The following is a 57,671-nucleotide window of genomic DNA, read 5'->3' as shown; positions in this document are numbered from 1 at the left end:
GCCGACCAGCGAGGCGATCGCGAACACGGCCAGGGCGATGAGGAAGACCTTGCGGCGCCCGAGCAGGTCGGCCGTGCGGCCGCCGAGCAGCAGCAGGCCGCCGTAACCGAGGACGTAACCGCTGACGAGCCACTGCAGGGTGGAGGTGGACAGATCGAGCTCGGCGCCGATGGACGGCAGCGCGACGCCGATCATCGAGACGTCGAGCCCGTCGAGGAACAGGACGATGCACAGGGTGATCAGCATGCCCCAGAGCCGGGCGGACCATGTGGTCGGATCGGTCGCCTGATCTGCGGCCGAGAGCGTTGCTGGCGAAGTCATGCGGCGAACATTACATGCGTGCGCATTAAATGCCAACACATAAAATGCCGTTGCATGGAGATGCCCGGACCACTAAGATGGGGCCATGTCGAACCCGGCCACAGCATCAGCTCGGCGCAATGGAGCGCCCACCGAGCTGGTCGGCCAGTGGCGCGAACTGCTCGGACGGCACGCCGCCGTGAGTTGCGCACTGGAGAAGGCGCTTCAGCACGAACACCGCATCGGTCTCAGCGAGTTCGAGACCCTCGATCGACTGGTCGACGCGGACTGTCAGAAGTACCGGATGACCGAGCTGGCGGGTGACATCTACCTGAGTCAGAGCGCGCTCTCGCGCGCGGTGGCCAGACTGGAACGCGACGGCCTGGTCGAGCGCACCATGTGCGCCGAGGACCGCCGCGCCATCTTCGTCCGGGTCACGGAAAAGGGCAGGGCGGTCTACGACCGGGCCCTGCCCACACACCGTTCGGTGCTCGCCGACTCCTGGTAGGAGCCGGGGTCACAGCTCGGCGGAAGCCGCCGCGCTGATGTCGGTGAACGCGCCGCGATAGCGGTCGTAGTCGTTCGGCTTGTCCAGGTAAGCCGAGCCGGCGAAGGTCTCCACGAAGACCACCGGCGGCTCCGGCCGGTCCAGCGAACCGTCGATGCCGAAGTCGAGGATCACGAACCGGCCCGACTCCAGCCCCGCGTGATACCCGGTATCACCGGGGACCACCTGGATTCGCACCGTGTCCAGCTCGGCCAGCTCGCGCAGTCGCGCGCGCTGGCCGGCGAGCACCCGATCGTCACCGATGCGCCTGGTCAGCACCGCTTCGGCGAGCACCACCCGCAATCGCAGCGGCGACTGCGCACGGGTGATCAGCGCCTGCCTGGCCGCGCGCACCCGCAGCCTGCGCTCGAGATCCTCCTCGGTCAGGCCGGGGACGGTTTGCTCGAGCAACGCCCTGGTGTAGTCCTCGGTCTGCAGCAGCGCCGGGACCAGGCCGTCCTCGTAGATCGACAGGCAGGTCGCGGCCTCCTCGAGGCCGATGTAGACCTCGAAGCCCTCCGGGATCACATCGCCGTAGCTCGTCCACCATCCCCTGGCCTTGGTTTCGCGCGCCAGCGCGGCCAGCGGCTCGACGAGTTCCGCCGGCGCGCCGTACACCTTGCACATGGCCTCGACGTCGAGGCTGCGCAACGACGTCTGCCCCGTCTCGATCCGCCAGATCTTCGCTTCCGACCACTCGAGTTGCGCCGCCGCGGTCCTGGTCGTCATCCGCGCCTGATTGCGCAGGTCACGTAAGTGCCTGCCCAGCTGCCTGCGCGGCATCGTCGAACCGGTGACGCCCTGTGGTGAAGCCATACTGCCCCCCTGTATCCAAATCCGGTCTCCCCCATTCTCTTTCGGAGACCGCCCTACGCAGCCGACAATAGGCGTCGGATCTGCGTACGGATTGTTTCACAATGAATCGGACAACGCGCACCACATAGTTTTGGGGCCTGCTCCAGGCGCGATCGCTACTTCTTCTTCCGGAACCGCCAGAACTGCACGGCCCGCACGTCCTCGGAGAGCTGGTTCACCGGTTCGGCGACATCGGAGAGCGCCTGGAAGAGTCCATCGGCCAGCTCACTGATGTGCTCGACCCGGCCCGCGAGCCGGGCGGCATTGTCGGCGAACTCCAGCATCAGGCGCACCGAGGCCGCGATGGTCAGGCCGAGCGGAACGGCGACCAGTGCGGCGAGGATGCCCAGCAGGACCGAGGCCTTCCACATCAGCACTGTGAGCGCCACCGGGACGCCGATACCGAAGGAGACGACGCCGAGGATGTAGGCCAGCGGCAGCAAGGTCCTGGTCGCGGGCCTGCGGAACTGGACATCGAGCAGTGAACGCAGCACTTCGGCGGCCCACTGCTTGGCGGATCCGGTACTGCGGAACGGGTCATCGAAGCCCGCGTCGCGCGGTATGTCCGAATCGTCCGGGAATTCCTCGCCTTCGGCGGCCTGCCCCGACCGCGCGCCCGCGCGCTTCACATCGGTCTCTTTCCAAGAGAGCCAGCGTGATTCGGCTTCGAACTCCTCGGCATCTCCGTCGGGAGACGAGGACGTACCCGGCGCATCGGTCATGGTCCGAATCCTGCCCGTTTTCGGCCCGCACGCCAAGCCGGATCGGCTCGATCCTCCGATAGCGAAGGTGAGCGAACTGAGACGAAGCAGACACTCTCGAATATTTTTCGGTAACGGCGTAACAAGACGGCCACCCCCAGCCGATACGACCCATGAACGCAGGAACAGAGCTCTTCGGGGAATGGAGAACACAGTGCGCACGACGTTTCCGACCACCACCACGGGCACCGAGAAGGGTGCCGCCGCGCAGGAGTACGCCGCGCGGGGCTGGACGGTTGCCGAAACGGCCAACGGCCTGTGCCTGATCACCGACGATGACATCTCGGCTATCGAGGTCACCGGTGAGATGGCGGGCGAGGTCCGCCGATTCCTGCGCGCCAACAACCTGTCCGGCCCCGTGATCGAGATCCCGGGCCAGGAGCGTCGCGAGATCCACCTGGTCACCGGCGTCCGCAAGGCCGCCATGGCGATCGAGGCCATGCGCGAGGCCGGTGTCGTCGTGCACACCGACGGTGCCAGCATCCCGCTGCCCCCGACCCAGCTCGCCGCCGGCTCCGCCGCCTGGAGCGTCGCCCCGTCCGAGGCCCGCTGGGTCCCGCCGGTCGTCGCCCTCGGTGCCGCCGTCCGCGCCGCCGCGAGCCGCAAGCGCGCCACCCTGACCCCCACGCTGACCCTGGCCAGCTGAGGTAACCAACAGCCCGAACCCTCGACCGCGACGCCTCCCCGACGTCGCGGTCGAGGGTTTTCGGCGTTTTCGAACCCGGGCACCGCGCGCGGCGTAAGGATGGGGACATGGCTCCGCGAACGCTGCTACGCACCTGTCCGCTGTGTGAGGCCGTCTGCGGCCTGACCATCACCCTCGACGAGGCCGACCGAGTGCTCTCGGTCCGCGGCGATCGCGACGACCCGTTCAGCAAGGGCTTCCTCTGCCCGAAGGGCGCGAGCTTCGGCAAGCTCGACGACGACCCCGACCTGGTCACCACCCCGCTCATCCGCGAGGGCGACACGTTCCGCCCCGCGAGCTGGGACGAGGCCTTCGACCTGATCGCGGCCGGGTTCGCCGCGGTCAACGCGGCGCACGGCAGCGGCGCGACCGCGATCTACCTCGGCAATCCCAACGCGCACACCGTCGCGGGGGCGCTGTATCTGCCCGCGCTGATCCGCGCGCTGAGCACCCGGCACATCTACACCGCCAGCACCGCCGACCAGATGCCCAAGCAGGTCGCCGCCGGGCTCATGTTCGGCGACCCGCTGACGGTGCCGGTCCCCGACCTGGACCGCACCGACTTCCTGCTGATGCTCGGCGCGAACCCGCTCGAATCCAACGGCTCGCTGTGCACCGCGCCGGACTTTCCCGGCAGGCTCAAGGCGCTGCGGGCGCGCGGCGGCAAGCTCGTCGTCGTCGACCCGAGGGCGACCAGGACCGCCGACCTCGCCGACGAGCATCTGTTCATCCGGCCGGGCGCCGACGCGTACCTGCTGTTCGCGGTGATCCACACGCTCTTCGCCGAGAACTTGGTCGACCTGCGGATCGAGGTCGACGGCCTCGACGAGCTGCGCGCCGCGTCCCAGGAGTTCGCCCCGGACGCGGTGGTCGAGCGCACCGGCATTCCCGCCGACGCCATCCGCGCCCTGGCCCGCGACCTCGCCGCCGCGCCGACGGCGGCCGTCTACGCCAGGATCGGCACCTGCACCGCCGAGTTCGGCACCGTCACCCAGTGGCTGGTCGACGCGATCAACGCGCTGACCGGCAATCTCGACGCCCCCGGCGGCGCCATGTTCGCCACCGCCGCGGCGGGCGGCATCGCGCGCAGCAAGCCGTTCCGGCCGGGCCGCTGGACCAGCCGGGTGCGCGGGTTGCCCGAGGCGATGGGCGAACTGCCGGTGGCGACCCTCGCCGACGAGATCGAGACCCCCGGTCAGGGCCAGATCCGGGCGCTGGTCACGGTCGCGGGTAATCCGGTGCTGTCCGCGCCCAGCGGCGCCCGGCTGGACCGGGGGCTGGCCGAGCTGGACTTCATGGTCAGCGTGGATCGGTACGTCAACGAGACGACCCGGCACGCGAAGGTGATCTTGCCGCCCCCGCGCTCGGTGCAGTCACCGCACTACGACTTCGCGCTGTTGCAGTTCGCGGTGCGCAACTACGCGCGCTACTCGCCGCCGCTGGTCCCGCTCGACGGGCGGCCGTCCGAGTCGGCGGTCATCGCGCGGCTCGCCGCCGCCGTCAGCGGGCAGCCGCACGACGGCACCGGCGCCGCGAGCCCGATCGCCGTGGTCGACGAGCTGGTCATCGCCGGCATGCTGCACAAGGCGGGGATGAGCGACCGGCGCGACGAGCTGGACGGCGTCGACACCACCGAACAGCGCATCGACCTGATGCTCAAGCTCGGCCCCTACGGCGCGTGGAACGGCGGCGAACTGAGCCTGCGCACCCTGCTCGACAATCCGCACGGCCTCGACCTTGGCCCGTTGCGGCCGCGCCTGCCCGGCGTCCTGCGCACCGCAACCGGCCGGGTCGACCTGGCCCCGCGCCTGCTGCTCGACGATGTCGGCAGGCTGCGCGGCAGGCTGGCGGCGAGCGCGCCGGAGATGGTGCTGATCGGGCGCAGGCAGCTGCGCTCCAACAACAGCTGGATGCACAACATCGCCGGTCTGGTCGGCGGATCGAACCGCTGCACCCTCCAGATCCACCCGGACGACGCGACCAGACTCGGCCTCGGCGAGCAGGCCGCGATCAGCTCGGCGGCGGGCTCGCTGACCGTCCAGGTCGAGCAGACGCCGACGATCATGCCCGGCGTGGTGAGTTTGCCGCACGGCTGGGGACACGGCGCGAGCACCACGCAATCGGTAGCCAGCGCGCACGCCGGCGTGAACGCCAATGTGCTGACCGACGATTCGGTGGTCGACGCGATCTCCGGCACCGCGGTCTTCAACGGAGTGCCGGTGAAGGTAGAACCGGTCTGATCGGTCTACCTCGGGAAACCCTTGCGCAAACCGGACTTTCGTACCATTCGCAACAATGGACTCGCCCCACGGCTCGTGACAGTCCCCTACACTGGGTGAGATTGCGGTCACAAGCGGGGGTTTCAGCGCGAAACCCGCATCACCCGGTTCGGCTAGCAGAGGGGGCCCCGATGCCCGAGAAACACGTCGGCAGCGACGGAGAGCACGAGCTTCAGGACACGTTGGGCACGACCGAAAGGGCTGGACGCTTCTACGACGACCAGGTGATCGACTACCTGAACCCGTCGATGGTCGAATTCGTCGGGCGGATGGACATGGCCTTCATCTCCACCGCCGACGCGCACGGCGAATGCGACGCCAGTTTCCGGGCGGGCACACCGGGATTCCTGCACGTGATCGACGAACGCACGATTGCGTACCCCGAATATCGAGGTAACGGGGTGATGGCCAGCCTCGGCAACATCCTCGAGAACCCCCATGTCGGAATCCTGATGATCGACTTCGTGCGCGATCTGATCGGTCTGCACATCAACGGCAAGGCTCGCATGGTTGCCGACAGTGAGCTACGGGCGACCGTCGGCGATCTACCCGCCGCCGAACGCGGCAAGACCTCGCAGGTGTGGGTCGTCGTCGACGTGGAAGAGGCTTACATCCACTGCCGCAAGCACATTCCGCAGATGGTGCCCGTCGCGCGGGATCGGCGCGAGTGGGGCACCGACAACGTCAGGGCCAAGGGCGGCGACTACTTCGGCGTCAAGGCGGGCAAGCAGCCCGCACCCGCCAAGGCCAGCTGACCTACTTGATCTTGAAGATCACCGCACGCTGCACGACGAAGTTGATGACGGTGGCGGTGCCCTGCGCGATCACGAACGCCAGCGGCTGCCGCCACCACTCGCCGGGCAGCGCGAAGTACAGCGCCGCGTTGATGCCGACCTGCACGGCGAAGGTGACCGCGTAGAGCACGACGACGGCGATGAACCGCGCCCTGCTCGGCTCGGCCTTGAACGTCCAGCGCCGGTTGATCAGGTACGCGGTCGTCGTCCCGCAGACGAAGCTGATCGCCTTGGCGAGACTCACCGGCAGGCCGAGCAGGTTCAGCAGCAGGCTGTAGATGCCGTAGTCGACGATCGCCGAGAGACCGCCGGTCAGCGTGAACCGCACGATCTGCGTCTTCAGGTCTACGTCGGTTCCACCGGGCTCGTCGACCAGCGGAATCTCGGCGGGAAGCGGCAGATGCGGTTGGGCTTGCACGTGAGGAAGACTACGAGACCGGCCGCGTGTCCCGCCATGCATGTAGCCTCTTAGCCGATGTCCGAGAACATTCCGACCGCCACCGGCGAGGCGTTTGCGCTGAATACGCGTACGCGCAAGCTCACCGGATGGGGTCGCACCGCACCCACCTCCGCCGAAGTGCTCTCGACCAGCGATCCCGAGTTGATCGTCAAGGCCGTGAGCATGGTCGCCGAGGACAACGACTCCAAGCCGGCGCACCTGCGACGCGGCGTGATCGCGCGTGGCCTCGGCCGCTCCTACGGGGACAACTCGCAGAACGCGGGCGGCCTCGTGATCGACATGCCCGCGCTGAACAAGATCCACCGCATCGACGCCGCGACCCGCCTGGTCGACGTCGACGGCGGTGTCGATCTGGATCAGCTGATGAAGGCGGCGCTGCCGTTCGGCCTCTGGGTGCCCGTCCTACCCGGGACCAGGCAGGTCACCATCGGCGGCGCGATCGGCTCCGATATCCACGGCAAGAACCATCACAGCGCGGGCAGCTTCGGCAACCACGTCCGCTCGATGGACCTGCTGACCGCCGACGGCGTGGTCCGCACGATCACCGCCGAGTCCGACCCCGAGCTGTTCTGGGCGACCATCGGCGGCTGCGGACTGACCGGCATCATCCTGCGCGCGACCATCGAGATGACGCCGACCGAGACGGCGTACTTCATCGCCGACGGCGACGTCACCGCCACCCTCGACGAGACCATCGCCTTCCACAGCGACGGCTCCGAGGGCAACTACGAGTACAGCTCGGCCTGGTTCGACGCGATCAGCCCGCTGCCGAAGCTGGGTCGCGCCGCCATCTCGCGCGGCAACCTGGCCAAGCTCGACCAGCTGCCCGCGAAGCTGCAGAAGGACCCGCTGCGGTTCAACGGCAAGACCTTCTTCACCCTGCCCGACGTGTTCCCGAACGGGCTGGCCAACAAGTACACCTTCGGCCCGATCGGCGAGGTCTGGTACCGCAAGTCGGGCACCTACCGCGGCAAGGTCCAGAATCTGACGCAGTTCTACCACCCGCTCGACATGCTGGGTGAGTGGAACCGTGGCTACGGCTCCAACGGCTTCCTGCAGTACCAGTTCGTGGTGCCGCCGGAGTCGGTCGAGGAGTTCAAGCGGATCATCATCGACATCCAGGGCTCCGGCTTCTACTCCTTCCTCAATGTGTTCAAGCTGTTCGGCCCGGGCAACCAGGCGCCGTTGAGCTTCCCCATGGAGGGCTGGAACATCTGCGTCGACTTCCCGATCTCGCGCGGGCTCAACGAGTTCGTCAGCGATCTGGACCGGCGGGTGCTCGAGTTCGGCGGCCGGCTCTACACCGCCAAGGACTCGCGGACCAGCGCCGAGTCGTTCCACAAGATGTACCCGCGGATCGACGAGTGGATCAAGGTCCGCCGCAGCGTCGACCCGACCGGCGTGTTCATGTCCGATATGGCCAGGAGGCTGGAGCTCCAGTGATCAACGCAGTTGGCAACCCGCAGACCATCCTGCTGTTCGGCGGCACCTCCGAGATCGGTCTCGCGATCTGCGCCGAGTACCTGCGCAAGGGCCCGGCCCGGGTCGTGCTGGCCAACCTGCCCGGCGATCCGCTGCTCGAGGGCGCGGTCGCCACGCTGAAGGCGGCGGGCGCGACCCAGGTCGACGTCATCGACTTCGACGCGCTCGACACCGAGTCGCACCCGAAGGTCGTCGACCAGGCGTTCGCCGCGGGTGACGTCGACGTCGCCATCGTGGCGTTCGGGGTGCTCGGCGACGCCGAGGAGCTGTGGCAGAACCAGCGCAAGGCGGTCATGACCGTCGGCATCAACTACACCGCCGGTGTCTCGGTGGGCGTGCTGGTCGGCGACAAGTTCAAGGCGCAGGGCCACGGCCGGTTCATCGTGATGTCCTCGGTGGCCGGTGAGCGCGTCCGTCGCTCCAACTTCGTCTACGGCTCGACCAAGGCCGGCCTGGACGGCTTCTACCTCGGCCTCGGCGAGGCGCTGCGCCCGCACGGTCCGCGCGTCACCGTGGTGCGGCCGATGCAGGTGCGCACCTCGGCGACGAAGGCGCACTGGGAGGCCACCGGCTCCAAGGAAGCCCCGCTCACGGTCGATCCCGAGGACGTGGCCCGGCTCGCCGTCGCCGCCTCCGAGAAGGGCACCGAGATCGTCTGGGCGCCCGGCGAGGCCCGCTTCCTGATGTCGGCGCTGCGCCATGTGCCGCGCCCGATCTTCCGCAAGCTGCCGATCTGATCCACCGCTCGTCCTGAACTGCCGCATCCTCTCCGAGGGTGCGGCAGTTCTCGTTCACCGACTACGCCGTGCCCGGCTCGGATCCGTCGTCGGCCGAGCCGACCGACCGGGCCGACTCCACTAGGCTGGCCCGGACCGTGGAGCCCAGTGGAGCCGGAGGATTGCGCGCCGATGACGACCAACGATGAGGTGCGGACGGGGCGCAGGATCGGGTCAGGGCTCGCCGAGGGCGCGGCGGCGGCGCTGGTGGCGCTCGTCGTCGCGGCGGTCGGCCTGTACGCCTTCTCGGCGGTGCAGTGGCCTGCGTTCAACTCCTCCAACGTGACTCGGGCGCTGACGACCGTCGGACAGGTCGTCGCGGTCGCGCTGCTCGTCGTCTCGGTGCTGCTGATCCGGCTGCGCAAGTGGCCGATAGTCGCGAAACTGGCTTCCTGGGTGGGTATCTCGAGCTTCGTGACGGTGACGCTCGGGATGCCGCTGGCGGCGACCAAGCTCTACCTGTTCGGTGTCTCGGTGGATCAGGAGTTCCGCACCGAGTACCTGACCCGGCTCACCGACAGCGCCGCGCTGCGGGATATGACCTATGTGGACATCCCGCCGTTCTATCCGGCCGGGTGGTTCTGGATCGGTGGCCGGGTGGGCAACGTGCTCGGGATGGACGGCTGGGAAGTGTTCAAGCCGTACGCGATCGGGCTGCTCGCGATCGCCGCGGCGGTGGCGCTGGTGCTGTGGACCCAGTTGGTGCGCGCCGATCTAGCGGTGGGCGCCGCGGCGGCCGTGACGGCGATGACGCTGGCGTACGCCTCGCCCGAGGCGTACGGGGCGGTACTGGTGGTGTTCCTTCCGCCCGTGCTGGTGCTGGCCTGGGGTGCGCTGCACCGATCCTCGGGTGGCTGGGGCGCGGTGCTCGGCACGGGGCTGTTCCTCGGCGTCGCCGCCTGTTTCTACACGCTGTACCTGGCGATCGCGGCATTCACCGTGGTGCTGATGGCCGTGGTGGCAGCAGGTGTCGCGGTGTACACGCGGCGCGAAGACCTGCGTCCCAGGGTCGGCGGTCCGCGCGCGGTCGGCGGCCCGGCGCCGTGGCGGGCGGCGATCGCGCCGCTGACCAAGCTGGTCGCCATGGGCGCGATCGCCGTGGTGCTCGCGCTGGTGGTGTGGGCGCCCTACCTGCTGAAAATGCTGTCGGGCGCGAAGCTGCCGTCCGGCAACGCCTTCCACTATCTGCCGCAGTCGGGCGCCGAGCTGGCGTTCCCCATGCTGGAGTTCTCGCTGCGAGGTGCGCTGTGCCTGCTCGGGACGCTGTGGCTGGTGCTGCGGGCCGGTTCGTCGCGGCGGGCGCAGGCGCTGGGGCTCGGCGTGCTGGCGATCTATCTGTGGACCCTGCTGTCGATGGCAGCGACCGCGGCGGGGACGACCCTGCTCTCGTTCCGGCTGGAGCCGGTGCTGCTCGCGGTCCTCGCCGCGGCGGGCGTCTTCGGGTTCGTCGAGCTCGCCGGGGTGATCTACCGGGCGCTGCACGAGCCGGCGCCGGCGCGGATCGCGGCCGGTGTGCTCGCGGTGCTGGGCGCGCTGGCCTTCGCCCAGCACATCCCGACCGTGCTCACCCACGAGATCGACACCGCCTACACCGATACCGTGCCCACCGATACCCCCACCGCCGACGGCACTTTCGGCGAGCGGGCCGACAAGCGCAAGCCCTCGGCCGTGGCCTACTACCACGCCGTGGACGAAGCCCTGTTGGCTCGGACCGGCCGTCCCCGTGACGAATCCGTCGTCCTCACCGCCGACACCAGCTTCCTCGCCTTCTACCCCTACTTCGGCTTCCAGGCCCTCACCTCGCACTACGCGAACCCGCTGTCGGACTTCAAGGCCCGCGCCGCCACCATCGCCGCCTGGAGCAAACTCGACTCGTCCCCCGCCCTCCTCGACGCCATGGCCACCGCACCCTGGCGCGCCCCCGACGCCTTCCTCTTCCGCCGCGACGGCGACACCTACACCCTGCGCCTCGCCGAGGACGTCTACCCCAACGACCCGAACGTCAAGCGCTACACGGTCGCCTTCCCGAAGACCCTCTTCACCGACCCCGCCTTCACCACCACCGACATCGGCCCCTTCACCCTGATCACCGTCCGCCGCTGATCCCTGGCTCGATCCGCCGCACGGGTCAGCGCGGCTACCTGCGGGCGGGGCACGCGGTACACACTCTGCAGCACGTACACCGCTCGTCGCTCAGGCGGTGGGGCGGCCGAGGTAGTGCAGCAGGTCGTCGATCGGGCCTGTGGAAGTGGTCTCGACGATGGGGGCGTAGGCGCCCCACTGGCGCAGGGGTTCGATGATCTCGGCGTCGTCGCCGCTGCCGGGAGCCGCGTGGACGGTGCGGGCCGCGGTCAGCAGGTGGGTGGCCAGGTCGGCGGTGAGCGGGGACGGCCGGCCGGTGGCCACGGCGATGTCCCAGGCGTGCACGGCGGCGTCGAGGGCGGCCAGGGTGGCGGCGACCGGGGTGGGCAGCTCGCCGTGCGGGAGCGGGGTGGGGACGGTCGCGGTGTCGTCGGCGACGGTGGCCCAGGCGGCGGCGGTCTCGTCGACGGCCGCGCGGACCAGCTCGATGGCGGAACCGTCGATGGTGCCGGACGGGTCGAAGGGGTTGTAGCTCGGGCCGGGACCGACGCCGAGGGCGGCGGCGTAGGCGAGCTGGTCGCCCGCCGCGTGCTGAACGACCTGGGCGACGGTCCATTCCGAGCACGGGGTCGGCAGGTCCCACTGGTCGGCGCCCACGCCGGCGACGACGTCGCTCAGGGCCTGGTAGGAGGTGGCGACCACGTCGCGCCAGACGGTCTCGAGGGCTGCGGTGCTGTTCATGATGAAGCCTTCCTTCTCGGTGATGACTCCAGCCTAGAAACCTATTAGGCTCATTTCTTTCCTAATTTCTCCACGACTTCCGACGAGGTGGGAATGGCCGCGACGACACCCCGCGTCCTGCGTCTGCTCGCCCTGCTCCAGGACCGCGCCTACACCGGGCGCGAACTCGCCGAACGCCTCGACATCACCGAACGCACCGTCCGCAACGACATCGCGCGACTGCGCGAGCTCGGCTACCCCGTGCACGCCGAACGCGGCGCGATCGGCGGCTACCGGCTGGGCCGCGGCGCCACCATGCCGCCGCTGCTGCTCGACGACGAGGAAGCGGTCGCCGTCGCCCTGTCGATCGCCGTGGCCGCCGACGGCGCGCTCGCCGTCTCCGATCTGGGCGACCAGCTCGCGAGGGCCCTGCGCAAGATAGAGCAGATCCTGCCGAAACGCTTGCAGCGCAAGGTCTCCGCACTGCACGAGGCCACCGAGATCGGCCCGGCCACCACCGGCTCCCGCGAGCCCGACGCCCCGGTTGCGGCAGGCATCCTCACCACCCTGGCCGACGCGGTGCGCCGCACCACCGCGGTCACCGTCGACGACGGCGTCGAACTGGAGCCGTATCGCCTGATCAACTGGCAACGCCGCTGGTACCTGGTCGCCTACAGCATGAGAACCCATGCCTGGGAGGCGATTCCGGCCGCCCGGATCACCCGTGCGAGCCCGGGTAGCCGGGTGTTCGCCCCCCGCAGGCTGCCCGATGACGACCTGGTCGCCTTCGTCATGCGCCACATCGCGACCACCGGCTGGCGGGTGCACGCGCGCGTGACGGTCCTCGCGCCCGCCGAGACCGTCATCGCCCGGATCAATCCCGCGGTCGGGGTGGTGGAACCGATCGACGCGCGCACCTGCCTGCTGCACACCGGCGCCGACGCGATGGAGACGATCGCGATCTACCTGAGCATGCTGATGATGGATTTCCGCGTCGACGGTCCACCCGAACTGGTCGCGCACCTGCGCACCCTGGCCCGCCGCTATACCGAGTCCACGCCGCCGTGACCGGCCCACCGGATCGTTTCCGTTCTGCCGCAACCCGGTGTCGAGGCCGCTCGACAGCACTACACTGACTGGTGCGGCACGGTCGCCGCCGGCGGGCGAGCACCACGGCGGATGGCGTTGGAATCTTCGATCCTGCACGTCACGGGTCTCGGCGACCCGCTACCGGAGGAGGACGTATGTCCGATCCGTTGCACACGAGGGTGTGCCTCACCGGCCTGAACTGCTCCTGCCCGAGCATCAGCTTCTTCGTGGTGCCCGAGCCCCTGGTCCGCGGCGGGCAGATGCTGCACCTGCTCGAACAGGCCCCGGTCGCGGGACGAATACCGGAGCCGAAACCCGACACCGAACTGATCGAGCTGATCGAAGCCGTCCGCACGCCGCTGAGCACCCGCGGCCTCGCCCACCTCGAGCGCGTCGCCTTCGCGGGCCCGCGCCACGATCCGCCGACCGCGCGCACCGTCCTGCACGACCATCTCATCGAGGAACCGCAACCGTGGGGTCTGGACGTGGACGATCCGGCGGAGCTGGTCCGGCTGGATCTGCTGCCCGAGCACCGCATCGGCCCGCGCCGCATCGATGATTTCCAGGCGCATTCGGTGCGCCAGGCGATGGCGGCGGTCTATCGGTACTTCGGGATCGATCAACGCATCCCGCTCGTCTATCACGGATTCGCGGACCCACTGGACGGTTGGTTCGCGCTGCGCGCTTCCGCGGCCTGAACGCGCTGGTCAGAAGCACACAACCGGCTGTTGTGTTGATCGACACCCGGTAGCTACTGGTATGCGGGAACGCGATAGACCACAATATGTCCGGTCAGTGTCAACAAACCGCACGGTTCGTGTCGCGGGGCGGGTACGCTGCGAAATGTTGGAAGTTCGGCCGACCGAAATCAGTTTTGGTAGTGCTGATCGGTACGGATGCAGAGGTATAGCTATGACGCTCAGCAGACCCGAGCGGATCGATCTCTTGCTGACACGTCCGCACCGTCAAGAACCCGAGCCGGCGCCCCGCGAACAGCTGGCCACGCTCGGCGAGATCGAACAGACGGTCGTCGACGCCGCGATCGCGATGCTCGCGCCGGGCCAGAAGTTCGCGCTGCTGTGGTCGTTGCAGGTCGGCGAGCAGGCCGTGGCGGGCGTGCAGGTCAAGGAGCGCGACGGATCGGTCACCAACATGGTGCCGCCGGCCGAGGTGCTCGAGTACCTGATCGATCACAAGCGCATGTCCTACGACCCGAGCGTCGGCACCTGGCTCAGCGCCGAGATCTTCATCGCCGGGCCCACCCGCTACAAGGCCACCTTCGCCACCGGCACCGTCGCGGACTGGATGCCGGAGGTCTCCGAGGAGGACCTGCGGCACGAGTTCGACGCTTTCCCGCGCCCCGCCGCCGAGATCCCCGATTGGGCCCGCACGCAGCTCGATTGGAGCGACCGCCGGACGGGCTGAGCCCCGTTGTGCCGCGGCGCCGAGTCGCGCACAGGTTCGATGGCTAGCATCAACCCCCGTGCTGCGATCTGAACGAGCGTTCACCCGATACCGCATGGTCGCCCTCGTCTGCGGGCTCCTCGGTTTCGTGCTTGCCCTGCTGACGCCGCTGCTGCCGGTGCGCCAGGACCGCGCGAGCCTGGACTGGCCGCAACCCGGCGCGACCAGTGTCGAGGCCCCGCTGGTGTCGTATGTGCCGCAGCAGCTCGACGCGCAGCTGCCGTGCACGGTGCTGCGCGACCTGCCCGAGACCGGGACCACGACGCTGGTCGGCACCATCCCGGCGGCCTCCGGCCAGACCTCGCGTGGCCTCACCGTCGCCGTGCGGGACGGGGTGCTCGGGGTGCAGGCGCGCGACGTGCCGATGCTCTCGGCGCCGGTCGCCGAGATCGCGAACTGCGACCGGATCACCATCACCTCCACCATCGCGGCCACCACGGTCGAGTTCACCGGGGTGACGCGCCAGGACGGCAGCCCGTTCCGCAACACCGTCACCGTCGACAAGCGGCCCCAGATCGTCGGCGTCTTCACCGATCTCGACGCCGCCGCGCTCAGCGGCGCCCGCGTGCACGCCGACATCGATTCCCGCTTCACCTCCACGCCAACCACGCTCAAGCTGGTGACGATGATCGCCGCCGCGGTCCTCACCGTCCTCGCGCTGATCGCGCTGCATCTGCTCGACACCACCGACGGCAGGCGCGCGCGCCGGTTCCTGCCGCGGCACTGGTGGCGGATCACGCCGACCGACGTCGTCGTGGTCGTGACGCTGCTGGGCTGGCATGTCATCGGCGCCAACACCTCCGACGACGGCTACATCCTGAACATGGCCCGTGCGTCGGGCCCGTCGGGCTACATGGCCAACTACTACCGCTGGTTCGGCGTCCCCGAGGCCCCGTTCGGCTGGTCCTACGAGTTGCTGGCCTGGATGACCAAGGTCTCCGACGCCAGCCCCTGGATGCGCCTGCCCGCCCTCGCCGCCGGCCTGGTGTGCTGGGCGGTGATCAGCCGGGAAGTACTGCCGCGCCTGGGCGCCCGGGTGCGCCGCGACAAGGTGGCGCTGTGGACGGCCGGGCTGGTGTTCCTGGCGTTCTGGCTGCCCTACGACAACGGACTGCGCCCCGAGCCGCTGATCGCGGCGGGCGCGCTGCTCACCTGGTGCCTGATCGAACGCGCCATCGCCACCGCCCGGCTGCTGCCCGCGGCGCTGGCGATCCTGGTCGCCGCGTTCTCGCTGGCCGCCGGGCCGACCGGGTTGATCTGCATCGCCGCGCTCATCGCGGGGACCAGGCCGGTCATGCAGATCATCATCAAGCGCGCCCAGGGCGTGCGCCCGCGCCGGATCGCCGCCGACGCGCACGCGGCGGACGCCGATCCCGCCGACGCGAGCACCACGAACAGCGAGCGTCCTCGACTGTCGCCGGCGACCACGTTCTTCCGCTACGCCGCCCTGCTCGCGCCGGGACTGGCGGCGGGCACGCTGGTCCTGATCGTGGTCTTCGCCGACCAGACCCTCGCCACCGTCATGGAGGCCACCCGGGTCCGCACGCTCGTCGGCCCCAACGTGGCCTGGTTCGACGAGCGCACCCGCTGGGACTCGCTGTTCATGCTCTCCCCCGACGGCTCGCTGGCGCGCCGTTTCGGCGTGCTGGTGCTGCTGCTGTGCCTGCTCGTGTGCGTCCTGCAGGTGCTGCGCAAGGGCCGCATCCCCGGCACCTCGCGCGGGCCGTCGGTGCGCATCCTCGGCATCGTCTTCGGCGCGCTGCTGCTGATGATGTGGACGCCGACCAAGTGGACCCACCACTTCGGCGTGTACGCCGGGCTGGCCGGGTCGCTGGCCGCGCTGGCCGCGGTCGCGGTGGGCGCCAACGGCATCCGCGCGCCACGCAATCGCGCGCTGTTCACCGCGGCGGTGCTTTTCCTGCTCGCGATGACCTTCACCGGGTCCAACGGCTGGTGGTACGTCTCCAGCTACGGCGTGCCGTTCTGGGACAAGGCGCCGCTGGTGGCGGGCAAGGGCATCTCGACGCTGTTCCTCGGACTCGCCGTGCTGGCGCTGCTGGTCGCGCTCTACTTCCATCTGCGCGATCCCTACCGCACGCCGTCGGCGCCGAACCGCTTCGACCGGTTGGCCACCATGCCGCTGACCATCGCGGCCGCGCTGCTGGTGCTGTTCGAGGTGGCCTCGATGGCCAAGGGCGCGCTCACCCAGTACCCCGCCTACTCGATCGCCAAGTCGAACATCGAGTCGCTGGCCGGGGACACCTGCGGACTCGCCAACGACGTCCTGGTGGAGACGAACACCGCCGATTCGCTGCTCACCCCCTACACCGGCGCCCCCGCCGACGGCCTGAGCGCCGAATCCACCGGCTTCACCCCCAACGGCGTCGCCGCCGACCTCACCGCCGACGCCGACGAGACCGTGGTCGGCGGGGCGAACTCGGTCGACAAGGACTCCGCGAACAAGACCACCAACACCACCGGCGCGGGCACCGGCGGCGGGACGAGCACCGAATCGGGCATCAACGGCAGCACCGTCGCGCTGCCGTTCGGCCTCGACCCCGCGCGCACGCCCGTCCTCGGCTCCTATCAGGACGGCGTGCAGCAGCAGGCCAAGCTGACCTCGCAGTGGTACCGCCTCGACCTCGACACCGTCCGCGACGACCCGGCCTACCAGGCGCTCGTCGTCACCGCGGCCGGGCGCATCCGCTACGTCGACACCGACGGCGTCGTGCACTACGGCCAGGACCTGCGCCTGGAATACGGCACGCGCGCCGCCGACGGCAGTGTCACGATGACCGGCTCGGTCGCGCCGATGGACATCGGCCCCGCGCCGTCCTGGCGCAACCTGCGCGTGCCGCTGGATCAGCTGCCGGCCGGCGTGAACGCGGTGCGCCTGGTCGCCGCCGACAACGACATCACCCAGAAGCAGTGGCTGGCCGTGACGCCGCCCCGGCTGCCGAAGCTGGCGACGCTGCAATCGGTGGTCGGCGAGACCGACCCGGTGCTGCTGGACTGGCACGTCGGCCTGGCCTTCCCCTGCCAGCGGCCCTTCGATCACCACGACGGCGTCGCCGAGGCACCGCAGTGGCGGATCCTGCCCGACCGGGTCGGCTCCGACGCCTCCAACGCCTGGCAGGACGACATCGGCGGCGGACCGCTCGGGTGGACAGGATTGCTGCTGAAGGCCGAGACTGTCCCCACCTATCTCGACCACGACCTCGGCCGGGACTGGGGCGCACTGGAGCGCTTCACCCCCTACCAGCCCGCGCCGCCCGCCGAGATCTCGGTGACGGTCGTGAACCAGTCGGGACGGGCGAAGGAGCCGGCGATCCGCGCGCAGTAGGGGCCACGCGGACGGGCGAGTGTGACTGTGCCAGCGGAAGGGCAGTGACCGGGCGTATACGCATGTACGGCGCGAAAATCGTAGCGGCCGTTAGCGTTTCGTGTACGTGAAACGCCTGTAAATGCCTGCCGAATGCCCTCCGTCCCCTGGTTTGAGCACGTACCCTGTTGGGTATGACAGGAGCCTTCGATGACATGGATCTGCGAGATCTCGTCGAGCTGCTCAGCGATGACGAGAAAAAGGAACTACGACCGGCTGTGATGCGGGTGCTGGATAGATTGCCTTCGCAAGAGGTATTACGTCGCGACCTCAACCGTCGCATGCTCAACGTCTGACTCCTGCTACCCCGCCAACGACAGAAGGCGCGGCCCCACCGAGTGGGTCCGCGCCTTCCTACTGTCCGGCGTCGATCAGAACACGCGCAGCGGTCCCGGCGTCCACAGGCCGTCGCGGGTCTCGGTGCCCGTCTTCAGCTGCGCGGGCTCGGCCTTGAGGTACTGGTCGTAACGCTCCAGCGAACCCCAGTCCCGCGCCCAGTCGTCCTTCAGGTAGGTCGGGATGGTCACCCGGCTCGCCAGCATCTGCGAGAAGCCGAGCGGGCCACCGAACTCCTCGGCCTGCCAGGTATCGGTGGAGGAGATCGCCAGCGGGCGATCCGGCAGGATGCGGTAGTTCGGCACCTCGGCGACGCCGTTCTTGTGCGCGAACGGCCGCTGGCACGGGAACTGCAGGCCGACGGCCCAGTCCAGCAGCACCGGTTGGGTGCGGCCGATGAAGGTGTCCAGGGTCTGCAGCTTGGGCACCCGCGGCGGGGTGAACGCCAGCCACTGGTCACCGATCAGGATCGGGTCGTTGGCCATGATGCGGACCGCGTTCGCCTCGGCGGGCAGGTCGGCCAGCGGGACGCGCAGGTTGCGCCAGGACGGGAACGGGCCGATATCGCGGGGCAGGTAGGTGCCCAGCGTGGTGACGCTGCCGTCCGGGTTGCGGGTGCCGTACTCCACGAGCAGCGACTGACCGTACTTGTCGGCGCCGGTGTCGTCCTTGGAGGCGATGCGGCCCGCCGCGGAGATCACGACCAGCGGCGAGTCGTCGGACCGGGCCGGCAGCCCGTACCAGGACGACTCCAGGTGCGCGGGCTGCTGCACGCCCTCCTGGTAGGAGCCGAGGATCGGGGTCCGCGCCGGGTCGAGCCCGAACGGCAGGGCCACGGTCGACCCGTTGACGCCCCGCGCGCCCTCACCGCCGCCGGTGCCCGCGCTCTCGCCTTCGGCGAAGGCCGCGCCGACCGACTGGTTGCTGGTGTTGCCGGTGCCCGGCTTCACCTCGACCGCGTCCGCGGACAGATCGCTCGGCACGCCGTTGGGCGTGAAGCCGACCGAGCCGGTTCCGGCCAGCGGATCGTTCGGGTCGGTGAGCGGCGTGGCCGGATCGACGATCGGATCGAGTCTGCCGCTGTTCGGGTCGGACTCGACGAGCACATCGTTGGCCAGGCCGCAGGCGTTGCCGCCCAGCGCGTCGATGTTGGAGCGGGCCAGCGAGTACGCCGGGTACTGCTGGGTGGCGCCCTTGACCAGCGACAGCACCTCGAACAGCACCATCAGCCCGACCACGACGGTCAGCGGGATGGCGGCGAACTTGCGGATCCGCCTGCCCCGCACGGTCTTCGCCGACGGCTGCGGTTTCACGTAGTCCTCGCGCAGGGCGTACCAGCCGACCAGCGCCAAGGCCACACCGAACAGGATCAGCATCACCGTGTTGGAGTTGATCCCGCGCAGCGAGATGGTCTTGTCGAACCACGGCACGCCGTAGCTGGAGACATACCAGTAGCCGTTGATGCCCGAGAACGACAGCGCGAGCACGAACAGCAACCCGGCCAGGAAGATCGCCCGGTTCTTGCGTGAGCGCAGCGCGCTCTGCGAGACGGCCACCGCCGTGACCGCGGCCAGCGAACCCGCGATGCCCGCGTAGGCGCCGAAGTGGTGGGTCCACTTCGTCGGGTTGAACATCATGAAGAAGATCGTGCCGAAGACGATCCCCATCAGCCGCCAGGTCGGACCCGACGCGATACCGGGCACCTGACGGCGGCGCAGCAGCACCAGCAGCGTGGTGAACAGGCACAGCAGCATCACCAGGAAGGCGAAGCGCCGGGCCAGCGAGCCGTCGACGGTCTCGACGAACATGTAGTAGTAGCGCAGGTAGTCCTCGTACCAGGCCAGGTTCGGGCCGGTGGCCTGGCGCACCCGGTTGGCCTCCTGGATGCCGGCGAAGGTCTGGTCGCCGTAGACCACGACCAGCACCAGCAGACCCGCCGACGCGATCGGGGCCAGCAGCGGCAGCGTGCCGAACTGCCGGTGCCTGCGCACGATGATCCGCACCAGCGGCCGGATGCCGGCCAGCAGCGCGGCCACACACATCAGGCCGGTCGGGGCCGCGGCCAGGGTGAAGGCCGCGATCAGCACCGCGATCCCGGCGGGCAGCAGCCTGCCGGTGGCGATGGCGCGCTCGATGGAGACCCAGGTGAGCAGCGCGCCGAGGGCGACGATCGGCTCCGAGCGCAGGCCGTTGTCGAACGGCAGCCAGAACGCCAGGAACACCAGGCCGCCGGTCCACAGCGCCACCTGCGAGCGCTTCACCGCGTTGCCGAGGCGGGGCACCACCTCGCGGCTGATGACCATCCAGCACAGGATTCCGCACAGCAGCGCGGGCAGGCGCACCCACGGGCTCGCCGTGGAGATCTCGGCGAAGACCTGGATGACGTAGTAGTACCAGCCGAACGGCGCCTCGGGGACGCCGTACCAGCGGAAGTAGTTGGCCGTGTAGCCCGCGTCGGGGGCCACTCGCACCATCGACAGGATGTAGCCGTCGTCGGAGGTGTTGGCGCCGACGAAATGCCAGACCAGCAGCGTGCCGATGACCGCGCCGTCGGCCCAGGTCGGCTTCAGCCAGTTCTTCGGCAGGAACCGGCGGTGCCCGCGCCCGTCGCTGCCGTCGAGCGCGGCCAGCGCGCCCAGCGCCAGCAGGGTGCACAGCACGGCGGCGATGATCGCGACCAGCTTGATCACCGACGGGCTGGAGGAGAAGCGCGAGTCGATCGTCGAGGTCAGCGACAGTCCCGGCGGGACCTCGCCCTTGAGATCGGAGAACACCCCGACGATCTGCGGCCGCAGATCACCGGCGAGCTGACCCTGCACCGGCACCTGCACGGTCTCGACCGCGCCGGGCTGACCGGGGATCGGCCGCTCGATCTCCTTGGTCAGGCCCGTGAACTCGGCCGTGGTGCGGTTCTGATCGGAGCTGATGACGATCGCCGAGCAGCCGTCCATCGCCGCGCGGTCCGCCGAGGCGACCACCGCGTTGCGGTCGACCACGTCGACGGAGGTGTCGGAGACGCGGACGAACAGCGCCTCGAGCGCGGCCCGGTCGCCCTGCGGCGGCGCGGTGGCCAGCAGCATGCCGCCCTGCGCGGGCAGCGTCGCGACCGCCGCGCACGGGATGGTGGCGTTCAGGTCGATCGGCACCTGCGACATCAGCGGTGCCTGGATATTGCCGAGCTTGCCGTTCTGCGGCCAGTTCAGCTGCGCGGTCGTCTGGGTGACCGGCAGGAACGGCGTCGCCACCGCGAAGAGGGCGCCGAGGATTCCGGCGACGAGCGCGATCCATCGCGCGATCCGGAAGTCCTTCGGGGACGCCACCGGTTCGGCAGGTGGCTTGGTGAGAACAGCTGTTGCGGCGTCTGGCACGGTTCGCCATGGTATCCGCACCAGGGTGGTTGTGAGGGGTCGCACGCCATGCCGTCGGACATGGACCGCGCTATGGTGTGAAGCTCAAGCGTTTCATTAAGCATGCGACGTGCGCCGACTGCCGGCGCCGACAGGCTCGCGCCACCCGGCCGGAGGTTTCGCCGCTATGCGAATCCGCTATCGATCCAGGTCCGGGCGAGGCGGCCAATCGTCGAGCGGGTGCGGCACAGGAGTTTTTCGATGGTACCAGTGTGCACGGTGCATATAGCTACGAAAAGGGGTAACTGTTACAGACGGTAACAGGTCCCACATTTTAAATGCGGGGCGATTTCCCGGAGGCCGAAACGCGAAGGTTCCCGAATGAAATGGTAGTCCCGAATTGCGCGCTACAGAATTACGGCCTTCGTACTCTTGAACACGACATCTTCACATCCCGGAGATGTCGAATTCACCAAGGAGTACGCATGTTCCACAGCAACTTCTTCGCACGCACCGCAGTGGCGACCGCCGGGTGCGCGATCGCGGCCGCGTCGCTGGGCATCGGCCCCGCCGCGGCCCAGGCCTCGACGACGGTCAGCCCGGCCGGCGCCGCGGTCCAGGCCACCAACCAGGGTGTGGTCAAGGCCGTGGCGGGTGGCGTCACGATCACCTGTACGACCTCGACCGCGACCGGCACCGTGCCGGCCGCGCCGGGCAATACCAACCCGAGCGGCCCGGTCACCGTGCCGATCAGCGCGCCCAGCTTCACCGGCTGCTCGACCAGCATGTGGGGCGTCAGCGCGACCGTGACGACGAGCGGCAGCTGGTCGATCACGGGCCAGAACGGGTCGCCGATCGCGGGCTCGATCAACGTCCCGACCGGTGGCATGGTCATCCAGACCAGCGGTCTGGCGTCGTGCAAGGTGGTCGTCGCGCCCACCGCGCCCGCCGCGCTCGCGGGCACCTGGACCAACGGCAACCCGTCGACGGTGCAGGCCACGAATTCCCCGGCCCCCATCAAGGTGACCGGTGGCTTCGGCTGCCCGACCAGCGCGACAACGGGGTCGGTGACCGGTGTCTACAAGGTCACCAACACCACCACCCCGTCGGTGCCGATCACGGTCGGCCCCTGATAATTCCGGGGTGAATTCGAATCGACCGGCCGGTCGGCTCGAATTCGGTGAATTACCCGGATGTGTATAAAAGGAACCCGCGTGCGTCTCGCACTCGCACGCGGGTTCCCCACACATCCTAGGCAATATTCGCGCCGGGTGCCGCCCACCGGGCGCCCGGCCGCGATTTCGCCACCGGCCCGCGGTGGTTCGGACCCCGGTCTCTTCCCGACCCCTCCCCTCCCTAGACTCGACGGCATGACCAAGGTGAATCTCGAAACCAACTACGGACAGATCGTGCTCGAGTTGGACGACCAGGCCGCGCCGAACACGGTCGCCAACTTCGTGAACTATGTGAACGCCGGCCACTACAACGGCACCGTGTTCCACCGCGTCATCCCCGGTTTCATGGTGCAGGGCGGCGGGTTCGAGCCCGGCCTGAAGCAGAAGCCCACGCAGGCGCCGATCCAGAACGAGGCCACCAACGGCCTCAAGAACGACAAGTACACCGTCGCGATGGCCCGCACCAACGACCCGCACTCGGCCACCGCCCAGTTCTTCATCAACGTCTCCGACAACGCCTTCCTCAACCACACCGCCCCGCAGGGCCAGGGCTGGGGCTACGCCGTCTTCGGCAAGGTCGCCGAGGGCACCGAGGTCGTCGACAAGATCGCCGCCGTCTCCACCGGCAACGCGGGCCCCCACCAGGACGTCCCGGTCGACGACGTCATCATCGAATCCGCCACCGTCGCCTGATCTTTCGACGTCGAGTCGGGCCGCCCTCGTCAACCACGAGGGCGGCCCCGACCCGGATGACAACCGTGACGGCGCAGCCAGTGAGCACTCGGACCTACATCGAGGAACAGCGCGCTCGAGTAAACTGTGTCCAGCGGGTCGAGCCCGCACCGATAGTGTCCGGGAGGAGCGCGTGATGACTGCCGAGACAGCGCTGCCCGCGTGGATGCATCAGCAGATCACGGCAGCGGAGTACGACTCCTGGTCCGAGGAGCAGAGTGCGGGTATCGAGATCGTCGACGGGATGGTCGTTGTGAGCCCGAGCGCGTCGAAGCGCCACAACCGGTTGGCCCGGATGCTGGCGAATGCGCTGGATGCCGCATCCGGACCGGACTGGAACGCCGACATCGACTTCGACGTCCGGCTCCAAGATGTTCCGCTCACCAATCGCCGCCCGGACGTCGTGGTCTATCGCGCGGACACCATCGACCTCACCCCTACCCGCCCCGAACATGTGCTGCTCGTCGCGGAAGTCGTCTCGCCCGGTTCGGAGACCACCGACCGGATTGTGAAGGTCGACCAGTACGCCAGGGCCGGCATCGCCTTCTACTGGCGGATCGAACAAGCAGCGACCGGTGTCCCGCTGGTCTACACCTACGTCCTCGACCCGGCGACCATGGCCTATCGGACCGGTGACATGTTCACGGGCGTCGTCAAGGTCTCGGCTCCGTTCCCCGTGGAGATCGACCTCGGCGCGATCTGATCGCACGGGTCCGGCCGACGACTTCCACTGGCTCGGCGGGCTGGCAGGTACTACAGGGGCAGGACGTGGTGCTTGCGGGGGTTGCGCTGGATCTTCTTGTCCTGGAGGAGCTTCAGGGCTCGGCGGATCTCGAGGCGGGTGGTGGCCGGTTCGATGACCGCGTCGATGAAACCGCGTTCGGCGGCTACCCAGGGGGTGGCGATATTGGCGTTGTAGAAATCGATCAGGTTCTGGCGGATGGCGGCGCGCTGGTCCTCGGGGGCGGCCGCGATCTGGGCGGCCCCGAGCAGGCTGACGGCGCCCTCGGCGCCCATGACCGCGAGGCGGGCCGTCGGCCAGGCCAGGTTGATGTCGGCGCCGAGCTGCTTGGAGCCCATCACCGCGTAGCCGCCGCCGTAGGACTTGCGGACCACCAGGGTGATCTTGGGGACCGAGGCCTCCACGTAGGAGAACAGGAAGCGGCCGCCGCGCTTGATCACGCCGACCTTCTCCTGCTCGACGCCCGGCAGGAAGCCGGGGGTGTCGACGACGAAGATCAGCGGGATCTCGAACGCGTCGCACAGGCGCACGAAATGCGAGGCCTTGTCGGACGCGCGCGCGTCCAAGGCGCCGGCCGAGGCCAGCGGCTGGTTGGCGACGACACCGACGGTGTTGCCGTCGACGCGGGAGAAACCGGTGATGATGTTCTGGCCGGTCTCGGCGCTGATCTCCTTGAACTCACCGTCGTCGAAGATGCGCAGCAGGATGTCGTGCATGTCGTAGCCGGCGTTGTCCGAGTCCGGCATGAGCGTGTTCAGCTCGCGGTCGGAGTCGGTGATCTCCGGCTCCAGGCCGGGATTCACCACCGGCGGCAGTTCCTGGCAGCTGCTCGGCATGTAGCCCAGGTACTCGCGCACCCAGGTGAACGCCGCCTCCTCGTCCTTGGCGACGTGGTGGATGTTGCCGTACTCGGCCTGCGTGCGCGCCCCACCGAGCTCCTCGAGGCTGACGTCCTCGCCGGTGACCTCTTTGATGATCTTCGGGCCGGTCACGAACATGTGCGCCGACTCGGTCGCCACCACCACATCGGTGCAGATCGGCTCGTACACCGCGCCACCGGCGCAGTTGCCGAGGATCAGCGAGACCAGCGGCACCATGCCCGACAGCGGCTCCAGGTTGGTCGCCATCCACGCGTACCAGGCCAGCGAGCTGATCGCCTCCTGCACGCGCGCGCCACCGGAATCGTTGATACCGACCAGCGGGATGCCGACCTTGGACGCGTACTGCATGATCCCGCACAGCTTGCGGCCGAACGCCTCACCGACCGAACCGCCGTACACGGTCTGGTCGTGCGAGAACACCGCCACGGGACGGCCCTCGACCAGACCGTGCCCGACGACGACACCGTCGCCGTAGAGCGCGGCCGGGTCACCCGGCTTGCGGACCAGCGCGCCGATCTCGACGAACGTGCCCGGGTCCATCAACATGTCGATGCGAGCCCTGGCGCTGGGAATGCCCTTCCGCGCGCGCTTCTCGATCCCCTTCGCACCCGCGGGCTCTTTGGCGAGCTCGAGGCGCTGCTGTAGATCGACAAGCTTTTCGGCGGTAGTGCTCACTTCTCTCCCTTGGCGGAAATCGCGGCCAGCTTGGCGGCGAGGTCGGCCCCGATCTGGCCGATCCGCGGTTCGTCGACGATCTGCAGGTGGTCGCCCGGGATGTGGACGATCTCCAGGTTCGGGACGTATTCGTCCCAGCCGCCGTTGGGCTTGCGGTCGGCGAAGCGGGGCTCGAGCTCGATCGCACCGTCGTGGTAGCGATCGGCCAGGTAGAGCACCACGTCACCGTCGTACTTGCGGGGGCGCACCTGCTGCAGCGCGCGGTTCTCGATCCACGAGGTGCGCTGGTGTTCGAGCACACCACCGGGGATCTTCGCGCCCGACAGCTTGATCAGGTCGCTGATCATCGAGAACTGCTCGGCGTCGGAGGCCGCCGCCAGTTCCTCGATCTGGTCGCGGTCGAGTTCGGCGGGCACGTTGTAGGTCTTCTTGGCGAAGGCCTGGTAGCGCTCGAGGCGACGCACGCGTTCCTCGGGGCTGTTGTCCTCGTCCTCGACGGTCATCGCCAGGTCGATCAGGCCGACGTAGCGCACGTCGGCGCCTTCCTCCCGCAGCAGCTGACCCACCTGCAGCGCCAGCACCGCGCCCAGCGACCAGCCGTACAGCACGTACGGGCCGTCGCCCTGGATCTTGCGCAGCTCGGGCAGGTACTGGCGGGCACGCTCCTCGATCGAGCCGTCGACTCGCTCGATGCCGTACATCGGGGTGTCGGCGGGCAGCCGCTTGAGCAGCGGCTCGTAGACCAGGGTGTTGCCGCCGGCCGGGTGGAACACGAATACCGGGGTGGCGGTGGAACCCTCGACGCGGGCCCGCAGCGGGCGGATGAAGCCGTCCACGTCGGCACCGCTGTCCTGCAGGTTGCGCACGATCTCGGAGAGCTGCTCGATGGTCTCGCAGTCGAGCACGTCGTCGACGGTGACCTCGGCGCCCACCCGCTCGGTGAGGCGAGCCGCCATCTTCTCGGCGACCTCCTCCTCCAGAATCGGGAGGGTGTTGAAGATGCCGCCCGGCGAGGTGCCGGTGACCACGGCCCAGGTCGCGTAGGCGAGTCGCTCGGCAGCGTCACGTGGCGGAACGTTGTCCTCGTCCCCGGCCGGGGCCGAGTAGTCGACATCCGGCACGACCGCCGCGACCTCGGCAGGCGCGGTGTCCGTCGAAACCGGCTCGGCGGCAGCGGTATCGGCTGCCACGGCGACGGAGTCCGAGGCAGCGGAAGCAGATTCGGCCGCAGCCGGGGTACCGGCGGCCTCCGACGGCAGGTCCGCGCCCGCGGCCTTGGCGGCGGCCAGCGGGTCCCCACCGGCCGCGATCGCCGCGCGCGCGGCCTCGACGAAGCCGGCGTCCACGCCGATCTCGACGTCTTCACCGGCCGCCTTGGCCGCGGCCTGCTTCTCCGCCATCGCCGCGACCTCGTCGCGGTGCTCGATCGCGTAGCGCAGGACCTTGGAGACCTCGTTGAGGCTGGCGTCGCGCACGGCCGAGACCTGTAGCTGCGGGATGTCGAACTCGTACTCGACGCGGTTCTTGATGCGCATCGCCATCAGCGAGTCCAGGCCGAGCTCCATCAGCGGGATCTCCATCGGGAGGTCCTCGACGGCGTAGCCCATGGACTCGGCGACGATCACGCACAGCCGCTGTTCGACGGTCTCGCTGCCGTTGGGGTCCCAGCGGTCGCTGGTCGCCACGGCCACCTCGGCCGCGGTCGGCTCGGCGACGGCGGCCGGGACGGTCTCGGCGACAACGGGTTCGGGCAGCGCGGCACCGGAGGTGACGACCGCGTCGAACAGCAGCGTGAAACCGGTGGCGTCCTTGGCGTGCACCTGCACCGACGCACCACCGAGATGCGGGGTGAGGGTGGTGGTCAGGGTGCCGGTGCTCGGCAGCGCGGCATGCGGGTGCGAGACCGACACGGCGACATCGGAGAGCACCTGCGCGGCAGCGGCTTTCACCAGCGCGGCCAGATCGGTGACCGAGGCGGCCTGCACCTCCCAGGCGTGGCGGCCGTCGGGCATGGCGACGTGCGCGCCGGGCACCTTGGTGTTGCCGCGACCCGAGGACATGGCGACCTTGGGCCAGTACTCCTTGCGCACGAACGCGGTACGCGGCACGTCGGCGTAATCGCCCTCGGGCAGCAGCGAACTCAGGTTCACGGCGTGGCCGTGCACGTAGAGCTGGGCGAGCGCGCCGATGACACCGGCGGACTCGTCCTCCTTGCGCTTGAGCGTGGGGATGAGCTGCGCGTCGTGCACGCCCGCGGCGAAGGTGGTGCCCAGCACCTGCATCAGCGCGACGGAATTGGGCGCCAGCTCCAGGAACGTGGTGTGCCCGGAGTCGACGGCGGCCTTGATCGCGTTGGTGAAGTACACCGCGTGGCGCATGTTCTTCACCCAGTAGGGCTCGTCGTGGATCGGCTCGGAGCCGGGCTTGAAGTACAAGCCCTCGTGCACGGTCGAGTACAGGCCCGTTGTCAGCGAGGTCGGCTCGATGCCTGCCAGTTCGGCGGCCAGCTCGCCGAGCAGCGGGTCCATCTGCGAGGTGTGGCCCGCGCCGCGGGTGGGCAGGATGCGGGCGAACTTGCCCATGCCCTCCACCTCGGCGACGATCTGCTCGACCTGCTCGCGCGGGCCGCCGATGACGGTGTTGGTCGGCGCGGCGTACACCGCGCACTCGACGTCGGGGAAGCGCGGCAGCAGCTCGGCCACATCGTGGGCGCTGAGCTCGACCAGCGCCATATTGCGCACGTCGTCCTCGGTGATCATCTGCTCGCCCTCGCCCATCAGGCGCGAGCGGGCGCAGATCACGCGCACCGCGTCTTCCAGGCTCAGACCGCCCGCGATGTAGGCGCCGGCGACCTCACCCATCGAATGGCCCACCACCGCGGCGGGTTCGGCACCGTGGGCGCGCAGCACCGCGGCCAGACCCAGCTGGGTGGTGAAGATGCCGACCTGGCAGGTACCGACGTCGTAGTCCTGCTCGTCGTCGAGGAACATCTCGCGGATCGAGTAACCCGCCTCGTCCTGCACCAGCTCGTCGACCTCGTCGACGGTCTTGCGGAAGATCGAGTTCTCGTTGTACAGCTGCTTGGACATCTTGCGGTGCTGCGCGCCGAAGCCGCACATCACCCAGACGGGGGCGTTGGTCGCCGGCGAATCGGCGGTGAACACGCCGGTGCCGGGCTTGCCCTCGGCGATGGCGCGCAGGCCGGTGACGGCCTCGGCGTGCGTCTTGGCCAGCACCACACCGCGCGAACGCTGGTGGCTGCGCTTGGCCAGCGCGCGGGCGACATCGACCAGCGGCACGTCCTTGCCCGGGCCCTCCAGCCAGTCGGCCAGTTCGGCGGCGGCGCGCTTGCGGCGCGAGGGCAGGTAGGCCGACACGGCGATGATCACCGGGAGTGGCTCGGCGCGCTCGCCGTCCCACTCGACGACGACCGGCTGCTCCGGCTCGGCGGCGGCCGCGGTGATCGCGGTGGCCTCGGCGACCACGTCGGTGGTCTCCTCGCCCTCGATCGCCTCGGCCGCGACCTGCTCGACCGTCACGTCCTCGACGACGGGCAGCGACGGCACGTACTCCTGGAGCACGACGTGGGCGTTGGTGCCGCCGAAGCCGAAGCCGGAGATGCCGACGGTCGCGACGCCGCTGTAGCGCGGGTACTCGGTGGGCTCGTCGACGACCTTGAGGTTGGCCTGCTCGAACGGGATGTACGGGCTCGGGCCCGCGTAGTTGATGTTCGGCGGAATCACGTTGTGCTGGAACGACATCAGCACCTTGGCCAGGCTCGCCGCGCCCGCGCCGGATTCCAGGTGGCCGAAGTTGGTCTTGGCGGAGCCGAGCAGCGCGGGCTTGTCGGCGTCGCGGCCGCGGCCGACGATGCGGGCCAGCGCCTCGGCCTCGATCGGGTCACCGATCGGGGTGCCGGTGCCGTGCGCCTCGATGTAGTCGACGGTGGAGGGGGCGATGCCCGCGTCGCGGTAGGCGGCGCGCAGGACGTCGGCCTGAGCCTCCGGGTTCGGGGCGAACAGGCCGTTGGAGCGGCCGTCGGAGTTCACCGCGGAACCCTTGATCACGCCCAGGATGTTGTCGCCGTCGCGCTCGGCGTCGACCAGGCGCTTGAGCACGACCAGACCCGCGCCCTCGGAGCGGACCATGCCGTCGGCGTCGTTGGAGAACGCCTTGATGTGACCGTCCTTGGCGACCGCGCCGTTCTTCTCGAAACCGAGGGTGATGACGGGGGCCAGGATCATGTTCACGCCACCGGCCAGCGCCACGTCGGCCTCGCCGTCGCGCAGCGCGCGCACGGCCTGGTGGACCGCGACGATGGTCGAGGAGCAGGCGGTGTCGACGGTGACCGACGGGCCACGGAAGTCGAAGAAGTAGGAGACGCGGTTGGCGATGATGCCGGTCGACGCGCCGAGCAGGGCGTAGGCCTCCGCCGAGATCGGCAGGCTCGGGTCCCGATCGCCGAGGCCGAGCGAGGCGATCAGCTGGAAATCGCTGCTGGACGAGCCGACGAACACGCCGACCTTCTCGCCCTTGAGCTCGCTGGCCGGGATGCGCGCGTGCTCGAGCGCCTCCCAGGTGAGCTCCATCATCAGCCGCTGCTGCGGGTCGACGCGCTCGACCTCGACCGGCGACATGGCGAAGAACTCGGCGTCGAAGCCCTTGACCACGTCCTGGTCCAGGTAGCCGCCGAGGGTGTTGGACTCGCGGACGGTCTGCGCCACCCCGGGATCGCCGAGGAACTCCGACCAGCGGCCCTCCGGCAGCTCACGGATCGCGTCACCGCGACCGATGATGAACTCCCAGGTCGACTCCGGGGTGCTGCCCGCGCCGGGCAGCCGGGTCGACAGGCCGACCACGGCGATGTCGTGCGTCTCGCCGGGCTGGTAGGCGGCCGCGTAGTCCTCGGTCTCCTCGGCGGGCAGCTCCGGCTCGCCGTTGACGATGACCTCGGCCAGCGAGGCGATCGTCGGATGCTGATAGACCACCGTCGGGGTGAGGATGACGCCGGTCAGTTCCTCGATGTCACCACCGAGGGCGAGGGCATCGCGCGAGGCCAGCCCGAACTCCTCCATCGGCCGGTCGACGGTGATCGCGTCGATCGACTGCCCGGTCGCGTCGGCGACCCATTTGCGCAGCCATTCGCGCAGCTCGGCCACCGAGAGATCACCCGCCGGGGTGGTCTGCGCGGGAACTTCGGGGTTCTGGGTGGGCGTGCCCTCGTTGTCAGCCATCAATTCCTCAAGCTACCTGTCTGCGTACAGGGCGCGCCGTGGAATGACGCCCGACGTGCGCTCACGCCGGGCGTCGATCCGATCCGGTCGGCCGATTACTCTTCCGGTGCATCGGGGAAAGCCTGCTGGGTGTAACCACCGCGCAGCGTTCCCTCGAGGTAGGCGGCCTTGCAGGCCCGCCGGGCGATCTTTCCGCTGGAGGTACGCGGGATGGAACCCGCGGGTACGAGCAGGATGTCACGGGCGGTCACACCGTGCCGCAGCGAGACCGCCGCGCGCACCGCGTCGGCGATCGGGGCCGGGTCGGCCTTGCCCGCGCCGGGACCACGCTCGGCCACGATGACCAGCTGCTCGGACGCGTCGTCGGCGTCGAACTTCAGGCCGGAGTGGCTGTCGGCGGCGAAGACCTCGGCGGGCAGCTGGTTGGCGGGCACCGCGAAGGCGGCGACGAAACCGGGACGCAGCGCCTTGGACGCCTCCTGCGCGGAGAACTCCAGATCCTGCGGGTAGTGGTTGCGGCCGTCGACGATCACCAGGTCCTTGACGCGACCGGTGATGTAGAGCTCGCCGTCGAAGTACACGCCGTAGTCGCCGGTGCGCAGCCAGTCGGCGTCGAGCTCGGTGCCCTCGGCGTGGCTGCCCTCGGCGGCCCGCTCGGTGACCTTGTTGCGGAAGGCCTTGGTCGACTCGTCGGGGCGACCCCAGTAGCCGATGCCCATGTTGTTGCCGTGCAGCCAGATCTCACCGACGTGACCGTCGGGCAGCTCGCGGCCGCCCTCGGGGCGCTCCACCGTCTCGGGATCGATGATGGTGGCCCACTGCGACAGCGCGACATAACCGCAGGCGACCTGCGCGATGGCGTTCTCATGGGTCTGCTCGACCCGCACCATGCGACCGGCGTTCAGCTCGTGCCGGTCGACGTAGACGACCTTGGCCTCGTCCTCGGCCTTGGTCGCCGAGACGAACAGCGTCGCCTCCGCCATGCCGTAGCAGGGCTTGATCGCGGTCTTGGGCAGGCCGTAGGGCGCGAACGCCTCGTTGAACTTCTTCATCGACGACACGGTCACCGGCTCGGAGCCGTTGATCAGGCCGATCACGTTCGACAGGTCCAGCGACTCGCCCGCCTTCGGCAGACCACGCGCCGCGGCGTGCTCGAACGCGAAGTTCGGCGCGGCCGCGAAGGTACCCGCACCGTCGGAGACGGCGGCCAGCTCGTTGATCCAGCGCGACGGGCGGCGCACGAAGGCGCTCGGCGACATGATGGTGATGTAGCGGCCGCCGACCGCGGGCAGGATGACCGTCAGCAGGCCCATGTCGTGGAACAGCGGCAGCCAGGTGACGCCGCGCGAGTTCCAGTCCAGGTTGATCGCCTTGACCATCTGCAGCAGGTTGGTGCCGACCGCGCGGTGGGTGATCTCCACGCCCGCGGGCACCCGGGTGGAACCCGAGGTGTACTGCAGGTAGGCGATGTCGTCGATCGCGGTGTCGGGGCGGACCCAGGACTCCCCGAGGGTGTCCGGGATCGCGTCGACGGCGATGATGCGCGGACGCTGCGCGGCGGGCAGCGAACGGAAGAACTGGCGGACACCGGCGGCCGAGGAGGTCGCGGTGAGGATCGCCGACGGCTCACAGTCGCCGAGCACGGCGTGCAGGCGGTCGGTGTGACCCGGCTCGTCGGGATCGAACAGCGGCACGGCGATGGTGCCCGCGTAGATCGCCGCGAAGAAGGAGATCACGTAGTCCAGGCCCTGCGGCGCGAGGATCGCGACCCGGTCGCCCGGGTTGGTCACCTGCTGCAGGCGAGCGGCCACCGCGCGCAGCCGAACTCCGAACTCCTGCCAGGTCAGCTCGTGCACCTCGCCATCGCGTTCCCGCGAGTAGTCGATGTAGCGGTACGCGAGCGTGTTCGCATCGTTACGGGTGTGCTTCTCGACGTGATCGACCAGGGTCCGACCCTCGGGAATCACAATGTTCCCGGTCTCGTCCAGGTAGTCGTCGAAAGTCTCTTCCATTCCTTCTTCTCCTCCGAGGCCCAGACACCGGTGAATTCTCCCAACGCATTACGGCGTTGACACCCGTGAGGCCCCGACTCGCTATCGCCACCGGCCCCCGGAACACGCCGTGCGTGCGTCCTGACAACCTGCGGATTTTCGAGCGGTCTGCGCGGTGACCGCTATCGGCTAGATGTTCTCAAACCAGAGTCATGTTACAGAGAACCCCCGCTCAGTCCTCCCGCAGCAGCGGAATGACAGGCGCGAAAGCGTCCATCTGGGTGGGGAAGATGCCCACATAGGACATCGACGTGAGTTCGCGCACACGCTTGACCTGTTCGGCGATCTCCTCGAAGGTGCCGATCGCGATGTAGGGCGAACTCAGGATCTGCTCGGCGGTGAGCTCCACGTCGACCTCGAGATCGGGGTGCAGGCCGCGTTCGATCGCGCGCAGCGCCATCTCCGCGGTCTTCTCCCGGTCGTCGGTGATGACGATCGCGGTGATCGCCCAGTTCAGTTCGATGTCGGCGAACCGGTCGCCGGCAGCCTCCTTGACGATGTTGACCTTCTCGATCGTCTTCTCCAGCGTGATGCCGGACAGCAGACCCTTACCGTTCTTCGTGGTCTGCGGGACGATCGAGACGATGTCGGCGTGCTTGGCCGCCAGCGCCAGCATCTTCGGGCCACCGCCACCGGTACACAGCGGGGGACGAGGGCCCTGCCGCGGTCGGGGAGTGCCCTTGATGCCACGCACCTGGTAGTGCTTGCCCTCGAAGTTGCACTCCTGGCCACGCAGCAGCGTGTCCAGGATGGTCAGCGACTCGTCGAGCTTCTCCAGCCGGATGCCGGGGCGCTCGTACGGGATGCCCGCGTTCTCGAACTCTTCCTTGATCCAGCCCGCGCCGACGCCGACCTCGAGCCTGCCCTTGGACAGCACGTCGATGGTGGCCAGGTCCTTGGCCAGCACGACGGGGTGCCGGAAGCCGTTCGCCAGCACCGAGGTGCCGAGGCGGATCTTGTCGGTCGCCTGGGTGAGTGCGCCCAGCGCCGCGATCGGACCGATCTGGTCGCCCAGGTGATCGGGGACGACGAAGGTGTCGTACCCCATCTCCTCGGCCTGCTGCGCAGTCTGGACGAACTTGCGTGCGCCGCCCTCCTGCTTGTTGCCCTCGCCCGCCGCCGCGAAGCGGAACGGACGCAGCGGCGTACCCAGCGCGGTCAACTCACCGACGGGTGCGGCAGCTTCGGTCATGAACTCATCGCTCCTGGCTGTTGCACGCTGCGCGTGCTAGGCGGTGTATTCGGGCCACCGGCTACTCCGCGGTAGCAGAGAAGACGGCGCGATCATCAGCGCACTTTACAGCGTGTGGGCGAATGGGAGTGCGGATGTCACAGCGAGGCATGATCCATGGCAATCACACACCCGCTGTGACTGTGACAACTCCGCCAATCCGGTTCGGCGGGAAGACTCAGGAATGCGGCGGATGCGGCGCGTTCTCGATGAGTCCGGCCGCCCAGTTCACCGTCCACTGGGTCGCGGTGGTGCCCTGTCCGTCCACGGTGTTGCTGGCGTAGAGCGCGTGCACCGGGTTGCCCGCCGAGCGGATCAGCGCGCCCAGGCTGCCCAGGGCATTGGCCGGGTTGAGGGCCTCGCGCGGCGCGTCGCAGATCATATCGCCGGGCGCGCAGATCGAGTACACCTTCGACGCCAGCGAGCCGAACCCACCGGGGCGCGGGCCGGTCATGCTGATGCCGGGCACGTTGACCCCCTTGAGCGCCACCTCGGCGCCCTGGCCCGCCGGCGGCGGATCGCCGATCTCGGTGGGCTGGCCGGGGCCGGTGTCGGCGGTGCGACGGCCGTCGGCGATCACCGTCACGCCGAGCACCTTGTCGGCCGGGACCGGCCCGTTGCCCATGCCGATCTGCGCGGCGACGTCACCGGCGATGACGGCGCCCTGCGAGAACCCGGCGATGACGTAGGTGGTCAGCGGGCACTGCTGGTGCCGCTGGGCCAGGATGTCGGTGGCCCGCGCGGTGCCCTCGGTGCGGCTGTTGTTGTAGGAGGCCTGACCGTCCGGCGGGAAGGCGATCGGGTTCGAGAACTGGGCCACGTAGGGCACCGTGTACACCTCGAGCCGGTCGTCCGGGAACTGCGCGCGCAGCGGCCCCGACACACTGAGCATCAGCGAGATCGGGTTGGCCTGCGGGTTGTACGGATCGTCGTTGCTGGCCGACTCCCAGGTGCCCGGGATCGAGAGCAGCATCACATCGGGGCAGTCCGCCGACTGCGACGTCGGTGGCGGCGGCCCGGGCGGCGTCGGCCCGGGCTCCCGCAACCGGCCGGCGAGCAGATACCAGAGCAGCACGATGACGATGATCGCCAGGACGACCAGGGCCAGCACGGTCAGGCACCCCGCGGGCCAGAGCCTGCGGGTACGTCGCGTCGGTCGGGGGTTCACTAGCAGTAGGTGGCGGTCGCGGCGGCGATGTAGATCTGAGCTGCCTTGTTGACGTCCATCTTGGACTGGTCGAACGCGGTGTCGGTGCCCGCGATCGCCGCCACGTACGGGGCGATATCGGCATCGGAGGCACCGGTGGCGCGGCTGGAGCAGATGTAGCCCGCCGCGGTCAGCGCGATGTCCGGGCTGGCCGGGTTGATCCCGTTCTTGCTCAGCTCGGCCAGGAACGCCTTGTCCTTGTCGGAGGCGGGCGCGGACGCGGACGTGGTCTCCGGCGCTGCCTGCGGCTGCTCGGGCGCGGCCGAGGACTCCGGCGCGGCGCTCGAGGTCGTCGGGTGGTCACCGTGACCGCCCGGCGCGGGCGCCTGGGAGGTCGCCGACGCGGCGGCGCTCGCGCTCGAGGAGAGAGTGGGCGTCTGCGACGCGGTCGAGTCGTTGCCACCACAGGCGGACAGCAGGGCGACGGCAGCCAGGGCCGCGACCGAACCGGCGGCCTTGCCAGGAATCCGATGCATGAAGATGTCTTTCCTCGATCGTTCGTCAGGGAAGCGGTCGCAGACCAGGCTAGCCGGACATCACCGGCCGCCGGGTACCGCGCGGCGAAGCTCAGAGAGTTCTCAGCCCGGGCTCACACCCCATGAACTTCGGGTTTGCCGTCCCGCACCACGATGAACCCGGTCTGAAAATTCTGCTGGATCCCACCGGGGACGGTGAACTCGTCGCTGACCGGATACCCCAGCCTGCCGTTCTCGAACCCCTGTGCGCCCCAGGCGTCGGCGACTGCGCCGTTGCGCACCGACCACGCGCCCGACAGCGGGCTCCAGTAGATGTTGCCGCCCTCGAACCGGCTGTACCGGCCGAGATCCTTCAGCGGCGCCTCCTCGGCGAGCGGGAAGCCCAGCGGGCTGTTCTCGAAGCCGAGCGCGGCGTACTTGTCCAGGATGAAACCCTGTACCCGGTGCGCGCCGGTGGCCGGGCTGTAGAACATCGGGCCGTGCTCGAAGGCCTGCACCGAGCCGTCGCGGCTGGGCGTACGCGCTTCGGCGGCAACGGGATACCCGGCGGGCCCGCGCTCGAAGCCCTGTTTGCCCCACTCCTCCAGGAACGCGCCGCGCATCACCTGCGCGCCGGTCTGCGGCGTCCAGTAGATCGAGCCGCCCTCGAAGGTCTGCATGCGGCCGCGCCCGTCCGGCAGGCCCACCTCGTCACCGGTCGGCATGCCCAGCGGCGACGACGGCCCGCCGACACCGGCGTACGTGCCACCGATACGGCCCGCCACCGCGTGCGCGCCGGTCGCGGCGGAATGGAACACCCGACCGTTCTGGAAGTCCTGCACCATGCCCGCCGCCACCGGGTACTCCGCCGTCAGGCAGTTCCCCAGCCACGCCGCGGCCTGGGCGACCGGGCCGATCGCGCCGCCGGTACCGCACGCGGTGCCGCCGGGATCGGTGCCGAGCGCCGCGGCCGCCTGCGACCACGACTGCCGCATCTCGAAATCCCAGTACGGCCAGGTATGCGTGCCGGCGGGGCGGTAGTTCGCCTGCACCGGGATCGCGAGCTTCTCCAGCTTGGCGACGAAGTTCTGGGTCGACAGCCGCGACAGGATCTCCAGCCCGGTGCCTGCCCAGTTCTCGCTCAGCAGCGGCACCTCGCCCAGCTGGTCGTGACTGCCCGCGAGGCCGCTGCCGCTGGAGACGTACATGCTCACGCCTTTGAGCTTGTCGGCGAGCAGATAAGGATCGTGCGCCGCCCACTCCGGCCCACCGGGCGGGCCCCACATCGACATCGCGTCGAAGCCGCCGGCGTCCTTGTTGGCGAAGGTGATCGCCTGCGGCATACCGAGAGTCGTGGTGGTCAGCAGGCCCGAGTACGAGGCCACGTACTTCATCAGGCCGGGATTGCGGCCCGCCAGGTTCATCGCGGCCGTGCCGCCCATCGACAGGCCCTGTACGCCACGCACATCCGTCGTGCGCCAATCCCGTTCGAGCAGCGGCGGGAGTTCCTTGGTCAGGAATGTCTCCCACTTGTAGGTGCGACCGTTGTCGGGCGCGAGCCAATCGGAGTACCAGCTGGACTGCCCGCCGACCGGCAGCACCACGTTGACGTTCTTGTCGGCGTAGAAGCCCTCGGCGTCGGCGTCCTTGGTCCAGCCGTTCTCGTCGTCCTGGGCGCGCAGACCGTCGAGCATCAGCAGCATCGGGAACTTCGCGTCGGGGCGGATGTTCCAGTCGCGCGCCAGCAGCATCTGCACCTGGATCGGGGTGTTCATCGCGGGCGAGTACACCCACATCGCCACCCGGCGATCGGAGAGCCATTCCACCCGTTGCACGCCCGCGACGCCGGTCTGCGCCTGCGCCTGGCCGGGTATGGCGACCGTCGGCGCGAGCAGCGCCGCGGTCATCGCCGCGATGCCGAGGATCCGCCGCATCGGCGCTCGGACACGATGTTTCAACACGCGCGACCCTCCTCATCCCCACCCTGGGACTGCCTCATCGTTGGTTGTACCGCAGTACCGGCCGATAACCCGGGAGGACACGCGAGCGCCCCACACAGCAAAAAGACCGGCTCACCCTGCGGGTGAGCCGGTCTTGTCAGCGTTGCTGAACGGAAACTGTCAGGCGCCCAGCGCGCCGAGGATCTGCGGACGCGCCTTCCACAGCTGGTCCTCCCAGTACTTCCAGGAGTGGGTGCCGTTGGCCGGGAAGTCGAAGGTGGCGGCGATGCCGAGCGACTTCAGGCGGCTCTGGAACGCCAGCGTGCTGACGAACGAGATGGCCTCGATGCCCATGGCGTTGGCGGTGTTGTAGACCCCGCCCAGGCCGGCCGGACGATCGTGCTGGCCGGGCAGGCCGTTGGCCGAGGAGATGAACATCGGCAGGCCACGCAGCTCGGGCGCGAAGACCATCGGGTCCATCCGCAGCCACGCCGGGCTCCACGGAGCGGCCATGGAGTCGACGTTGAAGCGGCCCGCGTCGAGCATCATCACGCGGATGGCCTCACGCATGCCGGGAGCACCCCAGTTCAGCGGGCCCGAGAGCGAGGACGCGTGCTTGAACTGGTCCCGGTGCAGCGCGGCCAGCCGCAGGGCGGCCGGGCCGCTCATCGACAGGCCGAGCACCGCGTTGTTGGTACGGGAGACGCCGTAGCCCTCGAGGAAGGCGGGCAGCTCCTCGGTCAGGAAGGTCTCCCACTTGTAGGTGGTCTTCTGGCCGTTGGTGTTGCTGGCCGAAACCCAGTCGGCGTACCAGCTGGACTGGCCACCGACCGGCATCACCAAGGTGACGTTGTCGTTGGAGAACTGCTGCATCGCGTTGGTCTCGAACGACCAAGCGTTCTTGTCGTCGCGGGCGCGCAGGCCGTCGAGCAGGTAGAGCGCGGCGTTGCCACCGTTGCGCGCCCACTGCACCTGGACCTTCACCGGGCCCATCTTCGACGGCACCATCAGCTCTTCGTAGCCACCGGCGGGCGCGCGCAGCGCCGGCACGGACGCGGGGGCGGCGAACGCCATCGGGGCCGCCCCTGCGGCGATCGGCAGCACGAGGGCTGCGGCGCCGACAGCTAGAATTCGATTACGCCAACCGCGAGATGCAACTCCCCGGGACGTGCCCGGCTGGTCACCCTTCGGCGCGGCGGCCTTGCCGAAACGCATGTGAATTCCGCTCTCTTTCTGCTGTTGTGGCATGCCAGACCCGTCTCCGACATCGCCCCGGATCCCGACAGTCCGGCCGATCAGACAGGTGAAACAACGATCTGGTCACACTTTCGCTCGCTGGAGGATATTCGACCCACGAATTACTTGCAAGGGCAACGGAACTCGGCCGTATTAAACCGGAGAGCCGGTCCGTCGAGCCGAGCAGGTCAGAACCCGTGAACATCCGGTTCGGGCACGATTCCGGCCGGAAAACAAACGCCCGGTGCACGAATGCACCGGGCGTTCGGGTTGTCGCGAGCGACTGGCGTCAGCCGATGTTGTTCGACATATCCGGGATCATCCGCAGCGCCTCGTCGTTCCAGTTGTTCCAGGCGTGGATGCCGAACGCCGGGTAGGAGTAGGTGACGTTGCGCGCCCCGAGGGTCGCCATCCTGACCTCGAAGGCACGGGTGTTGGCCAGCGCCAACGCTTCCAGGGCCATGCCGTTGACGGTGTTCATGTTCGGTCCGTCGGTACCCGTCGGCAGACCCGACGCCGCGGCGATCCACAGCCGGGTGTTGTTGCCGACCAAATTCGGGNTCGGTCCGTCGGTACCCGTCGGCAGACCCGACGCCGCGGCGATCCACAGCCGGGTGTTGTTGCCGACCAAATTCGGGGCGAAGACGAACGGGTCCATCCGCAGCCACTGCGGACCCCACGGCGGGGCCATCGAGTCGACGTTGTAGCCGCCCGCGTCCAGCATGGCGATGCGGATGGCCTCGCGCATGCCGGGCGCCGAGATGTTCAAATAACCGGAGAACGCGCCGGCGAAGGAGAACTGGTCCGGGTGGTAGGCGGCCAGCGTCAGCGCCGCCGAGCCACCCATCGACAGACCGAAGACCCCGTTGCGGTTGCGGCTGAAGCCCAGCCGGCCGGCGAGCGCGTTGGGCAGGTCGTTGGTGAGGAAGGATTCCCACTGGTACCGGTAGCTCTTGCCGGGCCCGCCGGAGAGCGCGTTGGCCGCGCCGGAGCCGGAGTTCGGCGCGCCGTTACCCGGAATACCGAAGAATTCGCTGGGCGAGTTCCAGTCGGCGTAGAAGCTCGACATACCGCCGACGGGCATCACCACGTTGATATCCGCCGCGGCGAGCGCATTCGGGATATCCGTTTCGATCTCCCAGCCGTTGAGGTTCTCCGGCGCGCGCATGCCGTCGAGCACGTAGGCGACGCGATTGGTATTGCCGTTTCGCGCGGGGAGAATGCGCGTCTTGATCGGGCCCATCCCGGAGTCGACCCAGAAGTCGAAGGCGGCGGGGTTGAATCCGGCGGAGGCGGGGGCGGCGCCACCCGCGATGACCGTTCCGATCGGCACCAGCAGTGCCATGGATACGCCGGCGGCCCAGCGCCGCGCCCACGATCCGGGGGCTGCGGTCTTCACGGGCCGACGCTTCCAGCGCAGTGTTCGCATTCGACTAGACCTTTCTCAGCTGAACCGACGGCGCAAACCCCGAGCTACACGGTCGGATCCCTCATCGGGCGTCGAAAGCGATCAATCCAGGGCAAAACGGACGAATCAACCTCGACGCATGCTCACTGTGTATGAATCAATGACGAATGCCTACATGTTGCTGGAAAGTGACCCGTAACACAACTCGCGGTGACCTGCCGCACGTGATTCGTCACCGGCTATCACTCGGATCGTGACGAAAACGAACAAATGGCCGCCCGGTGCCTGAGCACCGAACGGCCATTGCCATTCACGACCACCACGGTTTCGGCCGCCCCGGCCCCGCGGAGCGAGACGGAACGCCGAAGGCGCAGTATCGCTCCGCGGGGCCGGGGTCACGAGGCCGAAACCCGCGGCGCCAGCCGCCGAAGAATCAGCAGCCCGCGGCGCCAGCCGCCGAAGAATCAGCAACCCGCGGCGCCAGCCGCCGAAGAATCAGCCGATATTGGCCGACAGATCCGGGATCATGCGATTGACCTCGGTCTCCCAGTTGCGCCAGTTGTGCACGCCGGTGAGCGGGAAGTCGAAGTTCGCGTTGCCGCCGCCGAGGGTGGCCATCCGCACCTGGAAGGCACGGCTGTTCACCATCGCGAGGAGCTCCAGCGGCACGCCCTGGACGATCTCCATCGGGTTGGAGACGTCACCCGCGCCCGGGATACCGCTGGCCGCCGACACCCACACGCGGGTGCCGTTGGCCACCAGCCGCGGCGCGAAGACGAACGGGTCCATCCGCAGCCACTGCGGACCCCACGGCGGGGCCATGGCGTCGATGTTGAAGCCACCGGCCGAGACCATCGCGACTCGCATCGCCTCACGCATACCCGGCGCCGAGATGTTCAGGTAGCCGGAGAACGAGCCGGCGAAGCTGAACTGGTCGGGGTGGTAGGCGGCCAGCGTCAGCGCGGCCGAGCCACCCATCGACAGACCGAACACACCGTTGTTGTTGGGGTTGAAGCCCAGCCGAGCCGACAGCGCGTTGCGCAGGTTGCCGGTCAGGTAGCTTTCCCACTTGTAGGTGTTCTTCTTGCCCGCGACCTGGGCGGGCGCGATCGACGAACCCGTCATCGCCGAACCGGTGGCCGCCGAACCGGTCGAGCTGCCGCCCGAACCGGTGTCGAGGCCGAAGAAGTTGCTCGGGGCGTTCCAGTCGGCGTAGAAGCTGGACTGGCCACCCACCGGCATGACGACGTTGATGTTGGCCGCGGTCAGCGCCCGGGCGACGTTGGTGTCGATCTCCCAGCCGCTGAGGTCGTCGCGGGCCCGCATGCCGTCGAGGGCGTACACGACGCGACCGGTGTTGCCGTCGGCCGCGCGGAAGATCCGGTTCTTGATCGGGCCCATCTCGGAGTCGACCCAGAAGTCGAAGCCACTGGGATCGAACGCCGCCGAAGCGGTGCCGGTCGGGCCGGCCACCGCCGCACCGAGCGGTAGGACAACAGCCAGGGAGAGAAGCATCGACCGCTTGAGCCAGCCGGCTCCCCGGGCTCTGAGACGTCCGCCACGCATTCTGTTTTGGGCCTTTCCTCGTGCGGTTCGCGCGGAACCGCGGTTGCAAATGACCGCCGACTTACTACCGGCACACCAGTGCGCCGACGGGCCGTTCCTCGAAGACCATATCGTGACATCGATAGCCTGGCGTTACCGAAAAGTGATTAAGCGGCGAACGCCACTGGGAAACCGCAGGCCAGCGCTGTAACCACTGAGCCCACGGGTAACCCGTGGGCTCAGTGTGACGCATGTGGAGCTTTTCAGCGCGGCGGCTCGGGAAATGGATCCACCAGACCGCATCGCTGGATCTCGTACTTGGGCACCCGGTCGATCCGGTACTTCGCGAAACTCAGCGCATTGCGCAGGTTGTGCTTGAACCGGTCGAAGGTGAGCGGGTCGCGGGTGGAGATCAGCAGCGCCTGCGTTTGCGGGCACGCCATCGCCGCGCGCGCCTGGGTGACCCACTCCTCGTCCATGTACCAGGGCATCCACGGATGGATGTCGACCATGCCCGAGTCGACGACCACCCAGTCCGGGTACAGGCTCTTGTCGTGCCCGATGCGGCCGTCGGCGAGCCGGTCCGAGTGCGCGGCCAGCGGGTAGGCCAGGCCCATCGGATCGATGACGCGCACGCTCAGCGGCACGTTCATGCTCGTCATGCCCAGGTTCAGGAAGTAGACCGTGTGCCCGGCGCCGCCCTCGGGAATCGGCTGCGGCGGCGGATCCAGGTACCAGAACGTGAACGACGGCGAGTTCAGCAGCAGGCCGCCGTTGGGGTTGGCCGCGATGTCGTTGACCATCGCCCGCATGCGCGGGTAGTCGAGGTAGTCCTCGGCCAGGATCGGATGGTCCTTGCCGGTGTTGAGCACGTAGTACACGCGCTCGTCGACGATGCCCGACGAACTGATCTTGGTGCCGGTCTTGATCGCGGTGGTGCTCGCCGCGTACAGCGACCAGCCCGCGGTGCCGAGCAGCGCGACCAGCACGACCACCATGGACCAGTCACGGGGGGTGAACGCCCGCGGCTCGCTGTCCGCGTGGTCAGGCGAGCTACCGTCCGCCGGCGCTGACCGACCGAGGCGGGCAGGCAGCCGGATCGGCACGACCGCCACCGGCAACAGCAGCAGGAACAGCTGGGTCAGCAGCATCCGGCCGTGCATGAAGTCGCCGCCGACGCGGATCGCGTAGACGGTGAGCAGCAGGCCGCTGCCCAGCATCAGCGTGACGACCGCGCTCGGCGAGCGCAGCCAGGTCCGGATCGCGGCCACCGACCACCGCGGCCGCACCTCGATCCCGCGCGCCACCGCGGTGACCACCCCGGCGATCAGCAGCACGAGCAGCGGAATCCACAGGTAGTACGGGCCGACGAGGTCCCACAGGTACTTCATGCCCTGACCCCACTTGGCCCCGCCCGCGTCCTTGGCGACCGCGGTGTTCGGGTAGGGCAGGCCGTAGTAGCCCATCCGCCAGATCTGGTAGGCCACCGGCACGATCCCGGCGACGAACACGATCAGCGCGCGCAGCGCGATCGGGCCGTACCGGAACACCGGCATCGGGGTCAGGAAGATCATGCCGAGCGCGAGCACGCCGATCAGCGTGGCCTCCGGCCGGATCAGCGGCGCGAGACCGGCCAGGAAGACCAGCCCGAGCAGGCTCGGCACGCGCACGACCGCGGCTTGGCTCCACCGGATCATCAGCCACCACAGCAGCCCGACCCAGCAGATCACCAGACCGCTCTCCAGGCCGGAGGTGGCGTAGTCACGGGCGGGCGGCAGCGCGATGTAGACGAGCACGCCCGCCGGGATGAGCAGCTGGCCGCTCGTCCCGCCCCACAGCCGGGCGGTGCCGAGCATGGCGAACACGATGGCCAGCAGCGAGACCGCCAGCGCGACACCGAGCACCACGTACTCGAGCCGCGCCTGGGTCAGCCAGCTGAAGAACCAGACCAGGTAGGTCCACGCGGTACTGGTGTTGGCCTCGACCCGCTCGTCCATGTTGAAGACGGGGCCGTTGCCCGCGAGCAGGTTGCGCACCGTCCGCAACACGATGAGGCCGTCGTCGGCGATCCAGCGCCGCTGCCAGGCACCCACCGCGAACACGACCACGGCGAAGACCACCCCACCGACGAAGGTGGCGCGGGACAGGGTCGCGAAACGCGCGGTCGGACGCGCCGACTGCTCGTCGTCGCGTAGCCGCTCGTATTCGGTTGCTTCCTGCTCCGCTACCACGATCTCGTCAGGTGAGATAGACAGCGACACCTACCGCTCCGATCCAGGCAATAGCGAGGAACTGCAGGATGCGGTCCCCCAGCGCGATCTCTTCGGGTTCACCGGCCTCGCCACCGTCGACGTCGACCGCGTAACGCAGGATTGCGATGGTAAACGGGATCATGGAGATCGAGTACCACTGGGTGTCACGAGCCGAGTCCTGCTGGAACGCCCAGAGGCCGTAGAACACCACGACGGCGGTGGCCGCGAGCGTCCAGATGAAGCGCAGGTAGGTCGGCGTGTAGTACTGCAGGGACTTGCGGATCTTCGCGCCGGTCTCCAGCGCGATCTGCAGTTCCGCGTAGCGCTTGCCCGCCGCCATGAACAGCGAACCGAACGCCATGATCAGCAGGAACCACTGCGACAGCGCGATGCCGGCGGCCGCGCCACCGGCGACGGCGCGCAGCAGGAAGCCCGACGACACGATGCAGATGTCGAGCACGGCCTGATGCTTGAGGCCCAGGCAGTAGGCCAGCTGGATCGCGATGTAGATCGCCATCACCACGGCCAGGTGCCAGGACGCCAGGAACGAACCGGCGATCGAACCGACCAGCAGCACCGCGGCCAGCGCGTACGCCAGGTTGACCGGGACCACGCCCGCGGCGATCGGACGGAACCGCTTGGTCGGATGCGCCCGGTCGGCCTCGACGTCGAGCGAATCGTTGACCAGGTAGATGCCCGAGGCCGCCATGCAGAACACCACGAAGGCGATGGCGACGTGCACGAGCACGCCCGCGTCGCTGATCGCCTCCGGCCCGACGGCCAGCGGCGCGGCGAGCACGAGGACGTTCTTGACCCACTGCCGCGGACGGATGGCCTTGATGACACCGCCGACCAGAGTCTTCGGCGGGCCCTTCACCACGGCCTCGTCGAGGACGGCGGCGGACGGTTCTTCGCTCATCTCAGCCAAGGTTCTTTCGGTTGCGGTCACTGTCGGAGTCTCTTTTCGGCGGCTAGCACGGCGGCTGCCGACGCGGCCCCCAATGCGGAACCGGCGAGCACGTCGGAAGGGTAATGCACCCCGAGCACGACCCGGGAAAGGAGCATCGGCGGCACGAGCACCGCTGGCAAGGGTAGCCCGGTCAGCCTGCCGAGCAACACCGCAGCCGCCGTGGTCGACGTGGCGTGCGAGGACGGGAAGCTCAGTTTGCTCGGCGTCGACACGTTGACCTGCACCGTCGGGTCGTTCGGGCGCGGGCGCCGGACGATCCGCTTGATCACGATCGAGGCGGCGTGCGCGCCGACCGCGCCGACCGCGACCCCGGCCCACTGCCTGCGCCGCGGCTTGTCGACCAGCCAGCCCGCGGCGGCGATGCCGACCCAGCCCAGCGCGTGCTCGCCGAAATGCGACATCCCGCGCGCGGCCGAGACCACCGCCGGGTTGGTGCCGATGGTGGTCTGCACGACGTTGATGATGCCGACCTCGAGCGGCACCTCCACGTACTCGCCGTCACCGCAGGCGCAGGCGCACTCGCCGCCGCAGCCCTCTTCGGCCAGTTCCAGGTCGGGCAGTTCCGGGTTGATCGCGTTCACTTCGCGGTTCCATTCAGGCTGTTGTCGTCGCGGCCGCCTTCGAGTCCGAAGACCTTCTCCCACGCCGCCGTACTGGTCAGCTCGGCGTGCGCGGCCCGGTAGCGCTGCTGCATCTCCGGGAAGCGAGCGGTGAGCTCTTTACGCAGGCGCAGGGCTTCCTTGAGCAGCTCGGCGGCCTTGCGCGGGTCGCGCTTGCGGTAGACGACGCCGCGGCCGTCGGCGGTCGTCACGGTGACGCCGTCGACCTGCGAGAGCAGGAACCAGCGCGCGTCCAGCGTCGGCACGTTCAGCTGCGGGGTCTCGTGCGCGGCCGGGTCGGCCTTGCGGAAGTTGTGCACCACGCCCTTGGCCAGGCGCGCGACCTTGGCGATCGGGTTGCCCGGCTCGCCGGTCGCGCCGACGCCGTGCCGGTTGGCCAACGGCAATTCGGTCGAGGAGGGCAGCACCACGGCGTCCGGGTACTCCTTGCGCATCGCGTGGATCTTGCCCAGCGCGCTCGGCAGCAGGTCGAACAGACCCTCCGGGCCGGCCAAGAAGTCGCGGATCGCCTCGTTCTGGATGGCGACCGTCGAGTACTCCAGGCACAGCAGGTGCTTGAGAGTGGCCTTGACCGTGTTCACGATCATCGGCTTGCCGTCGCCGGGCAGGTGCAGCGAGGCGACCACGAGGCGGTTGCGCAGGTGGAAGTACGCCTGCCAGTCGATCGCGTCGTCCTTGTCCGACCAGGCCATGTGCCATACGGCCGCACCCGGCAGGGTGATCGTCGGGTAGCCGGCCTCGCGGGCGCGCAGGCCGTATTCGACGTCGTCCCACTTCAGGAACAGCGGCAGCGGCTGACCGATCTGCTCGGCCACCTGCCGCGGGATCACGCAGGTCCACCAGCCGTTGAAGTCGACGTCGATGCGCCGGTGCAGCAGCTTGGAGTTGTCGCGATCCTTGAGCGGGTACTTCGAGAAGTCGTGGTCGTACTCGACGTTCGGCGCCGAGGACCACATGAAGATCCCGCGATCGACGACCTCGCCCATGCTGTGCAGGTGCGAACGCTCCTGCAGGTTCAGCATCTGCCCGCCGACCAGCAGCGGCGACTTGGCGAACCGGGAGAACGCCAGCGCGCGCAGGATCGAGTCGGGCTCGATCTCGATGTCGTCGTCCATGTAGACGATGAACTCGGCGTCGGTCGCGAGCGCCTCGTACATGACGCGGCTGTAGCCGCCGGACCCGCCCAGGTTGGGCTGGTCGTGGATGCTCAGCCGGTCACCGAGGGTCGCGGCGGCCTCGGTGAAGCCGGGCTCGTCGACGACCTTGCGGTTGCCCTGGTCGGCCACGATCACCGCGGTGACATTGCCGAGCACCAGCGGGTCCGAGCCCAGCGCGGCCAGCGTCTTGACCAGGTCGGTGGGCCGGTTGAAGGTGGGCATGCCGACCGCGATGGTGCCGGTGCCCGGCGCCTCCTGCGGGGCGTACCAGCCGCCGGCCAGCAGCGTCACCGCCGTGTCGGTGGTGATGTCGAACCAGATCCAGCCGCCGTCCTCGAACGGGCCCAGATCGGTCTCGAACTCCACGAACACCGAATCCGCGCCCTGCGCGACGGCGAACTCCTTGCCCTGCACGTGGATGCGCGAGCCGTCGGCCTTGGAGCGGTACACGTCGACGCGGCCGTGCCCGGCCAGCTCCAGCCGCAGCACCACCGAGTTCAGCACGCTCCAGCGCCGCCAGTAGCTGGCGGGCAGCGCGTTGAAGTAGGTGCAGAACGACACCTCGGACTCGGCGCCGATCGAGAGCGCGGTCCGGCTGGTGGCGTGCGCGCGGCGCGCGTTGGTGGTGGATTCCTCCAGGTAGAGGGTCCGCACGTCGAGTGGCTCGCCCGGGCGCGGCAGGATGATCCGCTGTAGCAGCGCCTTGGCTCGCGTCTCGGTGGTCACGTCGTCGAGCACCGGCTGCGCGCTCACACTGCGTCCTTTCTGGCGTGCTCGGGCGCCCTGCGTTGTTACGCGGGCCGCCTCCTCCGGGCGCTGACCGCTCACGACTCCACCTCGCCGGCGCTCGGTTCCGTCGTGCGCGGTGCCGCGCTGTGCTTGTGGTTCACTCGCCAAGGCTCGCTCACGCCGGGTCCACCAGTGCCGCGCCGGACTCCAGGTGCGGACGCAGCACGTTCTCGAACATGCTCAGCGCCGAACCGATCGCCATGTGCATGTCCAGGTACTGGTAGGTGCCGAGACGGCCGCCGAAGAGCACCTTCTTCTCGGCGGTCTCCTTCTTGGCGAGCTCGCGGTAGGCCAGCAGCTTGGCGCGGTCCTCGGGAGTGTTGATCGGGTAGTACGGCTCGTCGCCGGTCTGCGCGAAGCGGGAGAACTCGCGCATGATGACCGTCTTGTCGGTCGGGTAGTCGCGCTCGGGGTGGAAGTGGCGCGGCTCGATGATGCGGGTGTACGGCGCGTCGGCGTCGTTGTAGTTCATCACCGAGGTGCCCTGGAAGTCGCCGATCTCGAGGACTTCGGTCTCGAAGTCGATCGTGCGCCAGCCCAGCTCGCCTTCGGAGTAGTCGAAGTAGTGATCCAGCGGGCCGGTGTAGACGATCGGCGCGTCCGGGCTGGCCGCGACCAGTTCGTCACGCACGTCGAACCAGTCGGTGTTGAGCCGCACGTCGATGAGCTCGGAGGCGGCCATGTTCTCCAGCCACTTCGTGTACCCCTCCTTGGGCAGGCCCTCGTAGGTGTCGTTGAAGTAGCGGTTGTCGAAGGTGTAGCGCACCGGCAGGCGGGTGATGTTGCCCGCGGGCAGTTCCTTCGGGTCGGTCTGCCACTGCTTGGCGGTGTAGTCGCGCACGAACGCCTCGTAGAGCGGACGGCCGATCAGCGAGATCGCCTTCTCCTCGAGGTTCTGCGCGTCGGCGGTCTGCACCTCGGCGGCCTGCTCGGCGATCAGCGCCTTGGCCTCCTCGGGGGTGAAGTACCGGCCGAAGAACTGCGAGATCAGGCCGAGTCCCATCGGGAACTGGTAGGCCTGCCCCTTGTGCAGCGCGAACACGCGGTGCTGGTACCCGGTGAACTCGGTGAACTGGGTGACGTAGTCCCACACCTTCTTGTTCGAGGTGTGGAACAGATGCGCGCCGTACTTGTGGATCTCGATGCCGGTTTCGGGCTCCGGCTCGGAGTAGGCGTTGCCACCGAGGTGGTAGCGGCGGTCGATCACCAGCACCCGCTTGCCCAGCAGGTTCGCGGCGCGCTCGGCGACGGTCAGGCCGAAGAAGCCGGAGCCGACCACGATCAGGTCGTAAGCAGAATTATCGGAGTTACCCGGGGACGATGCGACGGTCACGGGTGCCCAGCGTATCGGAAGACGCCGGATTGTCCCGGCGGAGTCACCGACCTGCCCCTGAGCTGGGGTGATGCCACCGGCCTACCGGGCGGGATATCCCGGTGGCGGGACGGGGACGGGATATCCGCCGACGGGGAGCTGGGGCGAGGCGCTGCGGCGGCGCGTCCTGATCGCCGAGACCAACAGCAGGATCACCATGAGTCCCGACAGCACGGCCCCGGTCCCGGTGAACCGCAACCCCGCGTTCTCACCATAGGGCGGGCAGCCGTACCAGTCCGTAGCGAGGCAGACATAGTCCACCGACCCCGTGAACACCGCCAGCGGAATGCCTATGCCTCGCCAGCTGGTGTAGAGCCCGATGGCGTTCATCCCGAGATATCCGACCGCGAGCACGCCGACCAGCGCCCGGCCCGCCTTCACCCGCCTTCCGAAGAGCACCGCCGCGACCACCCACAGCAGCGCCACGGCGACGTGCACCGCGGTCACGGCGAGAATCCGGTGACTCATCCACTCGCTGCCGGGAAACAGCGGGTTCGCCTTGACTCCGATGACCGACGCCGTCACCGCATACCCGGCCAGCACTGCGGCGTAGGCGACGATGGCCCGATCCAGCAGCGGCGTCCGTGCCGTCCTTCCGGGCGTCCGGGCGACCGGAACTCCCTGACGCCTCCCGTCCACACCCGGTTGCCCGTATCCGGTGACCGGCGGCGGGTACGTCCCCGGCGTCCGCCACCACTCCCCACCCTCCTGCCCATGTCCGACCGGCAGTCCGGGAGGCGGTAATTCGGGTGCGACGCCGAAGCCCTGCCGTGATGGACTCGCGTAGCCGGGGTACTGGTCGAGCGGCGCGGGTCCGCCCGCGTCGTACATCGCGGTCTCCGGTGCGGGTCCCGCGACCGGCCGCATCGCACTGCCATTCGGGTCAGGACCGGGTGGCCGATTCATGGGCATCCCCCTTCCGCCGTCGTGTCCAGGTCGCCGCCGCCGAGATCGGCAGGAGGGCGGTCAGGGGTAGGGCGAGGAGCAACCCGCTCCAGGCGATCCACGGTTCGAGCTGGTTCCCGTCGGCTGTCAGTACGTCCATCCCCTCGGCGTACTGCGACAGGTAGATCGCCGCGAGCGCGAAGACGAGTGCCCGGCTGTACCCGATCTGCTGGGCGAGCAGCAAGCCACCGATCCCCCAGAGCAGTACGAAGACCAGGTTGCCGCCGGCCTCGCTCGAGATCTGCTCACTCGTCCCGGACCCGGCATGGGGCGCCGCCGCCCACAGGAATCCGTTGATCGCGGCGATCGCCGACAGGACGGCGAGGAGTAGCGCCAGCGTGCCCATCGTCCGGTGCAGCGGCACCCCCGAAGCGTCGGGACGACGGCGGCGCTCGAGGCGCGGGACCGGTGCCACCCCCTGGCGAACCCGGCCCGCGTCCTGCCACGGCTGGACCGCCTGTGGCACGGAGTACGGGTCGGCCCGAGGCGAGAGCCACCACTCCCCGTTCCCCGCGCCGGAAGCGCGGTGATCAGGGCCGGACAGCACCGCCGGTGCCGAGAGCGGCGAAAACTGCTGGGCGACAACTTCGTTCGGACCGTGGCCGGACGGATGGCTCATGCGTGTTCCCCCTGGGCGCGCGTCAGTAATACGGGTAGGGAGGGTACGCGGGCTGACGAGCCGCGCGGATCCAGCGGCCCGTGGACGGGGCGGAAGCGCAGACGAGGATCAGCAGTGGGACGCAGGTGGCGACGACACTGCCGGCGACCAGGCCCGGCGGGGCTCCTTCGCTGGCCGAGACCGCGACCGAGATCGCGCTGATCAGCAGGCCGATCGTGGACAGGATGATCAGGATGACCCGGCCGGCGGTCTTGCGGCGGAACAGCAGGATCGAGCCGAGCAGCCACAGCAGGGCCGGGACCGCGGCGATCGCGAGGCCGGCGATCGTGCCTGCGCGGGCGTCGTCGCTGCGGCTGGATTCGGTGCTCAGCTCGGCGGCCGCGATCACGCCGAGGCCGATCAGCGCGACCAGCGAGATCAGCAGGGAGAGCAGGGCCGCGGTGATACCGGTGCCGCCGCCCGCCCGCTGCGGGGCACCGTAAGCCGGTGCGCCGTAACCGTATTCGTAGCTGGGCGCGGCATAGGGCTGCTGCCCGTACCCGTACGGCTGCGCGGCGTAGCCCTGCTGCGCGTAGGGATCGGCCGCGTAGCCGGGTTGCGCGTAACCACCCGCGTACGGGTCGTGGCCCTGCTGCGGACCATACGGGTATCCCATGGTGTCCCCCTCCGAAAACGAGCGCGGCGTAGCGCCGCTGACCTGCCGAAACTATACGGCCGAACCGACCGCCCGCTCGGTCCGAGCGTAGGCCGCCGTCCACGGCAGCACCGCGGGCACCAGCACCAGCGCGCCCAGCGCGACGGCCGCCAGCGCGGCCGCCCAGCTGTGGTTCACGATCGCCGTCACGGCACCGGGTACCCCACCGAACCCGATCGGAATCGAACGAACGACCGACTCCTCGGCGAACCAGTGGATGCCGTACTCGGAGTCGTAATTCACCAGGGTGGCCAGCAGACCCAGCGCACCGAGCCCGATCTGCGCGACGCCCGCGACGATCAGCACCCACCGGCCGGTCTCGTCGCGGCGGGCCAGCAGCATGCCCCCGTAGCCGAACGCGAAGGCCGCCACCAGGGCGCCGAGAGTGGTGAACAGCGTCAGCGAGTCGTCGAGCCGTTGCGGCGCGTCCAGGAAGGCGCGCACCAGGATCAGGGCCCCGAGCAGATTCGCCACGGCGGCCACGCCGGCGCAGCACACGGCGACGATCACCGCCACCTCACCGACTGTCGACTTCGTTTCCCGCACGACCATGATCAAAACCTATCCCCTGCCGCGTTACCGCGTGATGGTCCAGCGCCGCGTCGGCTCGATCACGCTGAGCACCAGGATCACCACGTTGAGCGCGAGCCACCAGTCCAGCGGCCCGAACCGCAGCCCGTGCCCGGCGCCGTTGAGTACGACGACCAGCAACGTCGCTCCGCTCATCGCGCCCGTGATGGCCACCAGAATCCGCCTGCCGAGCATCCGCCGCCGCAACAGCAGCACCGCCCCCAGCAGATACAGCACCCCGAGCCCGCCGACGATCCCCGCACCCGCGTAATCGAGCTCGATCTCGCGCCCGAATGCCCGCACCAGCGCCGTCGCCGTGCCCACGATGATCCCGGCACCCCCGACCAGCACCCCGAGCCACCCCGCCACCAGCGCGGTCACCGCGCGAGAAGGCCGCTCGGGCTCCACCTGATCCACCACTGTCCCCTGCACGTTGTCGTCGTCGCCGTCAGTTATACGGCGAAACGCCCGATCCGGCGTGGTTCGCGTGGTCCACCCAGCGCTGCGGGGAGCCCGCGCGACCCGCCGGAGAGAGCGCCGAGACCGGTGCGTACCGCCACGAGTCGGGGTGACCGGCCCGGATGCGGTCGCGGCATCTGCCCGATGGCGGCGGAAACCCCTGCGGGCCATGGTGATTGTTCATCGCTTCCCTTCGCGACCGCACCGGCACCGGGCAGCCTACGACGCCGAAAGCCGCGGCCGGGCGGGTGGCGTCCGGACGCGGCTGTCCTCTAGTTCCCGGTGCGGGGCCGGATAAACCGCGATCAGGCGTTTCGGCCCGCGACGTAGGCGCGGAAGGCCTCACGGATGTACTCCGCGGTGCCGTCGCCGTGCACGTCGTAGTTCTGCCGGAACCGCGGGTCGGCGACGTACATCTCGCCCAGGTTGAGCAGGTATTCGTCGGTCACCGGGCGGCCCTGGGTGCCGTCGCCGAGCCAGGCGCGGTGCCTGGCGACGATCGCCTGGACGGTCTCGCCCGCCACCGGCAGGCCCGCGGCGTGGGCCTTGCCGAAGTCGGCGGCGATGTCGAGCTGGGTCTGCTGGAACGACTTCTTCTCGGCATCGCTCAGTGAGCGCCACCAGCGGTCGCCGCTCTCGTAGGCCTCCTTGCCCCACCGTTCGGTGACCTCGTCCTTGTACTGGGTGTGGTCGAAGCCGTCGAAAACCTCTGCGGCCATGAGTGGTTCACCTCTTTCGGTCTTGCGCAACGTGGTCGACACCGATTCGATCTGGCGCGCGATCCGATCCTGTTGCTGCCGAAGCAGTTCCAGGTGGGTCCGCAGTGCGCCCGCGGTGTCCTGTTCCCCGGCGAGTACCTCGGCGATCACCGGAAGGCCGAGGCCGAGTTCGCGCAGCAGCAGGATGCGCTGCAGGCGGATCAGGGAGCTCTGGTCGTAGTAGCGGTAGCCGTTGGCGCCGATCCGGCTCGGTTCCAGCAGCCCGAGCTGGCCGTAGTGGCGCAGCGTGCGGCTGGTGGTGCCCGCGGCTTTCGCGAGGTCCTGGATGGCCCATTCACCCGCCATGACCTGCCCCTTTCTCGTCGGTGTTCCCAGTCTGCAAGTTGACGCTACGTCAAGGTCAACCCCGAAAGTCGGAACCCGATCTCGACCTCGACGACGTCGCGCTCGGTGTACATCCGCCGGTACCGCGCGCCGAGTTCGGCGTTGCCGATCCGGGGCAGCACCAGGCCGTCCGGGATCAGTTCGGGATGCGCGTCGATCTCCCGCTGGACGGCGCTGTGCTCGATCAGCGCGCCGATCGCCAGCAGCCAACCCCGGCGCCGTCGACCTCGGCGGCCTGCGCGCGAAAGCCGCGCACCCCCTGCCGGTCCCGGCCCTCGCCGAGGACCAGTTGATGCAGGCGATGCGCGGCCGACCGTGCGCCCCGGGTTCAGCGGGCGACCGAAACCTTCTCCGGCGCAGGCAGAACGGCGATCTTGGTGATGGTCGCCCGCGCGGGCACCGGCTCGGCCACCGTCGCCGGCGCGACCTTCGGCGGAATCTGGCCGAGCACGGTGCCGCCGAGCGCGATCGCCAGGCCCAGGACCTGCAGCGGAGTCAGCGCCTGCCCGAGGGCGAGCCAGCCGATCACCGCGGCCGACATCGGGCTCAGCAGACCGAGGAAGGCCACCGACGTCGCGGGTACCCGCGAGATCCCCCGGAACCACAGCCAGTAGGCGAGCGCCGTGCCGATGACGCCGAGGTACAGGTAGCCGCCGACGGCCTGCGCGTCCATCGCGGGCGGCGCGCCTTCGATCAGCACGGCGAGCGGCAGGATGAACAGGCCGCCCGCGGTCAGCTGCCAGCCGGTCATCGCGAGCGGACCGACGCCCTCGGGACGTCCCCACTTCTTGGTCAGCACGGTGCCCGCCGACATCGACGCCGCACCGGCCAGCCCGGCGACGACACCGATCGTGTCCAGCTCGGCATCGCCGCGCAGCACGACCAGCGACACCCCGGCGACGCCGATCAGCCCGGCGATCACCTTGCGCCGCGCCGGCGCCTCCGACAGCAGGACCGCGGCGAAGCCGAGCGCGAACATCGGCGCCACCGCGCCGAGTACCCCGGCCACGCCGCCCGGAAGCCGGTAGGCCGCCAGGAACAGCAGCGGGAAGAACGCGCCGATATTGAGAACGCCGAGCACCGCGGCGCGACCGAGCCACCTGCCGTGCGGCAGCACCCTGGTCAGTGCGAGCAGGGCCAGACCGGCGGGCAGGGCGCGCGTCAGCGCGGTGAACAGCGGCCGGTCCGGGGGCAGGAACTCGGTGGTGACGGCGTAGGTGGAACCCCAGACGATCGGGGTGAGAGCGGTGAGCGCGAGGGTGCCCGCGTAGCCGGTCGGGCGAGTAGCCGTCGTCATGTTCACTCCTGATTGATAATCTCAACATTGAAATATCTACCCGGCGGGATGCCTCATCGTCAAGTAGATGAACGTTAAGATTTTCAATAGAGAGGGATACGCATGCGGGACGCCGTCGATCTGATCACCGAGCACTGGGGGGTCGAACGACCCGATGTCGACGTGTCACCGATGGCGATCGTCGGCCGGATCACCCGGCTCTCGCGCGTCCTCGAGCAGGACCTCAAACGCTTCTTCGCCGGTCACGGACTGGAATTCTGGGAGTTCGACGTGCTCGCCACGCTGCGCCGCTCCGGCGGCGACACCGGCCTGACCGCGGGCTCGCTGAACCGGGCTGCGATGGTCACCTCCGGCGCGATCACCAACCGCATCGACCGCATGGCGGCCAAGAACCTGGTCCGCCGGGTGCCCTCGGCCGACGACCGGCGCTCGGTCTTCGTCCAGCTCACCGACGAGGGCAGGGAACTGGTCGACCGCCTCCTGCCCCTGCACATGGACAACGAGCAACGCCTGCTCGCGGCGCTGGGCACCGAGGACCGCGAACAGCTCGCCGGGCTCCTGCGCACCCTGGCCATCGGCCTGGACGACACCACCCTCGACTGACCCCGGCCGCTACCCGCTGTCGTGGAACACCCGGCGGTCATGGCCGGATCGGCGACGCGCCCCGGCAGCCCGGTTCGCCGAGCCCAGGCGCACCTGGCCGTCCGCCGGATCGACGCGGTCTCGACCGTCCCGGGCCGCTACTCGCCGTCGTGGATTCCCGGCGCGGTAGCCGGGCCGTGGGGCACGGGTGCCGGGTTCCGCGGCCCGGCTGCGGGAACTTGCTGACCGGTAGCGGGATCCACCGAACCACGCGGCGCGGCAACAGGATTCGCGGGTGCGTGTGGCGTGGCAGCGGGATTCACCGGACCGTGCACAGGTCCGACCTGGTCACCACCCGCGGCGGCCTGTGCCGGTACGGACGCCTGAGTCCCCGGCGCGACACCGCCGGGCGCCGTGCCCTCCGGCGTCGTCACCTTCGGCTGACCCGACGCCGACGGCGGCAGCTGATCGCCCACCTCCGGCACCAGCTGCAACAGCGTCGAGAAGTCGACGACCTGGGCGCCGAGCGTCTTGGTCGCCACGATCACACCGTTGGTGTACAGCCGATACGTGCCTGCCCGCTGCGGCAACATCATCTCCGGCCCGATCGGCGCCCCGATGGTGCTGTCCGGACCGCCGATCCGCCGGTACTCGGTGTCGATCGCGGTCTCGCCCGCGAGCGCCTCGATGGTCGGATCGGGGCGGGTCGGGGCGGTGGGCGCCGTCGGCGCGGGCGCGGTTTCGACCAGGTCGCCGGGCGCGGGGCCCACGGCGAAGGTCTCGATATCGGCCGGGCGGCCGCCGTCGGGCGCGGCGGAGTACTCCGAGCGCAGGATCAGTCCGTCGCGCAGCAGCACGGTGCCCGCGGTCGCCGCGACGGCCTCGGTGGTGCGGGCGTCCTCTTTCACGGTGCCGGGATACACCTGGCAGTCGGTGGTGTCGCAGGTCTGCGCGTAGTCGTAGCGGTTCTCGGCGAGCGCGTAGGAACGGGCCGCGATCGCCTGTGCGCGCAGCGCTTCGAACGCGCCCTGATCGGCCCAGTTCGCCTGCATCTCGGCGGGTAACAGGCCGGCGAGGTAGTCGTCGAGGTCGACCTGGTTGACGGTCCGGTACGCGCCGCCTTCCAGCGCGACCCCGAGCGCGCCGCGATAGGCGGTGCCGCCGCACAACGTCAGGTGTTCGGCGGCGGGTCTGCCCGGCCCCGGATCCAGCGGGTAGACGAACGGATCGTCGGTCGCGGTCTGCCACAGCACTTCGCCGTCGCAGCCCGTGGTCACCACGACGTTCGCGCCGCCGTCGGGCAATGGGGTGAGGTGGGCGGCCTCGCCCGGGCCGATCATCCGGCCCGCGACCTGCGCGCCCGCGGCGGCGAAGGTGTCGAGGGTGGCGTCGTCCTGGGCCTGCAGCCGGACACCGATCGTGGTCGGCCCGACCTGCCCGAGCTCGGCGCCCGGGTAGTAGTGACCGAGGATCTCCTCGGCGGACCAGCCCTCCCTGGCGCTGTCGAACGCGCCGACCTGGCTCATCCCGCGCCCGTGGCCCGCGCCCACGGTCGGGGCGACCTGGCCCGGCAGGATCTGCCACAGCCCGAACGCGCCGGTCAGCGCCAGCGCGGTGCCACCGACCAGCAACGGCAGCGGGGCGGTCTTGATCATCGGCACGGCGCGGCGCCTGGTGCCGCGGCGGGTACTGCGGTTGATCTTGGTGTCCGCTCTCATACTGCGCTCCCACGGTGTCGCGATTCGACCGGCGGAGCTCGCGTCGGCATGTCGTCGTGGCCGAGCGGGTTCCGAAGGCTACATTCGAGCAATCACATAATCCTCAAGTTGAGGTTTAGATGTGTGACGTATGTTAACTAGTGTGGTGTGTGAGACAAGAGGAAGCAAGCATCACTTGCCGGTGATGGCCTCGATGCCACCAAGGTCTACGAGCTCGACCCTGATTGGAGAAGGCACGTGCGATATCGAAAGCCGAAACGTTCCTACGTGCTCCCGGTGGTCACAACGCTCGCCGTCGCCGCACCCGTCGGCGCGTTCGCGCTGAGCGATTCGACCGACTACCGCAGCACCAACGAATCGCAGGTCGCGGCGGTCCCGACCCAGCTGGCGGAGGTCGCGCTGACCTCGGTCCCCGACATCACGGTCCCGCTGCGTGACCTGACCGGCCTCGATCTGCCGGATCTGCGCCTGTCGGATCTGCAGATGCTGCCGCTGCCGACCTCGATCCCGGTGCCGCCGGGATTGCCCGTTCCGCCGGGCGTGGCGCTGCCCACCGAGATCCCGCTCCCGGCGATCCCGACGAAGGCGCAGCCCACCACGACGACGGCCGCCCCCGCGCCCGCGCAGCAGGGCAACGCGCCCGCCGCGCGTCC

45 protein-coding genes and 1 pseudogene (1 of these 46 running past the window's edge) are annotated in these 57,671 nt (G+C 69.1%); 17 read left to right on the top strand and 29 right to left on the bottom strand.

Features of this window, described 5'->3' with window-relative positions; all coding sequences use genetic code 11:
• Positions 1-321: the 5' end (the start) of an MFS transporter gene (locus V8688_RS03005; RefSeq protein ID WP_218721251.1), read on the bottom strand. The gene continues 1,155 nt to the left of window position 1, outside the view; only the first 321 of its 1,476 coding nucleotides appear in the window; it begins with the start codon at positions 319-321; its stop codon lies off the left edge, out of view.
• A gap of 85 nt (positions 322-406) precedes the next feature.
• Between V8688_RS03005 and V8688_RS03000 the strand changes: the two genes are divergently transcribed.
• Positions 407-808 carry a MarR family transcriptional regulator gene (locus V8688_RS03000; RefSeq protein WP_218721250.1) on the top strand — a complete coding sequence of 134 codons (402 nt, stop codon included), beginning with the start codon at positions 407-409 and terminating at the stop codon, positions 806-808.
• A gap of 9 nt (positions 809-817) precedes the next feature.
• Here V8688_RS03000 and V8688_RS02995 read toward each other — a convergent pair whose 3' ends face one another.
• Both V8688_RS02995 and V8688_RS02990 read right to left on the bottom strand, forming a co-directional pair.
• A complete protein-coding gene (locus V8688_RS02995; protein WP_218721249.1) occupies positions 818-1,663 on the bottom strand; it encodes a helix-turn-helix transcriptional regulator in 846 nt (281 codons plus the stop codon).
• Between the two features lie 155 nt (positions 1,664-1,818).
• Positions 1,819-2,424: a DUF4282 domain-containing protein gene (locus V8688_RS02990; RefSeq protein ID WP_218721248.1), complete on the bottom strand. Its 606-nt coding sequence runs from the start codon at positions 2,422-2,424 to the stop codon at positions 1,819-1,821.
• 181 nt (positions 2,425-2,605) lie between these two features.
• On the opposite strand from V8688_RS02990, the gene V8688_RS02985 reads away from it, so the two are divergent.
• The 3 genes from V8688_RS02985 to V8688_RS02975 all read left to right on the top strand — a co-directional run bounded on the left by V8688_RS02985 (position 2,606) and on the right by V8688_RS02975 (position 6,182).
• Positions 2,606-3,109, top strand: a complete 504-nt coding sequence (locus V8688_RS02985) for a hypothetical protein (protein ID WP_218721247.1) — start codon at positions 2,606-2,608, stop codon at positions 3,107-3,109.
• Positions 3,110-3,216: 107 nt separating this feature from the next.
• A complete protein-coding gene (locus V8688_RS02980) occupies positions 3,217-5,388 on the top strand; it encodes a molybdopterin-dependent oxidoreductase (RefSeq protein WP_342800100.1) in 2,172 nt (723 codons plus the stop codon).
• 170 nt (positions 5,389-5,558) lie between these two features.
• A complete protein-coding gene (locus V8688_RS02975; RefSeq protein ID WP_342800099.1) occupies positions 5,559-6,182 on the top strand; it encodes a pyridoxamine 5'-phosphate oxidase family protein in 624 nt (207 codons plus the stop codon).
• Between the two features lies 1 nt (position 6,183).
• Here V8688_RS02975 and V8688_RS02970 read toward each other — a convergent pair whose 3' ends face one another.
• The gene (locus V8688_RS02970; protein ID WP_255588564.1) at positions 6,184-6,681 is read right to left on the bottom strand and encodes a GtrA family protein; all 498 of its coding nucleotides are present in this window, start codon (positions 6,679-6,681) and stop codon (positions 6,184-6,186) included.
• A 15-nt stretch (positions 6,682-6,696) separates the two neighbouring features.
• Here V8688_RS02970 and V8688_RS02965 point away from each other — a divergent pair, with 15 nt between their 5' ends.
• The 3 genes from V8688_RS02965 to V8688_RS02955 all read left to right on the top strand — a co-directional run bounded on the left by V8688_RS02965 (position 6,697) and on the right by V8688_RS02955 (position 11,042).
• Positions 6,697-8,124 carry an FAD-binding oxidoreductase gene (locus tag V8688_RS02965; RefSeq protein WP_218721244.1) on the top strand — a complete coding sequence of 476 codons (1,428 nt, stop codon included), beginning with the start codon at positions 6,697-6,699 and terminating at the stop codon, positions 8,122-8,124.
• Positions 8,121-8,900 carry a decaprenylphospho-beta-D-erythro-pentofuranosid-2-ulose 2-reductase gene (locus V8688_RS02960; protein WP_218721243.1) on the top strand — a complete coding sequence of 260 codons (780 nt, stop codon included), beginning with the start codon at positions 8,121-8,123 and terminating at the stop codon, positions 8,898-8,900. Before V8688_RS02965 ends, V8688_RS02960 begins: the two co-directional genes overlap by 4 nt.
• Positions 8,901-9,071: 171 nt before the next feature.
• A complete protein-coding gene (locus V8688_RS02955; protein ID WP_342800098.1) occupies positions 9,072-11,042 on the top strand; it encodes an arabinofuranosyltransferase in 1,971 nt (656 codons plus the stop codon).
• Positions 11,043-11,132: 90 nt separating this feature from the next.
• Here V8688_RS02955 and V8688_RS02950 read toward each other — a convergent pair whose 3' ends face one another.
• Positions 11,133-11,762, bottom strand: a complete 630-nt coding sequence (locus V8688_RS02950) for a TIGR03086 family metal-binding protein (protein WP_218721241.1) — start codon at positions 11,760-11,762, stop codon at positions 11,133-11,135.
• A gap of 93 nt (positions 11,763-11,855) precedes the next feature.
• On the opposite strand from V8688_RS02950, the gene V8688_RS02945 reads away from it, so the two are divergent.
• The 5 genes from V8688_RS02945 to V8688_RS02925 all read left to right on the top strand — a co-directional run bounded on the left by V8688_RS02945 (position 11,856) and on the right by V8688_RS02925 (position 17,972).
• Positions 11,856-12,809 (top strand): WYL domain-containing protein, encoded by a 954-nt coding sequence (locus V8688_RS02945; RefSeq protein WP_218721240.1) that lies wholly within the window; start codon positions 11,856-11,858, stop codon positions 12,807-12,809.
• 176 nt (positions 12,810-12,985) lie between these two features.
• The gene (locus tag V8688_RS02940; RefSeq protein WP_316573153.1) at positions 12,986-13,528 is read left to right on the top strand and encodes a hypothetical protein; all 543 of its coding nucleotides are present in this window, start codon (positions 12,986-12,988) and stop codon (positions 13,526-13,528) included.
• A 214-nt stretch (positions 13,529-13,742) separates the two neighbouring features.
• Positions 13,743-14,255, top strand: coding sequence for a hypothetical protein (locus V8688_RS02935; RefSeq protein WP_218721238.1), 513 nt, complete (start codon positions 13,743-13,745; stop codon positions 14,253-14,255).
• Positions 14,256-14,349: 94 nt separating this feature from the next.
• Positions 14,350-17,637 carry an arabinosyltransferase domain-containing protein gene (locus V8688_RS02930; RefSeq protein WP_342800117.1) on the top strand — a complete coding sequence of 1,096 codons (3,288 nt, stop codon included), beginning with the start codon at positions 14,350-14,352 and terminating at the stop codon, positions 17,635-17,637.
• Positions 17,638-17,810: 173 nt separating this feature from the next.
• The gene (locus V8688_RS02925) at positions 17,811-17,972 is read left to right on the top strand and encodes a hypothetical protein (RefSeq protein WP_218721237.1); all 162 of its coding nucleotides are present in this window, start codon (positions 17,811-17,813) and stop codon (positions 17,970-17,972) included.
• A 75-nt stretch (positions 17,973-18,047) separates the two neighbouring features.
• On the opposite strand, the gene V8688_RS02920 is transcribed toward V8688_RS02925, so the two are convergent.
• Positions 18,048-21,380, bottom strand: a complete 3,333-nt coding sequence (locus V8688_RS02920) for an arabinosyltransferase domain-containing protein (RefSeq protein ID WP_316573152.1) — start codon at positions 21,378-21,380, stop codon at positions 18,048-18,050.
• 464 nt (positions 21,381-21,844) lie between these two features.
• Between V8688_RS02920 and V8688_RS02915 the strand changes: the two genes are divergently transcribed.
• The 3 genes from V8688_RS02915 (at position 21,845) to V8688_RS02905 (ending at position 23,969) form a co-directional block, all read left to right on the top strand.
• A complete protein-coding gene (locus V8688_RS02915) occupies positions 21,845-22,492 on the top strand; it encodes a hypothetical protein (RefSeq protein ID WP_218721235.1) in 648 nt (215 codons plus the stop codon).
• A gap of 237 nt (positions 22,493-22,729) precedes the next feature.
• Positions 22,730-23,227, top strand: a complete 498-nt coding sequence (locus V8688_RS02910) for a peptidylprolyl isomerase (protein WP_218721234.1) — start codon at positions 22,730-22,732, stop codon at positions 23,225-23,227.
• A 175-nt stretch (positions 23,228-23,402) separates the two neighbouring features.
• Entirely contained in the window at positions 23,403-23,969 is a 567-nt protein-coding gene (locus V8688_RS02905) for a Uma2 family endonuclease (protein WP_218721233.1), read from the top strand.
• A gap of 50 nt (positions 23,970-24,019) precedes the next feature.
• On the opposite strand, the gene V8688_RS02900 is transcribed toward V8688_RS02905, so the two are convergent.
• The 22 genes from V8688_RS02900 to V8688_RS02795 form a co-directional block, all read right to left on the bottom strand.
• A complete protein-coding gene (locus tag V8688_RS02900) occupies positions 24,020-25,564 on the bottom strand; it encodes an acyl-CoA carboxylase subunit beta (RefSeq protein WP_342800097.1) in 1,545 nt (514 codons plus the stop codon).
• Complete coding sequence (gene pks13 / locus V8688_RS02895; protein WP_342800096.1) at positions 25,561-30,798, bottom strand: polyketide synthase Pks13; 5,238 nt, start codon at positions 30,796-30,798, stop codon at positions 25,561-25,563. Before pks13 ends, V8688_RS02900 begins: the two co-directional genes overlap by 4 nt.
• A 95-nt stretch (positions 30,799-30,893) precedes the next feature.
• Positions 30,894-32,810 carry a long-chain-fatty-acid--AMP ligase FadD32 gene (fadD32, locus tag V8688_RS02890; protein ID WP_218721230.1) on the bottom strand — a complete coding sequence of 639 codons (1,917 nt, stop codon included), beginning with the start codon at positions 32,808-32,810 and terminating at the stop codon, positions 30,894-30,896.
• A 211-nt stretch (positions 32,811-33,021) separates the two neighbouring features.
• Positions 33,022-34,041: an LLM class F420-dependent oxidoreductase gene (locus tag V8688_RS02885; protein WP_218721229.1), complete on the bottom strand. Its 1,020-nt coding sequence runs from the start codon at positions 34,039-34,041 to the stop codon at positions 33,022-33,024.
• Between the two features lie 217 nt (positions 34,042-34,258).
• Positions 34,259-35,248 carry a cutinase family protein gene (locus V8688_RS02880; protein ID WP_218721228.1) on the bottom strand — a complete coding sequence of 330 codons (990 nt, stop codon included), beginning with the start codon at positions 35,246-35,248 and terminating at the stop codon, positions 34,259-34,261.
• Positions 35,248-35,763 carry a DUF732 domain-containing protein gene (locus V8688_RS02875; protein ID WP_342800095.1) on the bottom strand — a complete coding sequence of 172 codons (516 nt, stop codon included), beginning with the start codon at positions 35,761-35,763 and terminating at the stop codon, positions 35,248-35,250. Before V8688_RS02875 ends, V8688_RS02880 begins: the two co-directional genes overlap by 1 nt.
• 113 nt (positions 35,764-35,876) lie before the next feature.
• The gene (locus V8688_RS02870; RefSeq protein ID WP_255588573.1) at positions 35,877-37,676 is read right to left on the bottom strand and encodes an alpha/beta hydrolase-fold protein; all 1,800 of its coding nucleotides are present in this window, start codon (positions 37,674-37,676) and stop codon (positions 35,877-35,879) included.
• Between the two features lie 186 nt (positions 37,677-37,862).
• Positions 37,863-38,897 carry an alpha/beta hydrolase family protein gene (locus tag V8688_RS02865; RefSeq protein WP_255588563.1) on the bottom strand — a complete coding sequence of 345 codons (1,035 nt, stop codon included), beginning with the start codon at positions 38,895-38,897 and terminating at the stop codon, positions 37,863-37,865.
• A gap of 310 nt (positions 38,898-39,207) precedes the next feature.
• On the bottom strand, positions 39,208-40,347 hold the full coding sequence (locus V8688_RS02860; protein WP_342800094.1) for an alpha/beta hydrolase family protein: 1,140 nt from the start codon (positions 40,345-40,347) through the stop codon (positions 39,208-39,210).
• A gap of 474 nt (positions 40,348-40,821) precedes the next feature.
• Complete coding sequence (locus tag V8688_RS02855) at positions 40,822-41,892, bottom strand: alpha/beta hydrolase family protein (protein ID WP_218721226.1); 1,071 nt, start codon at positions 41,890-41,892, stop codon at positions 40,822-40,824.
• A 242-nt stretch (positions 41,893-42,134) separates the two neighbouring features.
• On the bottom strand, positions 42,135-44,132 hold the full coding sequence (zomB, locus tag V8688_RS02850) for a flagellar motor control protein ZomB (protein ID WP_342800093.1): 1,998 nt from the start codon (positions 44,130-44,132) through the stop codon (positions 42,135-42,137).
• Positions 44,110-45,042 carry a decaprenyl-phosphate phosphoribosyltransferase gene (locus V8688_RS02845; RefSeq protein WP_342800092.1) on the bottom strand — a complete coding sequence of 311 codons (933 nt, stop codon included), beginning with the start codon at positions 45,040-45,042 and terminating at the stop codon, positions 44,110-44,112. Before V8688_RS02845 ends, zomB begins: the two co-directional genes overlap by 23 nt.
• A 26-nt stretch (positions 45,043-45,068) precedes the next feature.
• The gene (locus V8688_RS02840) at positions 45,069-45,581 is read right to left on the bottom strand and encodes a phosphatase PAP2 family protein (protein ID WP_218721334.1); all 513 of its coding nucleotides are present in this window, start codon (positions 45,579-45,581) and stop codon (positions 45,069-45,071) included.
• Positions 45,582-45,670: 89 nt separating this feature from the next.
• Entirely contained in the window at positions 45,671-47,623 is a 1,953-nt protein-coding gene (locus tag V8688_RS02835) for a glycosyltransferase (protein WP_218721224.1), read from the bottom strand.
• A 151-nt stretch (positions 47,624-47,774) separates the two neighbouring features.
• Positions 47,775-48,992 carry a UDP-galactopyranose mutase gene (gene glf, locus V8688_RS02830; protein ID WP_218721223.1) on the bottom strand — a complete coding sequence of 406 codons (1,218 nt, stop codon included), beginning with the start codon at positions 48,990-48,992 and terminating at the stop codon, positions 47,775-47,777.
• 81 nt (positions 48,993-49,073) lie between these two features.
• The gene (locus V8688_RS02825) at positions 49,074-49,898 is read right to left on the bottom strand and encodes a hypothetical protein (RefSeq protein ID WP_342800091.1); all 825 of its coding nucleotides are present in this window, start codon (positions 49,896-49,898) and stop codon (positions 49,074-49,076) included.
• 16 nt (positions 49,899-49,914) lie between these two features.
• Complete coding sequence (locus V8688_RS02820) at positions 49,915-50,595, bottom strand: hypothetical protein (RefSeq protein ID WP_342800090.1); 681 nt, start codon at positions 50,593-50,595, stop codon at positions 49,915-49,917.
• 22 nt (positions 50,596-50,617) lie between these two features.
• On the bottom strand, positions 50,618-51,250 hold the full coding sequence (locus V8688_RS02815; protein ID WP_218721221.1) for a hypothetical protein: 633 nt from the start codon (positions 51,248-51,250) through the stop codon (positions 50,618-50,620).
• 51 nt (positions 51,251-51,301) lie between these two features.
• Positions 51,302-51,841 carry a hypothetical protein gene (locus tag V8688_RS02810; protein ID WP_218721220.1) on the bottom strand — a complete coding sequence of 180 codons (540 nt, stop codon included), beginning with the start codon at positions 51,839-51,841 and terminating at the stop codon, positions 51,302-51,304.
• A 24-nt stretch (positions 51,842-51,865) separates the two neighbouring features.
• Entirely contained in the window at positions 51,866-52,291 is a 426-nt protein-coding gene (locus V8688_RS02805) for a hypothetical protein (RefSeq protein WP_316573144.1), read from the bottom strand.
• A 332-nt stretch (positions 52,292-52,623) separates the two neighbouring features.
• The gene (locus tag V8688_RS02800; protein ID WP_218721218.1) at positions 52,624-53,382 is read right to left on the bottom strand and encodes a TipAS antibiotic-recognition domain-containing protein; all 759 of its coding nucleotides are present in this window, start codon (positions 53,380-53,382) and stop codon (positions 52,624-52,626) included.
• A gap of 367 nt (positions 53,383-53,749) precedes the next feature.
• Complete coding sequence (locus V8688_RS02795; RefSeq protein WP_342800089.1) at positions 53,750-54,718, bottom strand: EamA family transporter; 969 nt, start codon at positions 54,716-54,718, stop codon at positions 53,750-53,752.
• Positions 54,719-54,820: 102 nt separating this feature from the next.
• On the opposite strand from V8688_RS02795, the gene V8688_RS02790 reads away from it, so the two are divergent.
• On the top strand, positions 54,821-55,321 hold the full coding sequence (locus V8688_RS02790; protein ID WP_316573142.1) for a MarR family transcriptional regulator: 501 nt from the start codon (positions 54,821-54,823) through the stop codon (positions 55,319-55,321).
• Positions 55,322-55,458: 137 nt separating this feature from the next.
• Here V8688_RS02790 and V8688_RS02785 read toward each other — a convergent pair whose 3' ends face one another.
• Positions 55,459-57,018, bottom strand: coding sequence for a SpoIID/LytB domain-containing protein (locus V8688_RS02785; protein ID WP_218721216.1), 1,560 nt, complete (start codon positions 57,016-57,018; stop codon positions 55,459-55,461).
• A 276-nt stretch (positions 57,019-57,294) separates the two neighbouring features.
• On the opposite strand from V8688_RS02785, the pseudogene V8688_RS02780 reads away from it, so the two are divergent.
• A pseudogene (locus V8688_RS02780) lies at positions 57,295-57,671 on the top strand (hypothetical protein); the annotation flags it as partial.

This window comes from Nocardia sp. No.11, assembly GCF_038752175.1.
GTDB lineage: Bacteria > Actinomycetota > Actinomycetes > Mycobacteriales > Mycobacteriaceae > Nocardia > Nocardia canadensis.
The sequence above is the reverse complement of the archived record's forward strand: the minus strand, read 5'-3'. Positions and strand labels throughout refer to the sequence as shown.

Bases quoted from the DNA above. Each gene is read 5' to 3' on its own strand.
- fadD32 (WP_218721230.1), bottom strand. From the start codon at position 32,810: ATGGAAGAGACTTTCGACGACTACCTGGACGAGACCGGGAACATTGTG.
- V8688_RS02855 (WP_218721226.1), bottom strand. From the start codon at position 41,892: ATGCGTGGCGGACGTCTCAGAGCCCGGGGAGCCGGCTGGCTCAAGCGG.
- V8688_RS02930 (WP_342800117.1), top strand. From the start codon at position 14,350: ATGGTCGCCCTCGTCTGCGGGCTCCTCGGTTTCGTGCTTGCCCTGCTG.
- V8688_RS02845 (WP_342800092.1), bottom strand. From the start codon at position 45,042: ATGAGCGAAGAACCGTCCGCCGCCGTCCTCGACGAGGCCGTGGTGAAG.
- V8688_RS02985 (WP_218721247.1), top strand. From the start codon at position 2,606: ATGGAGAACACAGTGCGCACGACGTTTCCGACCACCACCACGGGCACC.
- V8688_RS02795 (WP_342800089.1), bottom strand. From the start codon at position 54,718: ATGACGACGGCTACTCGCCCGACCGGCTACGCGGGCACCCTCGCGCTC.
- V8688_RS02820 (WP_342800090.1), bottom strand. From the start codon at position 50,595: ATGAGCCATCCGTCCGGCCACGGTCCGAACGAAGTTGTCGCCCAGCAG.
- V8688_RS02865 (WP_255588563.1), bottom strand. From the start codon at position 38,897: ATGCGTTTCGGCAAGGCCGCCGCGCCGAAGGGTGACCAGCCGGGCACG.
- V8688_RS02975 (WP_342800099.1), top strand. From the start codon at position 5,559: ATGCCCGAGAAACACGTCGGCAGCGACGGAGAGCACGAGCTTCAGGAC.
- V8688_RS02910 (WP_218721234.1), top strand. From the start codon at position 22,730: ATGACCAAGGTGAATCTCGAAACCAACTACGGACAGATCGTGCTCGAG.
- V8688_RS02940 (WP_316573153.1), top strand. From the start codon at position 12,986: ATGTCCGATCCGTTGCACACGAGGGTGTGCCTCACCGGCCTGAACTGC.
- V8688_RS02825 (WP_342800091.1), bottom strand. From the start codon at position 49,898: ATGCGGCCGGTCGCGGGACCCGCACCGGAGACCGCGATGTACGACGCG.
- V8688_RS02885 (WP_218721229.1), bottom strand. From the start codon at position 34,041: ATGACCGAAGCTGCCGCACCCGTCGGTGAGTTGACCGCGCTGGGTACG.
- V8688_RS02800 (WP_218721218.1), bottom strand. From the start codon at position 53,382: ATGGCGGGTGAATGGGCCATCCAGGACCTCGCGAAAGCCGCGGGCACC.
- V8688_RS02965 (WP_218721244.1), top strand. From the start codon at position 6,697: ATGTCCGAGAACATTCCGACCGCCACCGGCGAGGCGTTTGCGCTGAAT.
- V8688_RS02925 (WP_218721237.1), top strand. From the start codon at position 17,811: ATGACAGGAGCCTTCGATGACATGGATCTGCGAGATCTCGTCGAGCTG.
- V8688_RS02955 (WP_342800098.1), top strand. From the start codon at position 9,072: ATGACGACCAACGATGAGGTGCGGACGGGGCGCAGGATCGGGTCAGGG.
- V8688_RS02990 (WP_218721248.1), bottom strand. From the start codon at position 2,424: ATGACCGATGCGCCGGGTACGTCCTCGTCTCCCGACGGAGATGCCGAG.
- V8688_RS02915 (WP_218721235.1), top strand. From the start codon at position 21,845: ATGTTCCACAGCAACTTCTTCGCACGCACCGCAGTGGCGACCGCCGGG.
- V8688_RS02970 (WP_255588564.1), bottom strand. From the start codon at position 6,681: ATGCATGGCGGGACACGCGGCCGGTCTCGTAGTCTTCCTCACGTGCAA.
- V8688_RS02995 (WP_218721249.1), bottom strand. From the start codon at position 1,663: ATGGCTTCACCACAGGGCGTCACCGGTTCGACGATGCCGCGCAGGCAG.
- V8688_RS03000 (WP_218721250.1), top strand. From the start codon at position 407: ATGTCGAACCCGGCCACAGCATCAGCTCGGCGCAATGGAGCGCCCACC.
- V8688_RS02950 (WP_218721241.1), bottom strand. From the start codon at position 11,762: ATGAACAGCACCGCAGCCCTCGAGACCGTCTGGCGCGACGTGGTCGCC.
- pks13 (WP_342800096.1), bottom strand. From the start codon at position 30,798: ATGGCTGACAACGAGGGCACGCCCACCCAGAACCCCGAAGTTCCCGCG.
- V8688_RS02935 (WP_218721238.1), top strand. From the start codon at position 13,743: ATGACGCTCAGCAGACCCGAGCGGATCGATCTCTTGCTGACACGTCCG.
- V8688_RS02790 (WP_316573142.1), top strand. From the start codon at position 54,821: ATGCGGGACGCCGTCGATCTGATCACCGAGCACTGGGGGGTCGAACGA.
- V8688_RS02815 (WP_218721221.1), bottom strand. From the start codon at position 51,250: ATGGGATACCCGTATGGTCCGCAGCAGGGCCACGACCCGTACGCGGGT.
- V8688_RS02945 (WP_218721240.1), top strand. From the start codon at position 11,856: ATGGCCGCGACGACACCCCGCGTCCTGCGTCTGCTCGCCCTGCTCCAG.
- V8688_RS02870 (WP_255588573.1), bottom strand. From the start codon at position 37,676: ATGCGGCGGATCCTCGGCATCGCGGCGATGACCGCGGCGCTGCTCGCG.
- V8688_RS02875 (WP_342800095.1), bottom strand. From the start codon at position 35,763: ATGCATCGGATTCCTGGCAAGGCCGCCGGTTCGGTCGCGGCCCTGGCT.
- V8688_RS02905 (WP_218721233.1), top strand. From the start codon at position 23,403: ATGACTGCCGAGACAGCGCTGCCCGCGTGGATGCATCAGCAGATCACG.
- V8688_RS02785 (WP_218721216.1), bottom strand. From the start codon at position 57,018: ATGAGAGCGGACACCAAGATCAACCGCAGTACCCGCCGCGGCACCAGG.
- V8688_RS02980 (WP_342800100.1), top strand. From the start codon at position 3,217: ATGGCTCCGCGAACGCTGCTACGCACCTGTCCGCTGTGTGAGGCCGTC.
- V8688_RS02810 (WP_218721220.1), bottom strand. From the start codon at position 51,841: ATGGTCGTGCGGGAAACGAAGTCGACAGTCGGTGAGGTGGCGGTGATC.